We start from the raw sequence: 55,891 nt of genomic DNA, 5'->3' as shown, positions 1-55,891 counted from the left end.
GCCGGCCAACAGGGGCAAAGTGCGATTCCGCTGCAACTCAGACCTGAAGCGCAATCGAGTTTCGCAGAACGCGCGGCAACAGCCTTGCAGACGGTCAGCGCAGACATGCCCGACGGCGCGCAGACCTCGTTCATGCACTCGCTGCGCCAGCCGGGCCAGATCACGACGTCTGCGCCGCAACTGACGGTCGCCACGCCCGCAGGCCAGTCCGCGTGGGCAGACGAAGTCGGCAGCCGGGTCATGTGGATGGTCGGTCGTGCGGAGAGCAAGGCAGAACTGGTGCTCACGCCGCCGCATCTGGGCAAGGTCGAAGTCTCGATCAACCTGAACGGCGATCAGACCACCGCCCAGTTTGTCGCTGCGACCCAGTCGGCACGCGACGCGCTGGAGCAGGCCATGCCCAAGTTGCGCGAGATTCTGGCGCAGTCGGGCATCAGTCTCGGGCAGGCCAACGTGAGCACCTCTGGCGAGCAGCAGGCATCTGGTGACGATCGCGGTCAACGTGGCGGTCGCGGCGGCATTGGACAGAACGACATGGACGCAGGTGGGGCCGCACCGGCCACTCGCTGGGTCAGACAAATTGAAGGGCTGGTCGACACCTTCGCCTGAAGCGCATGAATAAGGGGCACTCTGCCCCACTTTTCCGCGCTTGGGCCGAGATGGCGATGAGCCATAATCCAGGCGTAGGAAAAGGAGAGTTTCATGGCGAAAGCCCCAAACAAGCCGGAAGCACCCGCAGGTGATGCACCACCCAAGAAGGGTGGCAAGATGCTGATGATCATCATCATCGTGGTGCTGGTTCTGCTGATCGTTGTCGCTGGCGCAATCGGCGCGCTCATCCTGCTCAAGAAGGGTGGCGGCGAGAACGGCGATCATGCGGAAGCTCCGGCAGCAGTGGCCCCGCCGAGCGCCGTGGATCTGAGCCGCCCGCCGGTCTTTGCCGCGCTCGATGCGTTCACCGTGAACCTGCGCCGTGAAGAGGGTGACCACTATCTGCAGGCCATCATCGCGCTGCGCGTGACCGACCAGAAGACGGCCGATGCACTCAAGGGCTTCATGCCCGAGATCCGGCATCGCATCAACCTGCTGCTGTCGAGCAAACTTCCGTCCGAGGTTCAGACCATCGAAGGGCGCGAGGCGCTGGCGCTGGAAATTCTCGACCAGGTCAATAGTGCGCTGGGCTTTCCCCCTCCCGCCCCCGGTCAGCGGATGACGGTGGCGACGCCGGTCCAGTCGGTTCTTTTCAACTCGTTCATCATTCAGTAACGAGGCCAACATGTCTTCGGACTTTCTCTCCCAGGAAGAAGTTGATGCGCTGCTCCGTGGCGTCAGCGGGGAGTCCGACGAGCCGGCCGAAGAAGAGGTCGACGATGGGGGCGTACGCCCCTACAACATGGCCACCCAGGAACGCATCGTGCGTGGGCGCATGCCCACCATGGAGCTCATCAACGAGCGCTTCGCCCGTTACCTGCGGATCGGCCTGTTCAACTACATGCATCGCAATGCCGAGGTCTCGGTTGGTCCGATCAGGGTGCAGAAGTACGCCGAGTTCGTGCGCAACCTGGTGGTACCGACCAACCTGAACCTGGTCGTTGCAAAACCCCTGCGCGGCACGGGGCTGGTGGTATTCGATCCCAACCTGGTCTTTCTCGTCGTCGACAACATGTTCGGCGGCGACGGTCGCTTTCACACCCGGGTCGAGGGGCGGGATTTCACCCCCACCGAGCAGCGCATCATCCAGGGCATGCTGAATGTGGTCTTTGCCGAGTACAGCAAAGCCTGGGCACCGGTATTCAAACTCGAACTGGAATACGTCCGCTCGGAGATGAATTCGCAGTTTGCCAACATCGCGACGCCATCCGAGATCGTGCTCGCGACCAGCTTCTCGCTGGAACTTGGCGGCGCACAGGCGGAAATGCACTTCTGCTTCCCCTACTCCATGGTCGAGCCGATTCGCGACCTGCTCTACTCCACCATGCAGAGCGACCACCTGACGCAGGACCGGCGCTGGGAAAACCTGCTGTCGCGGCAGCTGCAAACGGCCGAGGTCGAGCTGACCTGCAATCTCGGCACAGCCAAGGTGAGCCTGCGGGACATCGTCAACATGCGGGTCGGCGACGTCATCCCCCTGCACGTAAACGATCTGCTCCTGGCCGAAGTCGATGGCGTGCCCATCATCGAGTGCAGGCACGGAACACAGAGCGGACAGTACGCAATCAAGGTCGAGCGCTTCATCGGCAGCGAGGAGCAGGACATCAACAAGCCAGCGGGAGGCCAGAATGGCTGACGACACAGACAATCAGATCAGTGAAGACGACTGGGCTGCTGCGATGCAGGAGCAGGCCGCGACCGAGTCGGGCGTGGACAGCGAGGCCGCACAGGTTGCGGCCGACCTCGCCGCCGCCGCGATGGACGAATCGCCCTACCAGGCCAAGCCGGCCAGCCAGCTGTTCGAGGATTTCGGCTCGACCGGCAGCAAACCGGGTGCGATCAACGATTTCGACATGATCCTGGACATTCCGGTCCAGCTCACGGTCGAGCTCGGCCGCACCAAGCTGTCGATCCGGAACCTGCTCCAGCTCGCGCACGGCTCGGTCGTCGAGCTCGACGGGCTCGCCGGCGAACCCATGGACGTGCTGGTCAACGGTACGCTCATTGCACAGGGCGAAGTCGTGGTCGTAAACGACAAGTTCGGCATCCGGCTCACCGACATCATCACCCCCGCAGAGCGCATGCGGAAGATTCGCAGCTGACTCGCATGCAGGGGGACATCCCCCCTGCAGCCAACCTCGACAAGACGCAGTGAAACCCGCCTTCAATCTGATTCCACTCCTGACGCTCCTGCTGCCTGCGCTTGCACAGGCAGCCGACCCCGCCCCGTCCCCCGCCACCGATCTCGCGGGCAGCCTCGGCCAGATGCTGTTCGGACTGGTGGTGGTGATCGCGCTGCTGATTGCCTGCCTGTGGGCCATCAAGCGCTTGTCCCAGCCGCGCAACGCAGCCGGCGTGCTCAAGGTATTGGGCGCGACCGCAGTGGGCCCGCGCGAGCGCGTCGTGCTGGTCGAGACCGGTCCCAAGGTGCTGGTGCTCGGCGTGGCGCCCGGCAGCGTTCGCACGCTGCACGTCATGGAAGCATCCGACTTTCCGTCCGAAGCTGCCACCAATGAGACGGGCGCTGCCGCGAACGGCGACTTTTCCGGCTGGTTCAGGAAAGCACTGGAGCGCCGCCGCCATGGTTCGTAAGCACCTGCTGCGCGGCGCGCTCGGCCTCATCCTGAGCACTGCGCCTGCCCTCGCGCTGGCCCAGGCACTGCCTGCCCTGACCACCGTGCCGGCCGCCAATGGCGGCACGACCTACAGCCTCACGATCCAGACCCTGCTGCTGCTGACAATGCTCAGCTTCGTGCCGGCGATGGTGCTGATGATGACGAGCTTCACCCGCATCATCATCGTGTTCTCGCTTTTGCGGCAGGCCATGGGCACGCAGACCTCGCCACCGAACCAGGTCCTGCTCGGCCTCGCGCTGTTTCTGACCTTTTTCATCATGGCGCCGGTCGCCGACCGCGTCTATACCGACGCCTATGTGCCGATGTCCGAAGGCACGATCAGCTTCGAGCAGGCGCTGGAGCGCGCCTCGGTGCCAGTCAAGACCTTCATGCTCAAGCAGGTCCGCGAGCCCGACCTGACCCTGTTTGCAGGCCTTGCCAAGGTTCCCCCGGTGGAGAAGGCCGAAGACCTGCCGATGCGGGTCGTGATACCGGCCTTCGTCACCTCGGAGCTGAAAACAGCTTTTCAGATCGGCTTCATCGTCTTCATTCCCTTCATCATCATCGACATGGTGGTCGCTTCGGTGCTGATGTCGATGGGTATGATGATGATGTCGCCGGTGATCGTCTCCCTGCCGTTCAAGATCATGCTCTTCGTGCTCGTCGATGGCTGGACCCTGCTCATCGGTTCGCTGGTGCAGAGCTTCGCGGTATAGGAGAGCAGCCATGACCCCCACCGCTGTCATCGACCTCGGACGTCAGGCGATTGAAGTCACGCTGATGGTGTCGGCGCCGCTGTTTCTTGCTGCGCTGATCACCGGCCTTGTCATCAGCATCTTTCAGGCAGCGACCCAGATCAACGAAATGACCCTGTCTTTCGTCCCCAAGCTGATCGCGATCTTCGTCACCCTGGTACTGGCCGGCCCGTGGATGATCACCTTGCTGACCGACTTCATGCGCCGCCTGTTCGAAAACATCCCGACCCTGATCGGCTGAAGGTGCGAACGCGATGCTGAGCGTGACCGCGACACAGCTCGACGCCTGGCTCGCCGCCCTGATGTTTCCGCTGGCGCGCCTGTTCGGGCTGTTTGCAAGTGCCCCGATCTTCTCCAACCGCGGCGTGTCGGCAAGAGCGCGGCTGGCCATCGCGCTCGGAATCGGTATTGCCCTGCTGCCAGTGATGCCGGCCATGCCGGCCGTGCCACCGGGCTCGGGCATCGGACTCATGATCATGGTGCAGCAGATGTTCATCGGCGTGGCCATCGGCTTCATGCTGCGTCTGGTGTTCGCGGCAATCGACATGGCCGGCTCCCTGATCGGCATGCAGATGGGCCTGTCGTTCGCAATCTTCTTCGACCCCGATGCCGGCGGGCAGACCGCGGTGCTCTCGGATTTCGTGGGGCTGGTGGCCACGCTGCTCTTTCTCGCCATCAACGGTCACCTGATCATGATCGACCTGCTGGTGCGAAGCTTCGAGTGGCTGCCCGTCGGCACGGCCAGTTTCAGCGCCGATGGCTGGGGCTATATCGCGCGCGCCGGCACTACGGTGTTCGCGACCGGACTGTTGCTGTCGCTGCCGGTGGTGGCGGTGCTGCTGGTCACCAACATCGCGCTCGGCATCCTCACCCGTGCGGCCCCACAGCTCAACCTGTTCGCGATCGGTTTCCCGCTCACGCTGGCCATGGGTTTCTTCGCACTGATGCTGATCATGACCAATTTCGGCCCGGTAGTGCAGAGCCTGTTCGAACGCAGTTTCGACACGGTGCCGATATTGCTGGAAGCGCTCTCACCGCGGCCTTGAGTGCCCGCGCGTAACAATCGCTTCAGAGTGGGGTTTCACGCGGAGGCGCGGAGGGCGCCGAGATAGACTTTTCGTTGCTCGCCTTGTTTGCGGGCATTACAGCGTGGGGAACTGGCGGGACTTCACCAGGCGGATCTCGCCGTTGGCGATGCGGCGCGCAAACGGCCGGGTTGCCTCCACGCCTTCTTCGAAGCGCAGCACGTCGTAACCGGCATAGCCCCCCTCTTCGACCAGTTTGCGAGCCGTGCGCATGAACACCTGACGCGCCTCACCCTCGCCGCCCGTCACCAGGCGCTTCATCTGCAGATCCATCTGGACGCGATCCTCGCCCGTCACGCTGGCCTCGATGGTCCAGGTAGGCTGCAACGGGTCGTAGATCGCATAGGCAATCAGGCCGTTGGAAAGATATGTGGTCGACCACAGATCGAGGCTGGCGAGCACCGCGCGCGTCCCCACGACGCCAGCCACGGGCCCGCCATAGGTTTCCACGTGGCTGCAAGCGACGAGCGCGGGAACGCTCAGGGCGAGAAGGAGGCTACGAGCACGCATGGCAAGCTCAAAGGTAGTTGAACAGGGACAGGCCGGACACCTTGAGGAAGGACTGTTGTGCCGCCTCCAGGTAGGTCTGCTGCTGGGTCAGGTTGGAGATGGCTTCGGCGTAATCGACATCCATCAGTCCCGAGATCACCGTCGCGTACTGCAGGTCGAGATCGCTGCCAATCGTCTGCAGGCTCTCCGTCTCCACCAGTTGCGATCCGACCTGCGCCCGGGTCTTGAGCACGTTGTCGATCGCACCATCCATGCTGTTCAGGCCGAAGGCCACTGCGCCCCCAGCCATGCCGGACGGCCCCGGCCGCTCCATCGAATCAATCAGCAGCCCCAGGTTCTTAAACATGTCGGGAGAGCCAACGAAGAGCTCGAAGCGGTCGCCGTCGCCCGGCGTGGCCGCCGCCCCACTGCTGTCCGTCATCTGCAGATCGATGCCCAGGGTCGCCGAAAGCGACGCCAGCGAGGCCGCGCCAGTAGCAACGGTCACCTTGGACGGATTTCCCGGCTGATATTCATAAACGTCGTAGCCCGGGGCCGCCGCATCGTAGATGATTTCGTAACGGTGACCGAGCTGGCTGGTGCTCACCGTCGAACTCAGCGTACCGCTGAGCGTGGTGCCACCGGTATTCGCCGAGCCATCGGTATGGGTGCCGGTCGAGGCCTGCACCAGCGAATCGTCGATCTTGCGCGTCGAACCGAAAATGTCCGCCCCGGGCAGACTGACCGGCATGAAGCGCGATGCCGATACCTGGACCGTCTGCGTGCCGTGGTCGCCGTTGTAGCTCACACCGGCCAGGTTGCCCGTGAAGGGCTTGTCGTTGGCACGGTAGCCTGAGAACAGGTAGTCACCGGTACCATCCTGACTGTTGGCCAGGGCCAGCAAGCCATCAAACTGCGCACGCAGGTCAGTAGCGAGATAACCGAGTTCCTCATCGGAATAGGCTGCATTGCCGGCGGCGACAGTTTTCTCGCGGATGTACTGCAGGATGTCGCCAGCGCCGGTTAGCTTGTTTTCGAGCAGGTTCAGCCGATCCTCGGCGTAACCCGTATTGGTCATGAACTGCGCGTTCACGCCCTTGGACTGACCCAGCTCGAGCGCACGCGACGCGGCAATCGGGTCGTCCGCGGGGGTCAGCACCCGCCGTCCGGTGGATAGCTGCTGCTGCGTGTGCAGGAGATCGCTCCACTGCGTCTGCAGTGAATTGACCCCTTTGTCGTAAATCATGCTGGTCGAAATACGCATCACGATCTCCTTAACGGCTGATCGCCAGAACTTCGTCAAACAGCGTCTGCGCCACCGACATCACCTTGGCGGCACTCTGATAAGCCATCTGGTAACGCATTAGATTGGCAGCCTCTTCGTCCAGGTTGACGCCGGAAAGGCTGTCCCGGGCGTCGGTCGCCTGGGTCAGCAGCGTCTCCTGCGCCTTCTCGTTGACCTGGACCTCGCGGGTCTTGTTGCCGACCTGGGTCACCATCTGCGCATATACCGACTGGAAGGTCGCCGTCGGCGAACCACTGCTGCCGGCAAGCATCAGCTTGGAGGTCTGCAGCGCACCAAGGGCCACCGCGTTGCGGTTGTCGGCCACGCCCGCAGCGGTCGGGCTGAACACCAGGCTCTCGCCGCTGGTCCATGCGCCGACTGCCGTGAACTCGAACGAATAATCGACGCCACCCTGCGCGTCCGTCACCCTGAAGCGCGCACCCGAGCTGTCGGTTGCAGGATTATAGGCGCTGCTCGCAACCCAGCTTGAAGTCGACGTATCGTAACGCTCAAGCGTTCCGCTCGATGCGGTAAATGCGTTTGCGCTGAAGCTCAGTGTAATCGGCGAAAAGTCGGCGAGCCCGTCGCTGTTGGCGTCGATGCCGCCCACGGACAGGGTCTTCACACCCTCGATCCGGTCGCTCACCGCACCGCTGTAGTTGCCCGGTGCCACACTGACAGGATCGCCTGCAGCGACCTTGCGCGGATCGGAAATCGCCACGGTCAGATTGCTTGCGGCATAGCGCGTAGGCTGGATCAGCAGACCGGCAGAGGGAATCTGGCTCGGATTGCTGATCGAAAAGTTGATTCCACCGCCGCTATAGCTGCCATCGGCCTGCAGTGTCAGTGCGATGGCGCTCCCGCTCACTGCCTTCATGGAATAGTTGCTCCCGTCCCAGGTCAGCAGATAGTCGCTGGAGGAGAGTTTCGAGACGTCTTCGATCGCCACACTGGCAGAGGAGATGGCGGGCATCACGGTCGGCGCGGGGCTGTTGAAGAAGGCACCGCCCAGCACGCCATCGAGATCGGTACCCAGCTGATGCTGAGCATTGAAGGTCTCGGCGATGCCAAGCGCGACGAGGCCGAGCGTATTCTGCGCCGGGTCAAGCGACTCCCGGCGGAACGCGAGCAAGCCGCTCAGGGCGCCGCCGGTGATGAGGCTCTCCGGCAAGGTATTCGACGCACCGCTATCCGACGTGATTGCGATCATGCTGCGTTGCGGATCGCTCGGATCCTGCACCGCCGCCAGATTGTTCACGGTACCGCCCACGACGAGCGACTGCCCGGAGCCCATGAACACGCTGACCGAGCCGTTGCTCTCGGTCACTGCACTCACCTTGACCAGCTTGTTCAGTTCGCTGATCAGCTGCTCACGCTGGTCGAGCAGATCGTTCGCGGCCACGCTCGGGCCGGCCACCTGCGCGGTGGCGATGCGCTGGTTCATCTCGGCGATCGCGCCGGCATAGGTATTGATCTGCGTTACGGTCGACGCGATCTCGCCCTCGAGTCCCGCCCTGATCTCACTGAGGCGGGCATCCATCGACTGAAAGCGCGACACCATTGCCTCGGCCCCGGAGATCAGGGACTGGCGCGATGCCACGCTGGTGGGATTGGACGCAACTTCCTGCATGCCGGCGAAGAAGCTCTCCAGCGCGGGGGACAGGCCGGAGGTCGAATCGCCAAGCAGGTTGTTGATCTGGCTGATCTGGCTGTTGTAACTGCTGTAGGAGGCCAGGCTCGCGTTGCTGTTGAGCACCTGGTTTTCAAGATACTGGTTGTACGAGCGGGTGACTGACGCAATCTGCGTGCCTTGCCCGAAGAAGCCCGCACCAGAGAACTGCGGGGTGGCATTGCTCTGAATCACCGACTGGCGATGATATCCATCGACGCCCGCGTTGGTGATGTTGTGACTCGTAGTCACCAGCTGCGCTTGCGCGGCATTCAAACCGGTCAAACCGATATTGAGCAAGCCTGCCATGATGATTCCCCTGAATTGCTAAGTCCTGAGCCTTATCAGCAAGATGCTTGCCAGGTCAGAACCGGCAAATTCGGCCGCCGCCTGCCCTCAGCCCGAAAGGGCGGTACGCAGGGTGTTGCCTGCGATGATGCGGGTGAGCTTGTCGGCGTACATCGGGTCGGTGGCATAGCCTGCCTTCTGCAGGCTGCCGGCAAAGCCCGCCGGACTGGTCTGGCCCAGCACTTCCGAATAGCGCGAACTGTTCGACAACAGGCGGGCGTAGTCCTGGAAGGCTTCGGCATACGAACCGTAGCTGCGAAAGCGCGCTTTCTCGGTGTAGGCGGTCGAGCCGGCGTACTCGGTGACGTTGCGTGCCACGGTTTCGCCCGTCCAGCTCGAGCCTGCCTTGATGTTGAACAGGTTGTAGCTCGAACGTCCGTCGGCATGACGCATGACCTTGTCGCCCCAGCCGGTTTCAAGCGCCGCCTGCGCAACCATGAACTGCGCGGGGATACCGGTCTGACGACTGGCGGCCTGGGCATGCGGCCATACTTCATTGACGAACTCACGCACCGAGGGCGAGATCGAGTCGTCACTGTCGGTGCTCCGCGCAGCTCTTGCCGCAGCGTCGAGACGGTAAATCAGGTCGCCTAGCGGGTCGGCATCGCCGGCGCTATCGACGCCAGTCGCACCGGCGGCAATCGCCTGCGCCTCGCGCATCAGTGCGGCAGGATTTGCCGCCTGCCGAATCACATTGGAGATGTCGAAGCCCTTGTTGTCCGTGGCACCGGGCATGGTCAGCGCACTGATCGCACTCGTCGAGGTATTGCCGGTAATGCCGCCGAGCTGACGAAAGAGCGCCTCGCTCATGCCGTTGTTATTGCTCTGCGCCATGTTCAGCGCCAGCTGTTGATCGAGCAACGACTGATAGGTGCGCGACTGCTCGCTGTCGAACATGCTGTTGGTCGGTGTCGCCGCACGCATCGCCTTGAGCGCCATCTGCAGGAACATCGCCTCGAACTGCTTGGAGGCCGCGCGCAGGGTTTCCGGATCGTCGGGGTTGGTGCGGGCGAGGCGCTTCAGGTCGCCCAGCGAGCCGGGGTCGAAGGCGTTCATCTGGATGCCGGAAGTCATGTCAGCCCCTCCCTCAGATAATCTCGAGTTCGGCGCGCAATGCGCCTGCGGACTTCATTGCCTGCAGAATGCTGACCAGATCCATCGGCTTCGCACCGAGCGCGTTGAGCGCCTTCACCACGTCGGCAAGACTGGTGCCGCCACGGACGTTCATCAGCGCGCCGCCCTCCTGATCGATATTCACCAACCCGGACTGTGTAACTACCGTTCGCCCGCGCGACAGGGGTTCAGGCTGCGACACCTGCGGCTGCGCATTCACGGTGACGGTCAGATTGCCGTGCGCCACGGCGCAGTTCTGCAATGCCACGGTCTGATTCATCACCACCGAACCGGTGCGCGAGTTCACGATCACCTTTGCCGCTTGCTGCACCGGCGTTACGTCGAGATTCTCGATCCGGCCGAGGAAGGCAACCCGGGTATTGACGTCGAGCGGCGCCCGAACCTGGATGCTGCGGCCGTTGATTGCCTCGGCCGAACCCGGTGCAACCATGTTAATCGCATCGACCACCCGGCGTGCGGTACCGAAATCGGTGTCGTTGAGTTCGAAGAACACGTACTCGCCCTGCCCCAGCATGGCCGGCACTGCGCGCTCCACGGTCGCGCCGCCGGGAATCCGTCCGGCCGAAAGATGATTGATGGTCTGCGCCGCACCGCCAGCCTGTCCGCCCGCGCCGCCGACCACCATGTTGCCCTGGGCCAGCGCGTATACCTGTCCGTCCGCGCCCTTGAGCGGGGTCATCACCAGCGTGCCGCCACGCAGGCTCTTGGCGTTGCCCATCGACGACACCGTAATGTCGATCGCCTGTCCCGGGCGCGCAAAGGGTGGCAGCGTCGCCGTGACCATGACCGCCGCCACGTTCTTGAGCTGGAGGCTCGTACCCGCAGGCAGCGTCACCCCCATGTTGCCCAGCATGCTGATGATGCTCTGCACCGTGAACGGCGTCTGGGTAGTCTGGTCGCCCGAACCGTCCAGGCCCACGACGATGCCGTACCCCACCAGTTGGTTGTCACGCACACCCGCGATCGAAGCAAGGTCCTTGATGCGCTCGGCCGCCGCAGGGGCCGCGAAGATGCCTGACAGCATCACACAGCTCACGAGTATCGGAATGAAGCGAAAGCGCAGGGCTCGCATGGCGGCCTCCTCAGAACGGCAGGATGGCAACGAAGAAGCGCTGCAGCCATCCCATGGTGTTCGACTCATCGATGAAGCCGCTGCCGCGGTACTCCATCCTCGCATCCGCGACCTGAGTCGATTGCACGGTATTGCTCGAGCTTACGGTGGTGGGATTGACCACCCCGGAAAAGCGGATGTACTCGTTACCCTGATTGATCGCGACCTGCTTCTCACCGGAGACCAGCAGGTTTCCGTTCGGAAACACCTCGATCACCGTCACCGAGATCGTGCCGCTGAACACGTTGTTCGCGGCCGCCTCGCCCTCGCCGGAGAAGTCCGAATCTGCAGACACGCTGGCGTCGAGCCCGTTGAGCTTTGCGTTCTGCAGCGCCAGCAGATTGGGTGCGGTCAGGCTGATGCCACCGGTCAGGCTGGAGCCACGCGTCGCGGACGCATTGGCGCTTTTCTCCGCGGTGTTGCGCTCGACCAGGTTGATGGTGATGATGTCGCCGACATTGCGCGCGCGCCGGTCCTCGAACAGGGGCCGCAGGCCGCCGGGCTGATAGATGCCGCCGGTCGCGGGTACTGCCTGAGGCCGCATCTCGGGGCGGGCACTCATGGGCTGGTGCACCGAAGTCGGCGGCGTCGAATAGATCGACGCACAGCCGCTCAGCAGCAGGACCAGGACAAGCGCGATCGCTTTCATGACAGACCTCTTAGAGCTGGGTCAGACGGCCGAGCATCGAGTCGGAAGTCTGGATGGCGCGCGAGTTCATCTCGTAGGCGCGCTGGGTGACGATCATGTTCACCAGTTCCTCGGCCACGTTCACGTTCGAGGTCTCGACATAGCCCTGGTTGAGCACGCCGGTACCGTTGAGTCCGGGCTGATTGGGCGTTGCAACCCCGCTCGATGCGGTTTCGAGGAAGAGGTTCTCGCCCGCGCTCTGCAGTCCGCCCGGCGCAATGAAGGACGCGAGCTGAATCGAACCGAGCTGGGTCGGCGTCGTCTGCCCGGACTGCAGGGCGCTGACGGTGCCGTCCTTGCCAACCGTCACGGTCAGCGTATCCGACGGGATGTTGATGTTGTCTGCGAGGGGATAGCCGCTTGCGGTGACCATGTTGCCCTGGCTGTCGATCTGGAAGGCGCCGTCACGGGTGTAGGCCGTCGTGCCGTCCGGCAGCGAGATCTGGAAGAAGCCGTTGCCCTGGATCGCGATGTCGAGCGAACCGCCCGTCTGCTGCAGGTTGCCCTGGGTGAAGATGCGCTCGGTGGCGACCGGCTTCACACCGGTACCGATCTGCAGACCCGAGCCGATCTGCGTCTGCTGGGTGGATTGCGCACCCGGCTGGCGAACAGTCTGGTATAGCAGATCCTCGAACACCGCACGCTGGCGCTTGAAGCCGTTGGTGGAGACGTTGGCAAGGTTGTTGGAGATCACGTCCAGCGAAGTTTGCTGGGCATCCAGCCCGGTACGGGCGGTCCACAGTGAGCGGATCATGATGGGTTCCTCTTGACGGTGCCGGCGTCGGCAGGTGCCGCGCTTCGGCTGGGGATCGGCCAGGTTTCAGTTTAGGCCGGCGGCGTCGCCGGCCATCTCGGGATTAACAATGCAAAAACCGTGCTAATCCCTGCCTTACCCGTGGCCTGCGCCGCGAAATCAGCTGCCCGCAAGCAGCTGGGTCGCCGCACGGTCGTTTTCCTCGGCTGTACTGAGCATGCGCGTCTGCATTTCGAACTGCCGGCCCAGCGAAATCATGGTCACCATCTGGTCCACCACGTTCACATTGCTGCCCTCGAGATAGCCGCCGGCAGTTTTTACCGCCTCGTCTGCCGGTTGCGGCAAACCGTCGCTGGAGCGAAACAGGCCGTCGTCGCCGCGAACCAGTGTAGCCTCGGGCGGGTTGACCAGCTTCAGCTGATCGACAGCGTTCACCACTCCCTGCCCGGCCTGCAAGGCCGAGATCGTGCCATCACTGCCGATGACGATCTCGGAATCGGGCGGCAAGGAGATCGGACCGCCGCCGCCGATCACCGGCAAGCCGCTCCGGGTTTGCAGGATGCCGTTGGGGCTCACCTCCAGACTGCCGTCGCGGGTGTAGGCCTCGGTGCCGTCGGGCATCTGCACCGTGAGCCAGCCCTTGCCCTGAATCGCGACATCGTAGGCCCGGCCGGTGGCCTGCATGGGCCCCGAGCTGAAATCGGTTGCGACGCTGGCATCGACCGTGAATGCGCGCGTGTGCATCGCGTCGGTCTGAACCTCGACTGCGCGCAGCTTGTGCATCTCGGTGCGAAAACCGGTCGAGGTGGCGTTCGCAAGGTTGTGCGACACCGCGGCCTGCTGGTCGAGCGTGCCCTTCGCACCCGTCATGGCGGTATAGATCAGGCGGTCCATGTCGCGCTCCCCTTAGTTCGAAATTCGATTAACGCAGGTTCACCAGGGTCTGCAGGATCTGGTCCTGAGCCTGGATCGACTGCGCGTTGGCCTGGTAGTTACGCTGCTGAACGATCAGCTGAACCAGTTCCTGGGTGAGATCGACGTTCGACTCCTCGACCTGCCCCGCACTCAGCGAGCCGAGCACGCCGGTACCCGGCGCGCCCACCGTCGGCTGACCCGAGTCGTAGGACTCGGCCCAGAGGTTGTCGCCCAGCGAGGTCAGTCCCTGCGGGCTGGAAAAGTTTGCCAGCGCAAACAGACCCAGATCCTTGATCTGACCGTTCGAGTAGGTGCCCTGCAGCACGCCGGTGCTGCTCACGGAGATCCCGGTCAGGCTGCCTGTGGTGTAGCCATCCTGCCTGGGAGAGGTGGTCACCGCCGAACTCGTGTTCCACTGCGTCGACTTTGCGAGACTGAGCGAGAAGGTCAGGCTGTCCGCGCCGGTTGCAAGCTCTGCCGCCGTCCGCGTAAGGGAAAACACGCCATTGCCGGCCACCGTCGTATCGGGCACGCCGAAAGCCGTGAACGCAATCGACCCGAGATTCTCGAGCGGCTTGCCCGTCGAAAGCGCCGGATCGGTCGTATCGGGAATGACATCGTTGCTCAAGCGGCCATAGACATTCCAGGTATTCGGGGCCACGCCGCCCACGTCCGGATCGCGGACAAAGAACAGGCTCATCAGCGAGCCATTGCCCAGACTGTCGTACACGGTCATCGAGGTCGTGTAGTTGTAGCTGTCGACCGGAATGGTCGTGGCGCTGAGAAAACTGTTGATATCGCTGCCAACCGGGGTCTGATTCAGCGGATTATGGGCAGTGGAATCGAGGTTGAGTCCCACTGACGCCGTGGTGGTTTCGTTCGGACTGACGTTCGACGTATCGATCTGCAACACCGACGGCACGCCGGCGAAAACTGTCGTTCCACCCGTGGTCGTGCCCGCATACCCGGTCACCATGTCGCCGCCGGCATTGACGATGTAGCCGTTCTTGTCGACGTCGAACTGACCGTTACGCGAATAGGCAATCGAGCCATCCGTCCTCTCGAGCCGGAAAAAGCCGTTGCCACTGATGGCGATATCGAGCGGGTTGCTGGTTGAAGTCAGACCACCCTGAGTGAAGGATTGCGACACCGCACCCACGTATGTACCGATACCGATCTGCTGGGACGAGCTACCGCCCGCCATTGCCGACGCGTACGCATCGGCAAAGATCGTCCTGCTCGACTTAAATCCCACCGTGCTGCTGTTGGCAATGTTGTTGGAAATTACGTCAAGCGCCTTGGAGGACGCGTTCAACCCGCTCAAACCTTGCTGGAATGCCATGATCTTTACTCCGGATCAGAGAATTTGCTTGATGTCGGCAACTTTGAAGATGCCCAGTGACCCGACCTGAAGATCGGTGCTACTGGCGCCACGAATCACGCTGCTGACGGAGCCGAATTCGAGCGTGCGTGCAACGACGTTACTTTCGCCCTGCGTCGCGGTGACGCTCACCGTGTATTTGCCATCCGCTGCACGACTGCCATCGGTGGCCGTACCGTCCCAGATGAAGTTCTGGCTGCCTGCAGCCACATCGGTGACGGTGACGGACGCCACCTCGAGACCGGACGAATCCTTGATTGAGAGCACCACGCTGTCGGCCGGGCCGTCGAGCTCGAAGCCGCCAACAGCGCCTGCTTCGGTGAGCTGCAGGCCCTTGCCCTCGACCAGCACGCCGCGCCCCACCAGCGATGCGGCTTGCAGGCTTTCGCCGGAAGACTGCGAATCCAGCAACTGCCCCATCAGGGTATTGAGCTTCTCGATGCCCTCCACCGTGCTCAACTGTGCCAGTTGCGACGTGAGCTCGGCGTTTTCCATCGGATTCATCGGATCCTGATTCTTCAGCTGCGTCGTCAGCAGGGTGAGGAACTGGAGCCGGCTATCTGCCGCCACGCTGTCAGCCGAAGTATCCGTGCGCGCGAGATTGCTCAGGATGTCCTGTGCGGTCTGTGTGCTTGAAGTGACGGTGCTCATTTCATTCTCCTGGCTGTTGCGGCATAGATTGCCGGTCAGCGCTTACTGACCAATCTGCAAGGTACGCTGCAGCAAGGTTCGTGCCGTGTTCATCACTTCGGCGTTGTTCTGGTAGGAGCGCGAGGCCGAAATCATGTTCACCATCTCCTCGACCACATTCACATTGGGCATCTCGACATAGCCCTCCCCGTTGGCTGCGGGGTTTGCAGGCTCATACACCATGCGCATCGGCGCGGCACTCTCGACCACGCCGGTAACCTGCACGCCCACCGAGCCTTCCCCGGCCACCGGCCGTGCGGCAAAAACAACCTGCTTGGCACGGTAGGGCTGACCATCCTCGCCCACGACGCTGTCGGCGTTGGCAAGGTTGGAGGCGGTGGTATTGAGCCGCATCGACTGTGCGCTGAGCGCCGAACCTGCGATCGTGAATACGTTGAAAATGCTCATGATCCGCCTCCCTTAGCGTGTACTTACTGGCCGCTGATGGCCGTCTGCATCGAGCGCAACAAGCCGTTGATGAAGGTGATGCTGGCCTCGTAGTGAATGGCGTTCTCGGCGAAAGCCGCGCGCTCCACGTCCATGTTCACCGTGTTCCCGTCAACGCTGGACTGAAGCTCGGTGCGATACTTGGCCAGTCCGTCGAGTGCACTCCCGCTGCTGGCGGCAATGTGCCCGCTGCTAGTCGTACTCAGCGCCAGCGGGCCCATACGGCCACCCACAGCACCTTTGAGAGCCTCACGAAAGTCGATGTCGCGGGCCTTGTAGTTCGGGGTATCCGCATTGGCGATGTTGGATGCCAGCAGTTGCTGACGCTGGGCCTGAAGATTCAGTGCGGACTGGTGAATCTGCATCTGTCGATCTAGCTGGGTTCTCATCTCATCACCTCGGAAACTGGGTTGTCGCTGCAAGCGCAACGGGAATATGCGTTCACTGCCTGCATTGCACCTTCCATGCCACCGATGGTAGCCCCCTGCAATCAAGGCCCTGGCGCAGATAAGACCGGAAAAGTCCGGCCAATTTCACCGCTATCCGGCGCATGCTGCCGGCACACGGCAGAACTTGCCGGCGATTGCAGTTGCCTGCGTGCAAGCGACGTGCTGCAATCGCGGCATGAAGATTCCACCTCCCGCCAAACGACGCCACGCCTGCGCCCTGACTGCATTCGGCCTCGTGCTGTCCGCGTCGCCGCTGCACGCTCAACAGCCACCTGCACCGGTGACGGCCGTGGCGCAGCAACTGCTGGAGCTTGAGACACGCGGCCTGCCCGGTCGCGTCGAGCTGCAGATCAGCGCGCTCGATGCACGCAACCAGCTCCCGCCCTGCGCCCAACTCGAAGCCTTCATCCCGGGCGGCACTCGCCCCTGGGGTTCGATCAGCGTCGGCGTGCGTTGCGAATCGCCGGTAACGTGGCAGGTGTACCTGCAGGCACGTGTCGCGGTGATCAACGACTACCTGGTCACCGCCCGCCCGCTGCGCGCCGGCCAGATTGTCGGCCCGGCAGATATCACACGACGGAACGGCGACCTGACCGCCCTGCCCGACAACACGCTGACCGACCCGGCGCAGGTGGTCGGCCATCGCACTCGCTATGCGCTCGCCAGCGGCAATCCGGTTCGCGGCGACATGCTGCGCATCCCGGCTGCAGTCAAGCAGGGGCAGAACGTGAAGGTCATCAGCCGCGGGGAAGGCTTTCAGGTTTCCAGCGAAGGCCGCGCCATGAACACCGCCGCGCCGGGCGAGAGCGTGCGCGTGCGCATGCCCAACAACCAGGTGATCACCGGTACTGCCACGACCGATGGCAACGTCGAGGTCGGCTTCTGAACCGGAAGCGCGACAAGGCAGACTCGGGTGCGGGGCCGTCGCACTGACAATGTGTTAAATGGCCTAAAGTTTTCGGCAGACCTGCCGATCTAACACTCAGACAAGTTTCATCTGGAGCTTCACCATGAAGATCGAAAGCACGGGCAAGCCGCTTGGGTCGGTACAGACAGCGGACGCAAGGCCCAAACCCGCAGCGGGCACACCGCCGCCAGCCGGGGGCGACAAGGTCGAACTTTCGTCGCTGTCCTCGAGCATGCAGAAAGCCGAAACCGCGATGGCCAACACCCCGGTCTCGGACAAGAGTCGTGTGGAAGAGATCAAGCTCGCCATCAGTGAAGGCCGCTTCACGATCGACGCCAACCGTATCGCCGACGGCCTGATCGACAGCGTGCGCGACCTCCTCGACGGGCAGGCAGGCAGCTGAGCGGTTTCGCGCTAGACTTCGCGAATGCAGACACCCGGACCCGCTGAAATACAGCGCATCGCGCTCCTGATCGAAGCTGAAGCGATTCAGCTGAGGGAATTCCTCGACCATCTCCAGCGCGAAGAAGCCCTGCTCGTGAGCGGCGATACTGAGGGGCTGCTCGCGCTCACCACCACCAAGACCGAGCGCTACCGGCAGCTCCAACGCCTGCACGACGACCGTGCCTTGCTGCTCGGCCGCCTCGGCCTGCCCAACAAGGATGCGTCGATCCGGCAGGTGTGTGCTCAGCTTCCGCGTGTGCTGGCACGCTGGGACGAGGTCATCGAACTCGCCCGTGAGGCCCGCACACGCAACGAACTCAACGGCAAGCTCATCAACGAACGCATGCAGCACAATCAGGCCGCACTCTCGGTCCTGCTCTCCGCCGCGAACCATCCGCAACTGTACGACGCCGACGGCCAGTCGCGCCCCTCGGGCGGCGGCCGCATCCTCGGCAGCGCCTGACAGCTCCAAGGAATATTTCAAAGGGGTCAGAGTCGTTTGATCGCCCTCGATCAAACGACTCTGACCCCTTTGAAAACTGAAGCACCATTGAACGGCTCTTCGTCTCTGCTATCCTTGCGCCCTTCCGGAAATTTCAGGGCCCGTCATGGCTGGCACGCAATACGACGAATCCTCCTTTCGCGTTCTCAAGGGACTCGAGCCGGTGCGCGAGCGCCCGGGTATGTACACCCGGACAGACAGCCCCACCCACATCATTCAGGAAGTCATCGACAACGCTGCCGATGAGGCACTGGCCGGCTTTGCGAAAAAGATTCACGTCACCCTGCATCTCGACGGCTCGGTCATGGTGGCCGACGACGGTCGCGGCATCCCGGTCGGCCTGCACCCGGTCGAAGGCGTGCCGGTGGTCGTGCTGGCGTACACCCGGCTGCACGCCGGCGGCAAGTTCGACAAGCGCGAAGGTAATTCGGCCTATGCGTTCTCTGGCGGCCTGCACGGTGTGGGCGTCTCGGTCACCAATGCGCTGTCCACCCGCATCGAGGTGGAAGTAAAGCGCGACGGCAAGATCCACCGCATCGACTTCTCCGACGGCGGCGAAACCATCAGCCCGGTGCGCATCGAAGGCGAATGCGGGCGTCAGACCGGAACCCGCGTGCGCGTGTGGCCTGACCCGAAGTATTTCGAGTCGCCCCGCGTGCCGATGAACGAACTCGAGCGCCTGCTGCGCTCCAAGGCAGTCCTGTTGTCGGGCGTTGCCGTGCGACTGGACATCGAGCAGGCTAACGGGCCGATGCTGACCAAGACCTGGTCCTACCCGGAAGGCCTCGCAGGCTATCTCAACGAGGTATCGGGTGATATTGAGCCGGTGGCGCCGATCTTCACTGGCGAAAAATACGCCGGCAAGGACGACACCAGCTTTGCACCGGGCGAGGGCGCGAGCTGGGCGCTGGCCTGGTTCGAATCCGCCGTCCCGAGCGAGTCCTACGTCAACCTGATTCCGACCGTCAATGGCGGCACCCATGAATCCGGCCTGCGCGCCGGGGTGTTCGAGGCGATGAAATCCTTCATCGACCATCACACCCTGCTGCCGCGCGGCGTGAAACTGCAGCAGGAGGACGTGTGCGGGCGCATGAGCTTCGTGCTCTCGGCGCGTCTGCTCGACCCGCAGTTTCAGGGCCAGGTGAAGGAAAAGCTCAACTCGCGCGAAGCGGTGAAGCTCGTCTCCAGCCAAATCCGCGACCCCTTCGAGATCTGGCTCAACAATCACGTCGAAGCCGGCAAGGCGATTGCAGAGCTGTCGATCAAACAGGCCTTGTCGCGGCAGAAGAGCGCGCAGAAAGTCGAAAAGCGGAAGACTTCAGGCGTGGCCGTACTGCCGGGCAAGCTCTCCGACTGCGAGTCAGAGGATATCGCGCACAACGAACTCTTCCTGGTCGAGGGCGACTCCGCCGGCGGCTCGGCCAAGATGGCGCGCAACAAGGAAACCCAGGCCATCCTGCCGCTGCGCGGCAAGGTGCAGAACGCATGGGAGATCGACCCCGACCGCATCCTGGCCAATGCCGAGATTCACGACATTGCCGTCGCACTCGGCGTGGATGCACACCGCCCTGACAGCACCCCTGATCTCAGCGGACTGCGCTACGGCAAGATCGTCATCATGTCCGACGCGGACGTCGACGGCGCCCACATCCAGACCCTGCTGCTGACCCTGTTCTTCCGCCACTTCCCCAAGCTGATCGAACATGGCCACGTCTATGTCGCGCAGCCGCCGCTGTACCGGGTGGACGTACCCGCCCAGGGCAAGAAGCGCCCGCCCCGTCGCCTTTACGCGCTGGACGAAGGCGAACTGAGCGCGATGCGCGACCGCCTCGCCGCGGAAGGCTTCAAGCCCGAGGCTATCGAGATCGGCCGATTCAAGGGCCTGGGCGAGATGAACCCCGATCAGCTGCGCGAAACCACCATGGACCCGGCCACCCGCCGCGTGTTGCCGGTGCACGTGCGCGCTGGCGCTTTCGACGACACGCTGAAGATGTTCACCCTGCTGATGGGCAAGGGCGAAGCCTCCGGGCGCCGCGCGTGGATGGAAGAAAAGGGCGACTCGGTCGAAGCGGATATCTGACTTTCGGCATCGCGCCTCTGCGCTAACCGTGGAACAGTTGCCGCAGACTGCACACACTTGGTCTGCGGCAAATGCACTCCACCGGCTTGCGCGAACGCGAAGATGAGATTTTCCCGCTAAGCCAGGCCCCACATTTCACCAAAGGAACCTTCGCGACATCGAGGTCTTGCGTTCACTCGAACGCCGACGTTACGTGCATGAGGAGTACGCCTGGCTGGGCATACTGGGCACCCACGCAGCTTCCCATGCGCTAGTAGCGCGAAAACACATCCTTCAGCTTGCACAGCGCCGGGGCAACCCCGAGGCCAGTCGCCACATCGTCGCCCGTCTGCAGGTTCTCGACCCGGAAGACGGCGTCGGCCACTCGGTGATCTCGGCCCTGCTTGATGGCGATGCCGATGAGGCCGCCGACTGAGTCGGAATTGCGACAAGGCAGCGCCCGACGTCGTGTCTCTCACGAGTTCGCGGGAAGATCGGCTCGCGCCGAATGCCCCTGACGGGTTAAGATCGCCCCCTTTCCGGCCCGTCGCCGGGATATCCGCCTGATCCTGGCCTACTCCCGATGAGCAACGACATATCCAATCCGTTCGGCGATTCCGCCGCCCTGCCTCCGGCAGACCAGCCTCCTGTTGACGACGGCACCCTCGCCCTCGACCACTATGCCGAGCGCGCCTATCTCGCCTATGCGATGAGCGTGGTGAAGTCGCGCGCCCTGCCTCAGGTCGAGGACGGCATGAAGCCGGTGCAGCGCCGCATTCTTTACGCCATGAGCGAGATGCGGCTGTCGTCGACGTCAAAGCATGTGAAGTCGGCGCGCGTGGTCGGCGATGTGATCGGTAAGTACCATCCCCACGGCGACACCTCGGTGTACGACGCCATGGTGCGGGTGGCACAGGACTTTTCCCTGCGCTATCCGCTGGTCGACGGCCAGGGCAACTTCGGCTCGCGCGACGGCGACTCCGCCGCGGCAATGCGCTACACCGAATGCCGCCTGACCCCGATCGCCGAACTGCTGCTGTCCGAGATCGACCGCGGCACGGTGGATTTCATCCCCAACTACGACGGCGCCTTCGAAGAACCGCAACTGCTGCCGGCGCGCCTGCCTTTCGTGCTGCTCAACGGCGCATCGGGCATCGCGGTCGGCATGGCCACCGAGATTCCGCCGCACAACCTGCGTGAAGTGGCCGAGGCCACCTGTCATCTGATCCGCAACCCGGAGGCCGGGCTAGAAGACGTGCTCGAGCGCATGCCGGGACCGGACTTCCCCGGCGGCGGCCAGCTCATCTCCTCGCCCGAGGCGATCCGCGACGCCTACACCGGCGGTCGTGGCAGCCTGCGCATGCGCGCACGCTGGCGCATCGAGGAGCTTGCCCGTGGCCAGTGGCGGGTGATCGTCGAACAGCTGCCGCACGGTGTTTCGGCCTCCCAGGTACTGGCCGAGATCGAAACCCTGACCAACCCGCAGCCGCGCTCGGGCAAGAAGGAAGTCAGCCAGGAGCAGAAGAACCTCAAGCAGCTGGTGCTGGGTGCGGTGGAAACCGTGCGCGACGAATCGAGCGACAAGTCGCCGATCCGCATCGTGCTCGAGCCACGTTCCAGCCGCCAGAGCCGCGACGAATTCATGGCGGTGCTGCTGGCACACACCAGCCTCGAGACCTCGGTTTCGGTCAACATGACCATGATCGGCCGCGACGGCCGGCCGCAGCAGAAGAACCTGGTGCAGGTGCTGCGCGAGTGGATCGACTTCCGCTACGTCACCGTCGAGCGCCGCACCCGGCACCGGCTGGACGAAGTGGATCGTCGGATCCACATCCTCGAAGGCCGCATGATCGCCTTCATCCACATCGAGGAAGTGATCCGCGTCATCCGCGAATCGGACGAACCGAAGCCCGCGCTGATTGCCGCCTTCGGCCTCACCGACATCCAGGCCGAGGACATCCTCGAAATCCGCCTGCGCCAGCTCGCACGCCTGGAAGGCTTCAAGATCGAAAAGGAGCTGGGCGAACTGCGCGACGAGCGCGCCGGCCTGCAGCACATCCTCGACAACCGCTCGGCGATGACCAAGCTCATCCTGAAAGAAATCCAGGACGACGCGAAGAAGTACGGCGACGACCGCCGCACCCTGATCGAAACCGTGGCCGCCGTTGCCCCGGCCGAGATCAGCGTGCCCGACGAACCGATTACGGTGATCCTGTCCCGAAACGGCTGGATCCGTTCGCGCCAGGGCCACGGTATCGACCCCGCATCCATCAGCTACAAGGCGGGCGACTTCGGCTTTGCCGTGCTCGAAACACGCACGACCTGGCCGCTTGTCGTCATCGACACGCGCGGCCGTGCCTATACCGTCAAGGCAGCGGAGCTGCCGGGCGGACGTGGTGACGGCGTGCCGATCACCACCCTGGTGGAGTTTCAGGACGGCGGCAAACTGGCCCAGGTCGTGGCCGACGCGCCGGATGCAAACTACTTCTTCGCCAACAGCGGCAGCTACGGCTTCATCTGCAGCGTGGGCGACGCCACCAGCCGCCAGCGTGCGGGCAAGGCCTTCATGGCCATGGAAAAGGGCGAAACCGTGCTGCGTCCGGCGCGGGTGCAGGGCGACTGGATTGCCGCCGCATCGGCCGGCGGCCGTGTGCTGGTGTTCCCGCGTGCCGAGATGAAGGTGCAGTCAGGCGGACGCGGCGTGATCGTGATGGGCATGGACGAAGACGAGACCCTGGTCGCGGTGGCCGTACCTGCCGACGACGCGGTTCTCACCGTCGAAGGCATCGGCCGCGGCAGCAAGCAGACGTCGGTCACGCTCAAGCCGGCACAGCGCGAAACCATGCGTCACCGCCGTGCGCGCAAGGGGATGCAGCTCGCAATCCGGCTCAAGCCGGAAAACATGTATTGAGGAAAGCGAATCAGCCCGGCGCGACGGGCTCGATCGGCGGCAGGATGGAGCGGATCGGGTCGTTGGCCGGGATCGTACCGGGGGCTTCGGGCGGGGGGTCGCCCACGCGAGATTCGATCAGGATCGCGACCCGCCGGTTGCGCGTGCGCCCCTCTTCGGTCGTGTTGTCCGCCACCGGGCGCTGGTCGGCATAACCGGCCGCGGTCAGGCGTTCGGGCGACACCCCCGAATCCACGAACAAACGCACCACCGACGACGCCCGCACCGCAGAGAGTTCCCAGTTTGAGGGGAAGCGGAAGGTGCTGATCGGGATGTTGTCGGTGTGCCCCTCGATCGTCACCGGGAACGACGCCAGCGCAATCACGCCTGCTACTGCACGCAGCGCCGCAACCGCCTCGTCACCGAGCACGGCCTCTCCGGGCGCAAACAACAGACTGGCGTTGATCTCGACGGTAATGCCAAACGCCCCTTCGGACACACTGACCTGTCCGTCACGCGTCAGCGGCCCGAGCACACGCCGGATTTCCTCGGCCATGTTGCGCATGCGCGCGGCGTTCTGCTGGCGTTCCTCCTCGGCTTTCTTCTCTTCGGCGGTCGGGGCCTGCATCTTGGGTTTCTGCAGGGCCGGCGAAATGGGGCCCGTCACCACGGCGATCGGCGGCATGATGATCTGCTGTCCGCTCTCGTTCACGTTGATGCTGCGGAAAGCCTGCACCAGTGAATCCGACAACACCCGGTAGTTGCCCTCGTTGATCGAACTCAGCGAGTACATCACGACAAAGAACGCAAACAGCAGGGTGATGAAGTCGGCATAGGACACCAGCCAGCGTTCGTGGTTTTCGTGTTCTTCAGGAGCCTTGCGTCGGCGTGCCATGGCGGGTTCCGCTGTGGCCCGTCAGACCAGGTAGCCCTGCATGCGGCTCTCGACGATCCGCGGATTGTCACCGCTCGCGATGCCCACCAGACCATCAACGAACATCTCGCGCTGGGACACCATGGTCCCGATATGGGCCTGCAGCTTCTTGGCGACCGGCAGAAAGATCAGGTTGGCGAGCCCGACACCGTAGATGGTCGCAACAAAGGCGACCGCAATGCCGGCGCCGAGCTTGGACGGATCGGAGAGGTTTTCCATGACGTGGATCAGGCCCAGCACCGCACCCAGAATCCCGATCGTCGGCGCGTAACCGCCGGCGCCTTCCCAGATCTTGGCCTTCTGCTTGAGCTGTCCTTCCCAGGTATCGATCTCGACCTCGAGCACTTCGCGCAGGCGCCCCGGCTCGACACCGTCGACCAGCATCTGCAGGCCGCGCTGCATGAAGGGATCGTTCAGGCCTTCGATCTGCCCTTCGAGCACGAGCAGACCTTCCTTGCGTGCAACCGTGCTCCACGCCGACACCTGCTCGATGATGGCCTCGTGACTGCTCATCGGCGGCACGAAAACCCACTTGGCCATCTTGAGGCCATCCACGAAGACGCGCAGCGGGCTTTGCAGCATGACCGCACCGGCGGTGCCGCCAACCACGATCAGAAACGCGGTGGGCTGCATCAGCGAGGACAGGTGCCCACCCTCGAGTACCTGCCCGACGAGGATGGCGGCCAGTCCGAGCGCGATGCCAACGAGGCTGATGCTATCCATTGGGTTCTATCCTGTGGCCGTCAGGCCCCTGCGGGCGGGTTCTTGGGCGGGCGACCGCGACGCGCACCGGGCGTGCTGCCGGCCGGGCGTGCACCGACCACCTGCACACGAAGGCGTGCAATGGCCTGGCTGTGGAGCTGACACACGCGCGACTCGGTCACGCCCAGCACCTCGCCGATCTCGCGCAGGTTCAGCTCTTCGTCGTAGTACAGCGCCATGATCATCTTTTCGCGCTCGGGCAGCGCCTCAATGGCGCGCACCAGACTGGCGCGATTGTCGGCGCTTTCGAGCAGTTCCAGCGGGTTGGTCTCATGTTCGCCAAAATGACGCTCGAGGAAATCCTCGCCTTCGTCGCGGGCAAAGTCGTCGAAATAGACGAGCTGGTGGCCGCGCGCCTCCTGCAGCATGTGCTGGTACTCGGACAGCGACACGCCGAGCGACTCGGCAAGCTCGGTCTCGCTCGGTGCGCGACCGTTCTGCTGTTCGAGATCGTTGATGGCGGATTCGATACGGCGCATGTCGCGGCGCAGGCTGCGCGGCACCCAGTCGTTCTCGCGCAGGCCATCGAGCATCGAGCCGCGGATGCGCTGTACCGCGTAGGTTTCGAACTGCGCGCCCATCCCTTCCTCGAAACGGCCGATCGCATCGAGCAAGCCCATCATGCCGTTCTGGATCAGATCCTCGACGTCGACGCTCGCGGGCAGCTTGGCCATGAGCTGATAGGCAATGCGCTTGACCAGCGGCGCATAGGACACCACCAGGTGATCGGTATCGAGTTGTCCGTCAGCGTCGTACATCCATTGGACCTGTATTCTTTTGCGACGCGACCGTTCGGGCGTGACCGCAGGCGCGTTCAAGGAGGTCCATTTTCCCGCACTGGCGTTCGCATTGCTAGCAGGATAGGTCAGCGGCATCACAATACTCACTCCCTGCGCACCTGCCCGGCCGGCCGGCTACGTGCCATCACCGAGAGACGACGCAGGAACGCGGCCTCCGGCTCGCGCGGCGAGGACATCGACTGCGGCTGCGACAGACCTTCTGCGATGTCGTCGCGCTCGATTTCGCCCAGCCATGCCAGCGGCACGCCGACATGGCGGCGCACCAGGCCTTGAAGGCTGGTGAAGAAGCGCTCCGCATCGGCCCGGTTGCGGGCACGGCAGACGGCCACGTGCAGCGACCCGGCACCGGCGGCCGCGAGCTGCTTGATGACTTGATAGGCTTCGGTCGCGCCACTCGCGCTCGCCTCTGCGACCAGCAGCCGACGCGGCGCCGCATGCACAAAGGGCGACGGGTCGCTGGCCGAGCTCTGACCGGCGTGGATCAGCACGAAACCGGCATGACGGTGAAGAACCCGCAGCGCTTCGACCAGACATGCGCGACGCGCATCGTCGAGCAGGGGCAAAGCCAGTGCGGCGGCGGCGGCGGGCACACGTCCGAGCAGACCGGGCACCGGCTGCAGCAGGCCGGCGAGCGTCAGCCGGCCATCGAGCATCTGCAACAGATCCGGGCCCGCCGGCAGCTCCAGCGCAGCGGTCAGGGCCTCGTCGCCCGTCGCCTCATCAAGCAGCAGCACGCGGTGCGCATGGCCGGCAATGCGATGGGCAGCACGCACCGCATTGTGCGTGCGGTAGCGGCCGGTGGCATACAGCGCAACCACGCCCGGTGGTGCGTTACGGAACAAACGCCGCAGTCCCGCCGCCTGGTCTTCGCGTCCGTCGATCATGTCAGGCTCCCTGGCCCGCAGCTGCGAGCATCATGCCGGCCTCATCCCCGTTGAGATGCCAGGGTGACTCGCCCCCCTGCTCGCGCAGTGCGCGATGAAGGAGGTAGGCGCGGTTGGGAAGGTGCAGATCTTCCGGCACGCGCTGGCCATTGGTCACGTAGAACACATTCAGGGCGCGGCGCACGGCGACGTCGATGGCCGGTGCCAGCGAAGCGGCCTCGTCCACCTTGGTAAAGATGCAGCCCGCCAGATCGGGGCCGGCGTAGGCACGCACGACGTCGTCCAGCGTGTCGCCGCGGCAGGTTGCGTTGAGCAGCAGCAGGCGACGGACGTCACCGGCGCCGCTGAGCATGGCCGCCTGCTCGGCCACCATGCGGTCGCGCTGGCTCATGCCCATGGTGTCGATGAGTACGATGTGCTTGTTGCGCAGCTCGCCAAGCGTCTGACGCAGGTCGGCTGCATCGCGCACCGAAAACACCGGCACGCCGAGGATCCGGCCATAGATCCGCAGCTGCTCCTGCGCCCCGATACGGTAGCCATCGGTGGTGATCAGCGCCAGCTTGCCGGCGCCATGACGCAGCACGCAGCGTGCAGCGAGCTTGGCGGTGGTCGTGGTCTTGCCGACACCGGTGGGGCCCACCAGCGCATAGACGCCGCCGCGATCGATGAGGTCGTCGTCGGTCGAACGCGCATTGAGCTTGCGGTCGAGCATGGCACGCACGACGGCATGCGCCTGATCGGGCGTCGCATCCTCGGGAATCGCTTCCGCCAGCTGGCGTGCGGTCGTACCGGAGAAGCCGGCTTCGAGCAATTCTCCGAGCATGGCCGCGCGGGCGGGCGCATGACGGCGGGTTTCACCCCAGGCAAAGCCTGCGAGCTGGCGTTCGATCATGCCGCGGATGCCCGTCAGCTCGGCCATCAGTTTGTTATTGGCTTCCTGCAGTTCCCGCACACGGGCGTCTTCGGCGGCGCGAGCAGACGGACGCTCGACGGCGGGCGCAGCCTGGCGACCACCCTCTTCCACCGTCACCCGCGAGCGCATCACCGCTGCACGCTCTGGTGCCGGCGCAGCATTGCTGCGCGGTGCGGGCGCGCTGCTATCGATACGCGGCGGATTGAAGGGGCGCATTACCGGATCGGGATTGCGACGCGGCGGCTGCGGGGCGGCACTGCGCGGCACCACGCCGGCGGCCAGTCCCGACAGGCTGAGGTGAAAGTCTTCATCATCGATCGGTGCCGCCATCTGGCGCGTCGGCGCCGGAGCGGGCGCACGCGGAGCAGCAGGCGCCGGACGCACGCTTTGCAGCGCACCCACGGCATCGGCAGGCAGCGCCAGAATCTCGACCCCACCCTCGACTGCCCGGTTGGACAGTACGATGGCATCGGCACCGAGCTCTTCCTTCAAGGCTCGCAGTGCCTCACGGGCAGTTGGAGCAAAGTAGCGCTTAACGTTCATGATGAATCTCCCGACTACAGCGCTTTGCGCGCATCCTGGAGACGATTATGCGGCGGACCGGTTGTGCGGCATGGGCGGAATAAACCGGTTTTCCCCCGCTTATTCCCCTTGCCGGAAAGTCATAAGGCGATTGCCGCTGTCAGGCGCAGCACGCAGACCGGAGGGCTGCGCGACGGGCGTTCGATCAGGTCGGGGTGCCGACCATGCCCGTGATGCGGATGGTGCGCGACTCCGGCACTTCGCCATTGGAGATGACTTTCAGCGAAGGCACGGCACGGCGCAGGAAGCGCGACAGCAGCATGCGCAGCTGCGCCGGAACCAGCAGCACCGGCGGCAGGCCGATGTCTTCCTGGCGCTGGGCAAGCTGTGCCGTCTGACGCAGCAGGGTGTCGGCCAGACCCGGCTCGATCGCCCCGCCCTCGCCGCTCGCACTCATGGCCTGCAGCAGGATGCGCTCGAGACCGGGCTCAAGCGACATCACCTGCACTTCGGCATTGCCCGGGAACAGGCTCTGGACAATCGCGCGCCCCAGCGCCTCGCGCACCTTCGCGGTGAGTTCGACCGGGTCCTGAATGCGCGGCGCATGTTCGGCCAGCACCTCGATGATGCTGCGCATGTCGCGGATGTTGACGCCCTCGTCGAGCAGGTTCTGCAGCACCCGCTGCACGGTGGAAACCGACAGCAGCTTGGGCACCAGATCCTCGATGAGCTTGGGCGCGTCCTTGCCGATATGGTCGAGCAGCGACTGGGTCTCCTGCCGCCCGAGCAGCTCGGCGGCATGGTTGAGAATGACGTGGTTGAGGTGGGTGGCCACCACCGTGCTCGCGTCGACCACGGTGTAACCGAGCGCGTGCGCCTGCTCCCGGCCACCGCCTTCGATCCAGAATGCGGGCAGGCCAAAGGCCGGGTCCTTGGTCTCGCGACCGGTCAGCGGCCCCGACACACGACCCGGATTGATCGCCAGAAACTGCCCCGGATACGCTTCGCCAGTGCCGATCTCGACCCCCTTGAGCGCAATCCGGTAGGCATTGGGCTTGAGTTCGAGGTTGTCACGGATATGCACCGGCGAGGACAGGAAACCCACCTCCTGCGCAAACTTGCGGCGCAGGCCGCGAATGCGCTTGAGCAGTTCGCCGTCCTGCCCCTTGTCCACCATCGGAATCAGGCGGTAACCCACCTCCAGCCCGAGCACATCGACCGGCGCCACATCGTTCCAGCTTGCCTCCTGCGATTCGGCCGGCTGCTGCGCCGCTGCCGCCTGCGCCGCCGCCGGGGCCTCTGCCGCCTGCGACTCCTCGCCAATGCGCTTGTGCCGCATCCACGCCAGCGCGGCGAACATGGACGCAAGCAGGATGAACACCACGTTGGGCATCCCCGGGATCAGGCCGAGCACGCCGATGATGATGGCCGTCAGCCCCAGCACCTGCGGGTTCGAGAACACCTGGTTGATGACCTGCCCGCCGATATCGCCCTCATCGCCGACGCGGGACACGACCAGACCGGCCGCAACCGAAATGATCAGCGCCGGAATCTGCGCGACCAGACCGTCACCAATGGTGAGCAGCGTATAGGTGCGACCTGCTTCGCCAATCGCCATGTCGTGCTGCATCACGCCGACGAACAGCCCGCCGATGATGTTGATGACCAGAATCAGGATGCCGGCGACCGCATCGCCACGGACGAACTTGGACGCACCGTCCATCGCGCCGTAGAAGTCGGACTCCTGCCCGATCTCCTTGCGTCGGCTCTTGGCTGTCTTCTCGTCGATCAGACCGGCGTTGAGGTCGGCGTCGATCGCCATCTGCTTGCCCGGCATCGCATCCAGGGTGAAGCGCGCGCTCACTTCGGCGATCCGGCCGGCACCCTTGGTGATGACGACGAAGTTGATCAGGGTGAGGATGACGAACACCACCAGGCCGACCGCCGTATTACCACCGACCAGGAAGCTGCCGAAGGCCTCGATCACCTTGCCTGCCGCATCGCCGCCGCCATGACCTTCGAGCAGCACGATCCGGGTCGAGGCCACGTTGAGCGACAGCCGCAGCAAGGTGGTGACCAGCAGCACGGTCGGGAACACCGAGAAATCGAGCGGTTTCTTCGAGTACATCGCCACCAGCATCACCATCACCGAGATCGCGATGTTGAAGGTGAAGAAGACGTCGAGCAGGAACACCGGCAAGGGCAGCACCATCATCGACAGAATCATGATGATGAGGATCGGTGCCGCCAGCGTGCGCAGGTTCTCTGGCGTGATCAGCGCGCGCAGGTTCAAGGTATCGTTCGAGGCCATGGGTCAGGCATTCACTCTTCGGGGGCGCCGGGGTCAAGCCCCTCGGGCACCGGCAATTCGGCAGGCGGCTGTGGCGGCAATCCGCCCTCGGCCACCCAGTTATTGAGCTGATAGACGTAGGCCATCACCTCGGCCACGGCAGTAAACAGGGTTGCGGGCACCGCCTGCTCCAGTTCGCAGTGCGCATACAGTGCGCGCGCCAGCGGTGGCGCTTCGAGCATGGCCACCTTGTTCTCGCGCGCGATTTCACGAATCTTCAGCGCCAGATCGCCGCGCCCCTTGGCCACGACGATGGGCGCAGCCATCCGGCTCGCATCGTACTTCAGCGCCACCGAGAAGTGCGTCGGGTTGGTCACCACCACGTCGGCCTTGGGCACCTCGGACATCATCCGCCGGCGCGCCATCTCGCGCTGCATCGCGCGGATGCGGCCCTTGACCTGCGGGTCGCCCTCCTGCTCCTTGCCTTCGCGCTTGACCTCTTCCTTGGTCATGCGCAATTTCTTGTGGTACTGCCACAGCTGGAAAGGCACGTCCATCAGCGCCAGCAAGCCCAGGCTGGTGGTGATCATCAGTGCCGCGAAGGCGACTGTATCGGCGAAGTCGGGCATGCCCACTTCCAGCGGCTCGACCATGAGATCGAACAGGTGATCCTTGTTGACCCACAGCACGATGGCCGACACGCCGCCCACCAGAAACGATTTCAGAATGGCTTTCACCATCTCGGCCAGGCCGTGGACCGAGAACATCCGCGCCAGCCCCTGCAAGGGGTTCATGCGGCCGAAATTGGGCCCCAGCGCCTTGGGGGAGAACACCAGGCCACCGAGGGCGATGGGGGACGCCACCGCGGCCACGAGCAGGGTCAGGAACAAGGGCATCATGGTCAGCAGCGCGCCGCTGAGCAGGGTATTGAAGCCGTCAAGCATGAGCACGTGATCGAAGGCCATCTCGCGCTCGAACGCAAACGAGCGTCGTAGCAGACCGAACAGACGATTCGCCATCCAGTCGCCGAGCAGCCACAGCGTCGCCACCCCGGTCATGGTGATGAAGAAGGTCGACAGCTCGCGCGACTGCGGAACCTGCCCTTCCTCGCGGGCCTGCTCTATTCGTCGTGGTGACGCTGGTTCCGTTTTCTCGAGATCGCTGTCTTCTGCCACGATCGGCTCCGGTAACGTCCTGCCATGCAGGGATCAGCATGGACGCAGGACGACGTGGGGCAATTATCGCCGGCAGCGGACAAGGACCGAAGCCGGATAAGCGCGGAGAAAACCGTGCAATTCCAGCGCTGCAACAGGTGCTGTCCGCCTGAGGGCAGCGACTGCGCCAGCCCTCAGCGCGGTGCAGGCAGGCGCTCTGTACCGCGGATCAGGTCGCCCGCCTTGAGACCACGCTCGCGAAACCAGCCCAGGTTCATTTCGAGCGCGAAGCGCGCTGGTGCGGCCGCGCAGTGGTTGTCTTCGGTCTGTGGCTGCATGTCTTCGATATTGAGGATGCGCCCGCTCTCGTCGAGGAAGGCCACCGACAAAGGCAACAGGGTGTTCTTCATCCACATGCAGTGCTGCGCATTCTGCGGAAAAACGAAGACCATGCCGCGATGCATCGGCATGCTCTTGCGATTCATCAGCCCGAGCTGACGATCCGGGCCGGTGTAGGCCACTTCGGTCTCGATGCGGAACATGCCGGCGCCGAGCTCCGCGACCTGCATCTGCGCGCCCGCGATCGCCGGCACGAGTGCCGCCATCAGCCCGCCAATCCGCAACACTTGCCCAACCATGCCCATCATGCTCATCACTCGCTTCCGTCGCCCAAATGCACTGGCGGCGATTCTACCGCCTGCGGGGCATGTTCCGCCGCTCGCCTTGCTTGCGCGGCGGTGCGACGGCGGCCTGCACCAGGCCTGCGGGCACCGGCACCTCGCGCGACTGCCCCGGCAGCAGGCCATCGAGCGACCAGTCGCCGATCGCCACGCGCACCAGCCGCAGGGTCGGCAAGCCCACCTTCGCCGTCATCCGCCGCACCTGCCGGTTCTTGCCTTCGCGCAGCACGATCTCCAGCCACGCGGTCGGCACCGTCTTGCGAAACCGCACCGGCGGATCGCGCGGCCACAACCAGTCGGGCTCCGCAACGCTGCGCGCCTCGCATGGCCGCGTGACGAAGTCGCCCAGATCCACGCCGGCGCGCAACTGCGCAAGCGCAGCCTCGTCCGGCTCGCCTTCGACCTGCACCAGATAGGTCTTGGGCAGCTTGTGGCGCGGATCGGCAATCCGGTGCTGCAGCGCGCCGTCGTCGGTGAGCAGCAGCAGACCTTCGCTGTCGGTATCGAGTCGCCCGGCCGCATACACACCGGGCACGGCGACATGATCCTTGAGCGTGGCACGCCCGGTCTCATCGGTAAATTGGCACAGCACCCCGTAGGGTTTGTTCAGCAGAATCAGTCGCGACACCTTGCCCACCCGTTTGCTTGATCATTGGCTGCGCCGCAGCGCGCACAAGCGCCGGCGCCAACCATCATGAAGACTCGCCAGCTCACCGTGGCTCGGCCTCCGCGCCGTGCAATTCGCGCAGACGGCTGGTGAAGTGACGTGCAATGCGCCCCGGCGCCGGGCTGCGCGCGATCGACACGTTCCAGTCGCAGCGGTACTGCAGGGTATCCGAGGGAATCCGCCGCAGTACACCCGCCTGCTCGAAGGACTGCGCATAGTGCTCGGGCAGAAAGCCGAGATAGCGTCCCGAGCGGATCAGCACCACGCTGCCCTCCTGCTCATGCGCACGCGCCGCCGGTTGCAGACCGAGGCGCCAGAAATGCTCCATGTTGGGCGAGTGATAGCCCAGACCGACGAAGGCCGCAGTGCGCAGAACCGCGTCATCGGGCGTCGCACCGCCGCGCAGCAGCGGGTGATCGGGCGCGCCGTAGAGCCACATCTGCTCGGAGAACAGCGGCCAGCTCAGCAGGCTCTCACTGGCGCGGTGAAAGGGGTGGATCGCCACCTGAAACTGGCCTTCGAGCAAGCCCTTCTCGATCGCAATCGTGCCCGATACATGCAGATTCAGATTCACCCCTGGCGCCTCTGCACCGAAGGTGGCGATGGCATCCGCCAGCTTGCACTCGGGGTTGGTCACGAATTTGTCGAAAACCGCCAGGTTCAGCTCGCCGCGCATGCCGCCGTGCAGCCCCGCCACCTCGCGCCTGAAGCCCTCGATCTGCGACAACAGCCTGCGTGCGGCATCGAGCACCGTTCCGCCCTCCTCGGTGAGCGCAAACCCCGATCGGCCGCGTTCGCACAAGCGCACACCAAGCCGGGTTTCGAGGTCCTTGAGGTGACGGCTGATCACCGAACGACTGATGTTGAGCCTCAGTTCGGCTGCCGCCAGTCCGCCGGATTCGGCAATCGCAATGAATATCCGGAGCAGACGAAGGTCGGCTTCGGCGAGGTTGGTCAGGAGTGCGCGGGATTTCATGGCGTGATTGTTTCATAAACCTGAAACGTTAATTTCGCTATTTGTAGTTTTCTGCACCAAACGCTGTCTCTAAGGTAGTCACAAACGCGGAACGAATCTTGTTCGAAGTGCTGCGGGCACCAAACTGAAGCCAAATCCCCAAATTGGTGCATGCGCAAGAGTGTTTCGTATAACGGCAAGGACTGTCACATAACGGAACTGAACCTCCATCACAGCCCGAACCAAGCGGAATCAGCGACATACGACTTATTTAGTAGAAACACTTCAGGCCTGGCATGACGCTTGCGGAATGCCAGTCTGAAGCCCAAGCCAGAAACGCTTTCATCTTCATCTCAACCCTAGCGAGGATTCACCCCATGAGCACATGCAATCGGCCCACCCGTCGGCTAACCGCCCTGTTCGGCAGCGCACTCCTTGCGCTGTCGTTCGCCTCCAGCGCCGTGATGGCGCAGGAGAAAGTGCTCCGTATCGGCATGACCGCCGCCGACATTCCGCGCACCCTGGGCCAGCCCGACCAGGGCTTCGAGGGTAACCGCTTCACCGGCATTCCCATGTACGACTCGCTGACCCAGTGGGATCTGTCCAAGGCCGAAGCAGCGAGTGTGCTGATTCCCGGCCTGGCCACTTCGTGGGCGGTCGACGCTGCCGACAAGACAAAGTGGATCTTCAAGCTGCGTCCGGGCGTGAAGTTCCATGACGGCTCCGCCTTCAACGCCGACGCCGTGGTGTGGAACGTGCAGAAGGTGCTGGACAAGACGGCAAAGCATTTCGACGCCAGCCAGGTCGGCGTCACCGCCTCGCGCATGCCCACCCTGCGCAGCGCGAAGAAGATCGACGATCTGACCGTCGAACTCACCTCCTCCGAGCCGGATGCCTTCCTGCCGATCAACCTGACCAACCTGTTCATGGCCTCGCCCGTACAGTGGGAAGCCAAGTTCAAGGCTGTACCGGCCAGCGTTACCGACACCGCGGAGCGCAGCAAGCAGGCGTGGATTGCCTTTGCTGCAGATGCCTCCGGCACAGGCCCGTTCAAGATGGTCTCCTTCGCGCCGCGCGAGCGTCTTGAAGTCGCCAAGAACAGTGGCTACTGGGATCCAAAGCGCACGCCGACGATCGACAAGGTCGTGATGCTGCCGCTGCCCGAAGCCAACGCCCGTACCGCCGCCCTGCTCTCGGGTCAGGTGGACTGGATCGAAGCACCGGCACCGGACGCCATGGACCAGATCAAGAGCCGTGGCTTCAAGATCTACTCCAACCCGCAACCGCACATCTGGCCGTGGCAGTTGTCCTTCGCTGAAGGCTCGCCGTGGCTGGACAAGCGCGTGCGCCAGGCCGCCAACCTGTGTATCAACCGCGCCGAACTCAAAGCCTTCCTCGGCGGCATGATGGGTGAAGCCAAGGGCATCGTGTCGCCCGACCATCCGTGGTGGGGCAATCCGAAGTTCGACATCAAGTTCGACCCAGCGACGGCGACCAAGATGATGGTCGAAGCCGGCCACACCGCCGACAAGCCGCTGAAGGTGAAGATCCAGGTTTCGGCCTCGGGTTCGGGTCAGATGCAGCCGCTGCCGATGAACGAGTACATCCAGGAAAGCCTGAAGCAGTGCAACTTCGACGTTCAGCTCGACGTGCTTGAGTGGAACACGCTGTTCACCAACTGGCGCAAGGGCGCGAAGGACCCGTCGGCCAACGGCGCCAACGGCATCAACGTGTCGGCCGCCGCGATGGACCCGTTCTTCGCCATGGTGCGCTTCGTCAGCACCAAGACCTTCCCCCCGGTTTCGAACAACTGGGGCTACTTCGGCAATGACGAGTTCGATGCCCTGATCGCAACCGCACGCACCAGCTTCGACGACAAGGCACGCGACGCTGCCCTGGCGAAGCTGCATGCGCGCATTGTGGAAGAGGCACCGTTCATCTTCGTCGCCCACGACGTCGGCCCGCGCGCAATGTCGGCCAAGGTCAAGAACGTGGTGCAACCGAAGAGCTGGTTCATCGACATCGCCACGATGAAGATGGACTGATTGTCCCCACGCGCCGCGGCATCGCGGCGCGAAGCGGACCTGCCGCCGGCCGGCGCGCCGGCGGTTTCACTAACGACCCACAGGGCCGAACGATGATTTTCTATCTCCTGCGCCGCATCGTCTACACGATTCCGATCATGATCGGCGTCGCCTTTTTCTGCTTTCTGCTGGTCCATATTTCTCCGGGCGACCCGCTGGTTTCCATCCTGCCGCCCGACGCGTCAATCGAACTGCAGCAGCAGTTGATGAAGCTCTACGGTTTCGACCGCCCCTGGTACGAACAATTTGCCAACTGGTTCTGGCGTGCGCTGCACGGCGACCTCGGCACCTCGATCGCCTCGGGCCGCTCAGTGTCAGTCGAGGTGATGCGTGCTGTCAGCAATACCCTGATGCTGTCTTGCATGGCAACCCTGATCGGCTTCCTGTTCGGCAGCCTGTTCGGCTTCGTTGCCGGCTACTTCCGCGACTCCTGGGTCGACCGCGTCGCTTCTGCGCTGTCGGTGCTCGGCGTCAGCGTGCCGCACTACTGGCTCGGTATGGTGCTGGTCATCATCTTCTCGTCGCAGCTGATGTGGCTGCCCGCAACCGGCGCCGGCCCAGGCGGATCGGGCGAATGGGCCTGGGACTGGGCACACGTCCAGTTCATGGTGCTGCCCGCGATCACGATGTCAGTCATCCCGATGGGCATCATTGCCCGCACCGTCCGCGCCCTGGTGGCCGACATCCTGGCGCAGGAATTCGTGGTCGGCCTGCGCGCCAAGGGCCTGACCGACTTCGGCATCTTCCTGCACGTGGTCAAGAACGCCGCCCCCACCGCGCTGGCGGTGATGGGCCTGCAGCTGGGCTACCTGCTCGGCGGCTCGATCCTGATCGAGACCGTGTTCTCGTGGCCGGGCACCGGCTTCCTGCTCAACTCGGCCATCTTCCAGCGCGACATGCCGCTGCTGCAGGGCACGATCCTGGTGCTGGCCACCTTCTTCGTCGTGCTCAACCTGCTGGTGGATGTCCTTCAGACCACCCTCGACCCGAGGATCCAGAGATCATGAACATGACTTCGACCGTCGCCGGCATTGTCCCCCTGCCCGCTGCCGCCGAGCCTGTAGAACGCTCGCCGGGCTTCTGGTCCGGGGTTGGGCGCAAACTCATGCGCGACCCGGTTGCACTGGGTGCAGGCGCTGTGCTGCTGACCCTGATCCTGATGGCGATCTTCGCCCATCAACTGGTGCCGTCCGACCCCTACGCCACGTCGATGTTCAAGCGCCTGAAACCGATCGGCTTCGAAGGCTTTCCGCTCGGCTCCGACGAACTCGGCCGCGACATGCTGTCGCGCCTGATGCTGGGCACACGCCTGTCGCTGTTCATGGGCATCACCCCGGTGCTGATCGCCTTCGTCATCGGCAGCGGCATCGGCATCCTCGCCGGTTACGCCGGCGGCCTGGTGAACACGCTGATCATGCGCACCATCGACATCCTCTACGCCTTCCCGTCGGTGCTGCTCGCCATCGCCCTGTCGGGCGCACTCGGCGCCGGCATCGGCAACGCGCTGCTGTCGCTGACCATCGTCTTCATTCCGCAGATCGCGCGGGTGGCAGAAAGCGTCACCACCCAGGTCAGGGGGCGAGACTACGTCGAAGCGGCACGCGCTTCGGGCGCAAGTCCCTTCACCATCGTGCGGGTCCATGTACTGGGCAACGTGCTGGGGCCGATCTTCGTCTTTGCAACCAGCCTGATTGCGGTGTCGATGATTCTCGCCTCCGGCCTGTCCTTCCTCGGCCTTGGCGTACGCCCGCCCGAACCCGAATGGGGCCTGATGCTCAACACCCTGCGCACCGCAATCTACACCCAGCCCTGGGTCGCGGCCCTGCCCGGCGTGATGATCTTCATCACCTCGATCTCCTTCAACCTGCTGTCCGACAGCCTGCGCTCGGCGATGGACGTCAAGAGCTAATCCAGGGAGTCCGTCATGAGTACCGGAATCAGCATCGAACATATCGGCGCACCAGCGGGAAGCGACCGCGGCGGCCCCGCGCAGCCCCTGCTGACCGTCAGCAAACTGGTCAAGCACTTCGACCTCAAGAAGAGTTTTGTGGAAACCCTGATCGGCGGCGGCAAGGTCGTGCGCGCGGTCGATGGTGTCGACTTCAAGATCATGAAGGGTGAGACGCTTGGCGTGGTGGGCGAGTCCGGCTGCGGCAAGTCGACCACCGCACGCCTGCTGATGCACCTGATCGAACCCTCTGCGGGCGAGATCGTCTTCAACGGCGAAACCGTCGGCTCCGCCGCCCTGCCCCTGCGAGAATACCGCCGTCAGGTGCAGATGGTGTTCCAGGACAGCTACTCGTCCCTGAACCCCCGTCTCACCATTCAGGACTCGATCGCCTTTGGCCCCCAGGTGCATGGCGTACCGAAACAGGTCGCCATCACCCGCGCCCGCGACCTCCTCGCACGCGTCGGTCTCGAGCCGCGGCGCTTTGCCGGGCGCTATCCGCACGAACTGTCCGGCGGCCAGCGCCAGCGCGTCAATATCGCCCGTGCGCTGGCCTGCGAACCGCGCCTTGTGATCCTCGACGAAGCGGTGTCGGCGCTCGACAAATCGGTCGAAGCACAGGTGCTGAACCTGCTGATGGACCTGAAGGAAGAGTTCGGCCTGACCTATCTCTTCATCAGCCACGATCTTCACGTGGTGCGCTACATCTCCGACCGCGTCATGGTGATGTACCTGGGCAAGGTGGCAGAAACCGGCCCCGCCGAAGCCTTGTTCCAGCAACCGCATCATCCTTACACCCGGGCGCTGCTGTCGTCGATGCCGTCGATGGACCCCGACCGTCGCACCGAAGAGGCTGCGCTTGCGGGCGATCCGCCCAACCCCATCGACCCGCCGCCGGGCTGCCGCTTTCACACCCGCTGCCCGCTCGCCGAGGCCGTGTGCTCGCAGCATGTTCCCACCCTCGAAAACCGCAATCAGCGCGAAACCGCCTGCCTCATCCATGAGCCCGGCAGCGGCCACTCCCACGCCGGCGCAGTCATCCACGCATCATGAGCGGAGCCGAGATGAATACAGACACTCAAACCGATCGCACACCGATCGTGTCGGTACGTGACCTGCGCGTCACCTTCACCGGCGGCAAGAAGCCGGTCAAAGCCGTCAATGGCGTCGATCTCAGCGTTGCCCGCGGTGAAACCGTGGCCCTGATCGGCGAATCCGGCTCGGGCAAGAGCGTCACCCTGCGCTCGCTGCTGCGCCTGCACCCCGAGCGCCGCACCCGCATCGAAGGCAGGATCGAAGTCGCTGGCCAGGACGTGCTCGCCATGGGCAGCCGCGCCCTCGCCGACTATCGTGGTCGCGTCGCGTCGATGATTTTCCAGGAGCCTCTGCTCGCCCTCGACCCGGTATATACCGTCGGCGCGCAGATCGTGGAATCCATCCGTCGCCATGAACGTATCAGCCCCGCCGACGCGCGCAAGCGTGCGCTGGAGCTGTTCGAGCGTGTGCGCATTCCCAGCCCCGAGCGCCGCCTCGATGCCTATCCGCACGAGATGTCCGGCGGCATGCGCCAGCGTGCGATGATTGCGCTCGCGCTGGCCTGCCGGCCACAGGTGCTGCTCGCCGACGAGCCCACCACCGCGCTCGACGCCACGGTGCAGATCCAGATCCTGCTGCTGTTACGCGAACTGCAGCGCGAGCTGGGTCTTGGGATCATCTTCGTCACCCATGACATGGGTGCCGCGGTGGAAGTTGCCGACCGATTCGCGGTCATGTACGCCGGCCGCATCGTCGAGGAAGGCCCCACCCGCGAAGTGATCCGCAACCCCCGCCACCCCTATACCCTGGCCCTGATGCAGGCCCGTGCCGACGGCGCGATGGAAAAGGGCGCTCGCCTGGCGAGCATTCCCGGCGCGCCCCCCGACCTCGCCAACCTGCCGGCCGGCTGCGCCTTTGCCGAACGCTGCACCTTCGTCCAGCCCGCCTGCCTGCAGACCCAGCCGGACGCCGTCGAGCTGGGCGGCAGCCACCGTGCGCGCTGCCTTCGCACCGACGCCACCGCCCAGGCCGTAAAGCAGACCTCGGCCGGGACCGACGCAGCGATGACGGAGACAACTGCGCCCCTCGCCGAAACCGCCTGAGCGGTCGAGCCCTCACTGCCCTCACACCACAGCCCCAATGGACCCTCAATGCTGATCGATCACGACCCCGCCCACGCCTTTGTTCCCTACCCCGCAGTCCAACTGCCCCACACCCCAGGCGGCCCGCTCGAGGGGCTCAGCTTTGCGGTAAAGGATCTCTTCGACGTTGCCGGTTATCCGACCGGTGGCGGCAACCCGCACGTGCTGGCGCTGTCGGGCATCAAGACCCGCACCGCGCCCACCGTGCAGCGCCTGCTCGACAGCGGCGCCCGCTTCGTTGGCAAGACCTATACCGACGAACTCGCCTTCTCGATGAACGGCATCAACGCCCACTTCGGCGCGCCGGTCAATGGCGGCGCACCGGACCGCATCCCCGGCGGCTCGTCCTCGGGTTCGGCCGCGGCGGTCTCCAACGGACTGGTGGATTTCGCCCTCGGCACCGACACCGGCGGCTCGGTACGCTGCCCGGCAAGCCACTGCGGCCTCTTCGGCCTGCGCCCGACCCATGGCCGCATCAGCCTGGAGAACTGCCTGGATCTCGCACCGGGCTTCGACAGCTGCGGCTTCTTTACCCGCGATGCGGAGACCTTTGGCCGGGTGGCCGATGTGCTGCTCGGCACCGACCCTTCGCCGCTGCCCGCACAGCCCCGCCTGCTCTATCCGGAAGACGGCTGGAGCCTGCTCGATGGCGCCGTGTCCGACGCACTGCAGCCGGCCCTCGACCGCGTCGAGGCGCTGTTCGGCAAAGCGGCCTTCATGCGCATGGCGCCCAAGGGTTTCGATCGCAACTACTGGGCTTTCCGCTACATCCAGGGACGTGAGGCGTGGCAGACCGACGGCGACATGATCGAGCGTCACGGCCTCGCCCTCGGACCCGGTGTGCGCGACCGCTTTGCGTGGTCGAAGCTGGTGACCGATGCCCAGGTGGAAGAAAGCGTGGCGATCCGCGACGAGGTCCGTGCCGCACTTGCAGAAATCCTTGGCAGCGACGGCGTCATGGTGCTGCCGACCATGCCCGACATCGCCCCCTTGCTCACCACCGACGAGGCCGGGCTCGAGGACTACCGCAACAATGCGATCAAGCTCCTGTGCCTGGCCGGTCTGAGCGGTTTCCCGCAACTGTCGATGCCGCTGGTCAAGCGCAACGGTGCCCCGCTCGGCCTGTCGCTGCTAGGCCCCGCCGGCAGCGACCGCAGCCTTATCGCGATGGCTCAGCGGATCGCTGCTGAAGACTGATACTCAGACTGCTGCAAACGCTGAACGGGGCGCCCGGCGAGTGATTCGCCGGGCGCCCCGTTCTGTTTTACACCGCGCTACTGGAGACGGAACTCAGCTCACCGTGCCCGCCCGCGCCAGCATCGCATGCAGCAACACATTGGCACCTGCAGCCAGGTGCTCGGGGTCCGCGTCCTCGATTTCGTTGTGCGAGATGCCGTCCTTGCACGGCACGAAGATCATCGCCGTGGGCGCGGTACCGGCCACATAGACCGCGTCGTGGCCCGCACCGCTGACGATGTCGAGATGGCTGCAGCCCGCCCGCTCGGCGCCGTCGCGGATGGCATCGACCAGCTCGGGGGCGAAGGCCACCGGCTCGAAGTACACCACCTGCTCCACTGCAACGGCGACCGGGAAGTCCTTCTGCAGCAGTTCGGCGGCTGCGCGCAATGCCGCATCCATCGCCAGCAGGCCATCGTCGTTGCCGTGACGGAAATCCACGGTGAAGCTGACCTTGCCCGGAATCACGTTGCGCGAGTTCGGGTACACATGCACGCAGCCGACCGTGCCGCGCCCGTCGGGCTGATGCGCCAGGGCGATCTCCACCACCTTCTGCATGAGGTGGGTCGCCGCAAACAGCGCATCCTTGCGCAAGCGCATCGGGGTGGGGCCGGCGTGCGACTCCATGCCGGTGACGGTGACGTCGTACCAGCGCTGGCCGAGTGCGCCAGTCACCACGCCGATCGTGGTGTCGGCATCCTCAAGCACCGGGCCCTGTTCGATATGCGCCTCGAAGTAGGCGCCGAAGCGCGGTGCGCCGGCACTGACCGACGCCGGCGCATCACCGGCATAACCAATGTCAGCCAGCGCCTTCGCCACGGTGATGCCGTCGTGATCGGCGCGCGTCAGCGCATGGTCGAGCGTGAAGGCATCGACATACACGCCCGAGCCCATCATCACCGGCACGAAGCGCGAGCCTTCCTCATTGGTCCATACGCAGACCTCGACCGGGGCCTCGGTGCGGATGTTGTGCTGATTGAGCGTGCGAATCACCTCCAGCCCGGCCATCACCCCGTAATTGCCGTCGAACTTGCCGCCGGTGGGCTGGGTGTCGATATGGCTGCCGGTTGCAATCGCCGGCAGGTCGTCGCGCGTGCCTGCACGACGGGCAAAGATGTTGCCGATCTGGTCGATGCGGATGCTGCAGCCTTCGGCACGACACCAGGCAGCGAAGAGGTCGCGCGCCTTGCCGTCAAGCTCGGTAAGCGCCAGACGGCATACGCCGCCCTTTGCAGTGGCGCCAAGCTGCGCCAGATCCATCAGTGACTGCCACAGGCGCGAGCCATCGATGGCGAGGCCGGACGCCGAAGCGCCGGCAGTGGGAAGACGATCATTCATTCAATAAGCTCCGATCAGCCGTTGCTGGGAAAGGCGAACTGCGCCTTCTCGATACTGGCGCTGGGCCAGCGCTGGGTGAGGGTCTTGCGCCGCGTGTAGAAACGCACGGCATCCGGCCCGTAGGCATACAGATCACCGAACAACGAACGCTTCCAGCCGCCAAAGCTCTGGCACGCAACCGGCACCGGCAGCGGCACGTTCACCCCGACCATGCCGACCTGAACGCTGTCGGTGAAGTGACGCGCAACCGCGCCATCGCGGGTGAACACGCAGGTGCCGTTGCCGAATTCGTGTGCGTCGATCAGCGCGATCGCCTCGTCCAGGCTCGCGACACGCACGATGGCCAGCACCGGGCCGAAGATCTCTTCCTTGTACACGCGCATCTCAGGCTTGACGTGGTCGAACAGCGTGCCGCCGAGGAAGAAGCCGTTCTCGCAGCCAGCCACCTTGAGCGTGCGGCCGTCGACCACCAGTTCGGCGCCTTCTTCCGCGCCGAGGTCGATGTAGCTCTTCACCTTGTCGCGATGCACACCGGTGATCAGCGGGCCCATATCCAGCCCGCGTGTCTGGCCGTTGCCGATCGCCAGTGCCTCGACCTTGGGCTTGAGCCGCTTCACCAGCTCGTCGGCGACCTGATCGCCCACCGCAACCACCACCGAGATCGCCATGCAGCGTTCGCCGCAGGAGCCGTAGGCCGCCCCCATGATGGCGTTGACCGCGTTGTCGAGGTCGGCGTCGGGCATCAGCACCGCATGGTTCTTGGCGCCGCCCAGCGCCTGCACACGCTTGCCGTGTGCGGTGCCGGTGGCGTAGATGTATTCGGCGATCGGGGTCGAACCGACAAAGCTCACCGCCTTCACCCGCGCATCAGTCAGCAGGGTATCGACCGCTTCCTTGTCACCATTGACGACGTTGAACACGCCCGGCGGCAGACCGGCTTCGGTCAGCAGTTCGGCCAGGATCATCGCAGCCGACGGGTCTTTCTCCGAGGGCTTGAGGATGAAGCAGTTGCCGCAGGCAATCGCCATCGGGAACATCCACATCGGCACCATGGACGGGAAGTTGAACGGCGTGATGCCGGCCACCACGCCCAGCGGCGGAAACTCCGACCACGAATCGATCTCGGGGCCGACGTCGCGGCTGTGCTCGCCCTTGAGGAACTCCGGCGCACCGCAGGCGTATTCCACCACCTCAATGCCACGCTGCAGTTCGCCATGCGCGTCTTCCCACACCTTTCCGTGCTCTTCCACGATGGCCGCGACGATGCGGTCGGCGTGCTTGTCGAGCAGCGCCTTGTAGGCGAAGAGAATGCGGGCGCGCTTGAGCGGCGGCGTCTTGCGCCAGGCCGGGAAAGCCGCCTCGGCCGAGGCAATCGCCTGCTCCACCGTGGCGCGGCTGGCCATCGCCACCTGACGCACGGGTTCGCCCAGCGCGGGATTGAAGACCGGTTGCAGACGTCCGCTGTCGGCGAGCGTCTGACCGTTGATGTAATGACCAATCGTGTTCATCTGTTGTCTCTCTGAATTTTTCTGGGTTCAAGCAACGGCGCGCAGCGCATCGCGTACGGTCTCGAAGATACGGGTGAGTTCGTCCGGCGTCGAGTCGAGGAAGGGCGAGAACTGCAGGATGTCGCCACCATTGCGGATCACCACGCCCGCTTCGAAGCACTTGAGGAAGACCTCGTAACCGCGCGCACCCGGCGCCCCCGGACGCGGTGCCAGTTCGATGCCGCCCATGAGGCCGAAGTTTCGGATATCGATCACATGCGGCTCGCCCTTCAGCGCGTGGATGGTCTCTGCGAACACCGGTTCGAGGGCGAGCGCGCGGGCAAAGCTGTCTTCTTCACGATAGACCTTCATCGTCGCCAGACCTGCCGCTGCGGCCAGCGGATGACCCGAATAGGTGTAGCCGTGGAACAGTTCAACTGCGTTGTCCGGCCCCTGCATCAGCGCCTGATAGACCTCCTCGCGCACAATGACCGCGCCCATCGGCACCACGCCGTTGGTCAGGCCCTTGGCCGTGGTGATGATGTCGGGCGTAACGCCAAACCGGGCCGAGGCAAAGGGCGCGCCGACGCGGCCGAAAGCAGTGATCACTTCATCGAAGATCAGCAGGATGCCGTGCTTGTCGCAGATTTCGCGCAGGCGCTGCAGGTAGCCGACCGGCGGCACCAGGATGCCGGTCGAACCCGACACCGGCTCCACGATCAGCGCCGCAATGTTCGACGCATCATGCAGACCGACCAGACGCTCGAGATCCTCGGCCAGCTCGCAGCCCCAGGTCGGCTGACCGTGGCTGAAGGCCATGTCGGCGTGACTGTAGGTGTGCCGGATGTGGTCCACGCCAGGCAGCATCGTGGCACTGAACACCTTGCGATTGCCCGGGATTCCGCCCACCGACATGCCACCGAAGTTCACCCCGTGATAGCCCCGCTCGCGGCCAATCAGCCGCGTACGCTGGCCCTCGCCCCGTGCGCGGTGATAGGCCAGCGCAATCTTGAGCGCGGTATCGGCCGACTCCGAACCGGAGTTGGTGAAGAAGACCCGGTCGAGCCCGGCCGGGGCCAGGTCCGCGACTTCACGCGCCAGCGCAATTGCGCGGTCGTTGGTCATCTGGAAACCCATGCTGTAGTCGAGCGTGGCCACCTGCTCCTGCACCGCCGACACGATTGCCGGGTGGCAGTGGCCCAGACCCGAGGTCCACAAGCCGGAGAAGGCATCCAGCAGCTGCTGGCCATCTTCTGCTGTGTAGTAATGACCGCGTGCCGCCTTGATGACGCGGGGGGATTTCCAGAAGGCGCGGTTGGCCGTATAGGGCAGCCAGAAAGCTTGATCGTGGTTCATGGTGGGCACCGTTGATGACATGCCTTCATCCTAGCCATGAACAAACGTGCAGAAAACGACTGTCTGCGTCACTGAAGTTTCACTCAAACGAAACTTATAAACCACACCAAGCCCGATTCCGCCGCGGAAGAGCCGCAGAGTGATGCATACTCTCGGGCCAGCGACTCTAATTACATCCGGCCGCCCGCGAGCGATCCCGCGCGCCGCACACCCGCCACTCATGTCCTCTGCACTGATCTCCAGCCTCGACAGCGCGCTCACCGCCCGCGCCCCCCTCATCGCCCAACTCGCTGCCGAACAGACCGATGCCTATCGGCTCTTTCATGGCAGCGTCGAAGGTCTCGCCGGGCTGACGGTGGACCGCTACGGCGATGCCCTGCTCGCACAGACGTTTCACCGCTCGCTCAGTGCAGAAGAGCGTGCCGAACTCGAAGCCTTCTACGCCGACGCCTTTCCCGGCCTGCCGCTGATCCTGAACGACCGCAGCCCGGCAAATTCGCGCATCGTGAATGAGCTCACGCCCGAGCAGATCGAGATCGCACAACAACCGCGCGAGTTTCGCGAGCTCGGCGTCAAGTACCGCTTTCAGGCCCGCCACGCAGGTCAGGACCCGTGGCTTTTTCTGGACATGCGTGCCGGACGCCGGCGCGTGATGCAGGAGGCAGCCGGCAAGTCGCTGCTCAACGTCTTTGCCTACACCTGCGGCGTCGGCGTCGCTGCAGCCCACGCGGGTGCGCGCCACGTGATCAATGTGGACTTCTCCGAATCGAGCCTGGCGGTGGGCAAGGAGAATGCCCGTCTCAACGATTTGCCGATCCGCGTGCGCTTCATCAAGAGCGACGCCTTCGCCGCGCTGCGCCAGTATTCCGGTATCGGCCAGCCGAAGATGGTGCGCGGCAAGCGCATGCCTCCCTTCCCCGAACTTGAAGCGCACCAGTTCGACCTCGTCTTTCTTGACCCCCCGCGCTACGCCCGCAGCCCCTTCGGCGTGGTTGATCTGGTCAAGGACTACCCCGCCCTGTTCAAGCCCGCCCTGCTGTCGACGGCCGAAGGCGGCACGCTGATCTGCTGCAACAACGTGGCGCAGGTAAAGCGCGACGAATGGCTGGATCAACTCCAGCGCAGCGCAACGAAGGCCGGCCGCCCGATCCGCGAAATGGAATGGATCGAACCCGAAAGCGACTTCCCCAGCCCGGACGGCAACCCGCCGCTGAAGATGGCGCTGCTGCGGGTGTAAGGAACGCGCAGCAGCTGTCGTTCCGGTTGTGGAGCGGGACGGCGCCAAAGCACGAGCAGAAAAAGAAAAAGCCCCTCAAACAAGGGGCTTTTTCTTTGGTCTGGCGGAAGCTCAGGGATTCGAACCCTGGATACCTTTCGGTATGCCGGTTTTCAAGACCGGTGCAATCGACCACTCTGCCAAGCTTCCGGAAGGCGCGCAGTATATCACTCGACGCGAGAAATGGAGCCGCTTCAGCAGCGTTCGAAGAGCGCAATCGACTCCACATGCGAGGTCTGCGGAAACATGTTGGCGATGCCGGCTTCGCGCAGGGCGTAGCCCTTTTCGTGCACGAGCACGGCTGCATCCCGCGCCAGCGTGGCCGGATTGCAGGACACGTACACGATGCGGGCAGGAAGCTGCTGCGGGCTCAGCGCCCGAACCACCGCAATCGCGCCTTCGCGCGGCGGGTCGATCAGCAGCTTGTCCAGCCGACCCAGCGCGGCGAGGCTGTCTTCGGTGGTGTCGAAGAGATTGGCGGCATGAAATTCGGTGCGCTCGGCCAGTCCGTTGCTGCGGGCGTTTTCCAGTGCGCGCTGCACCAGCGACTCGCTACCCTCCACCCCGACCACGGTTGCGCCCAAGCGCGCGATCGGCAGACTGAAATTGCCCAGGCCACAGAACAGATCGGCAATCCGCTCGCCCGGTTGCGGATCGAGCAACTGCATGGCGCGCCGGATCAGCAGGCGATTGATATGCACATTCACCTGGGTGAAGTCCGTCGGCCTGAAGTCCATGCTCACATCGAACTCGGGCAAGGTATAGGCGAGGCTTGGCGCTTCCTTGGGGTGGAACCGGTATGCGGTGCCGGGCTCACCCGGCTGCAGCCACACCTGCACCCCTGCCTCGTCGGCAAACTGGCGCAGACGGGACTCGTCAGCGGCCGACATGGGCGACAGGTTGCGAAAGACAAACGCCGTGCCGGTGTCGCTGACGGCCAGTTCGATCTGCGCCACGCGCTCCGGCTTCGACAGCCCGGCGATGACTTCGCGCAGGCGCGGCAACAGGGCCGAAATCTGCTTCGGCAGGACATCGCAAGCGCGCATGTCGGCAATATGGCTCGAGCGCCGCTCGTGAAAGCCGATGCGCAGACCGCCCTTGCCCGGCAGCATTTTCACGCTGATCCGTGCCCGGTAGCGGTAGGCCCAGGACGGGCCGTGAATGGCAGCATGGATGATCCCGGGCTTGATCTTTCCGATATGCCTGAAGGCATTCTCCATGACGCGCTGCTTGACCGCCGCCTGCGCCACCGGGTCGAGATGCTGCATCGAACAGCCGCCACAAACGCCATATAGCGAGCATCGCGGCGTAACGCGTTGCGCGCTCGGTTCAATGATGCGAACCGCCTCGGCCTGCTCGTAGGTGGGTTTGCTGCGGTGAACCGCGTACTCGACGGTTTCACCCGGCAATGCCCCCTCGACGAAGACCGCCTTCCCACCGACATGGGTGACGCCACGGCCTTCATGGTCGAGTGACTCGATGACTGCAATCGGCATGTTGCTTCCCGATGGAGAAAAGCCCGCGATTTTAACGCATGCGCACGATCTGCCGGAGCGCATTGCCCGACGTGCACCTGCATTCGGCTCTGCTGACGGTGGCTGCACCGAAGATGCCCGACGCCTATAATGCAGCCCATGATGAAAACTCTGCTCGGGGGCATGTCGCCCCGCCAGTTTCTTGAGGAATACTGGCAAAAGAAACCCCTCCTCGTGCGTCAGGCCGTACCCGGCTTCACCGGCGTCGTATCGCGCGACGAACTGTTCGACCTCGCCTGCGACGCTGATGTCGAATCGCGCTACGTGCGCTACCTGCCCGACACGCCGGGCAGCGACTGGGTGCTCGAACGCGGACCGCAGACACGCGGTCGACTGCGCGGCAAGCGTCAGCCGTGGACGGTACTGGTTCAGGGCCTGAATCTGTGGTCACCCGCCGGTGATGCCCTCCTGCATCAGTTCGATTTCATTCCACAAGCCAGGCTCGACGACCTGATGGTCAGCTACGCAGTCGATGGCGGCGGCGTCGGCCCGCACTTCGACAATTACGATGTCTTCCTGCTGCAGGGCATCGGCAAGCGCCGCTGGCAGATTGCCGACCAGGAAGACCGCAGCCTGGTCGAGGATGCACCGCTGCGTATCCTCAAGAACTTCGAACCCGCACACGACTGGGTACTCGAGCCCGGCGACATGCTATACCTGCCGCCCCACTGGGCCCACAACGGCACGGCGATCGGTGAATGCACCACCTACTCGATCGGCTTCCGTTCCCCCACGGCGCAGGAACTGGGCGCCGAGTTCCTCGGCTGGATGCAGGAACGCATCTGCCTCAACGGCATGTATGCCGACCCTGACCTGACACTGCAGGAGAACTCAGCCGAGATCGGGCCGAAGATGATCGACCAGATCGAGAACATGCTTTCCGGAATCCGCTGGTCGCGCAAGGACGTCACCGACTTCGTTGGCGAGTACCTGACCGAACCGAAAGCGCACATCTTTTTCGATCCGCCGGAAAACCCCCTGAGCCGCAAGCGCTTCGAGACTGCAGTGAACAAGCACGGCTACGCGCTCGATGCCCGCACCCTGCTGCTGTGGTCCGAAACCGGCTTCTATCTCAACGGCGAGCCGGTCGAGTTCGACCCGACCGACCGTGCACCACTCGCAGATCTCGCCCACCGCCGCAAGCTGGAGCCCGGGCAAGCGCTGTCGGCCGGTTTCCTCGATCTGCTGCATCAATGGCACGAGGACGGATTTGGCCATCCGTCATCCGATCATGCCTGAACCCGTCACGCGCAGCTTCGACACCTGGTCCGACTATCGCAGCGCGCTGCTGGAGATGCTTGGCCAGGCGCAATCCACCCTGCTGCTCGCGGATCCGGATCTGCGCGAGACAGGGTTTGAGAGCAGTGCCGGCGTCGAGGCGCTCACAGCCTTGCTGCAACGCTCGGCCCAGCCGCTCGCCATCCGCATCCTGCTGAAGGATGCTGCCTACCTCGAACAGCACTGTCCACGTCTGCTTGGATTGCTTGCGCGTTTCAGCCAACGCATGGTCGTGAGGGTAGCAAGCGACGTGCGGGCGGTGCCCGACGCCCCCTTTGCCATCGCGGACGGCAAGGATCTCGTCATCCGCTTTCATCACGAGCGCGCGCGCGGAAAACACTGCACCGACGATCCGCAGTCCACTTCAGTGCATGTCGCACAATTTGAAACACTTTGGACAAGTGGCGAAACGGGCCCAAATGGCGTGCAGCTTGGGCTCTAGCCCGATTTCAATGCTTTTCGCAATGCACCATTCCTGTGGATGCTCGCAATCGTAACGTGCTAGCATTGTCATGCTTCCGGTATCCGATATTCATCGTCGAAACGCCGGGCAACTGCTGTCTTCACCCAAATCAAAAGGAAAACAGAATGAAGCTCTCTCTCCTCGTCGCCGCCATGATGGCCTTCGCCCTTTCCGCCTGCAGCAAGGAAGAGCCGGCACCTGCTCCGGTCGAGCAAGTTGCACCGGTCGAGCAGCCCGCTGCTGTTGAAGAAGCGAAGGAAGAAGCTGCTGCCGCAGCTGAAGAAGCCAAGGAAGGCGCTGCTGACGCCGTTGAGGCCGCCAAGGAAGGCGCTGCCGACACCGTTGAAGCTGCCAAGGAAAGCGCTGCTGCTGCAGTTGAAGCCGCCAAGGAAGGCGCGGCCAACGCTGTGGACGCTGCCAAGGAAGGCGCTGCTGCCGCTTCCGACGCTGTTAAGGGCGCCATGCCGAAGTAATCCTTCAGCACGGATGCAAAAAAGCCGGTCTTTGCAGACCGGCTTTTTTTTGCCCGGCGTCCGGGCATTCACCAAACCGGATGCCGGCCGCCGCCACGAAGGGCGGACAGACCGGCATCGGTCGGCTTAACGCAATTCCTGCTGCAGCAATCCAAGCATGCGCTTGGCCGTGGCCGACTTGTCCACAGCGCCATCTTTGGTCAGCACGGTGACGGTCGACCCTTCGGCCTGCCCCTGCACCCTGAGCTTGTACTCACTGCCACCGACGGCAGGCTTGTCGCTGCTGCGCCAGAACGCCAGCTTGGAGAAGAAGCCTTCGTCCTTCCCGCTGCGACTGTCTGCATCGGGATCGACATAGCGTACGAAATAAAGCCCCTGGGCACGATCACGGTCTTCAACCGTGAAGCCGATGCGGTCGAGCGCCAGACCCACACGACGCCAGGCGCGATCGAACGGCTCCTGCACCTGCAGGTTCATCTGACCATCGACCGATGCCATCTTGGCGCGCTCTGCCACCGGCGCCACGGCGAGTGCAGCCTGCGCACGGGCCTCATCAGCACCGAGGCTGATCATCAGTCGGCGCAGCATCTCGGCTTCGAGTTCGGGGTCGGCCGGACGCGGTTGCCAGATGGTCGAATCCTTGGCCTCGGTCGGGTAGATTTCCATCATGCCGCGGTGGCTGATGTAGATCTCGACGGTACCGGTGTCCTTGCCCACTTCCAGGCGCGTACGGAACTTGTCGCGCTCCGGGGTGGAGTACAGACCGTCGATGACCTTACCCAGCGTCGAACGCAGAAAATCCTGCGGGATCTTGGCGCGGTCTTCCGCCCAGTCGGTCTCAAGCACGCCGATTTCGGGGCTGTCGATATTCAGGATGAAACCGAGTTCGAGCCAGAAGTTCTTGATCTGCGGCCACAGTTCGGCCGCATTGCCCGGCACGACCAGCCAGCGCTGGCTACCGGCACGCTCGATACGCATGCGATCGGGCACGGGCATGACGTCATTGGAGGCGCGGACGCCCGACTGTCCGGCGCGGTCAGCGTTGTAGGCCGAGAAAGTCGCCACGCCACGCGGTGCCACATCGGGCACTGCGAAGCGGTCATCGCGCGTGGGCGCGGTGAGATCCGGCGGAATCTCGAGCGGCGCGATCTGGTTGTTGCTGGCGCTCTTGTAATCGATACGTTTGGATTCGAGCAGGGAACTGGAGCAGCCTGCGAGCAGCAACGAAAGCGCAAGCAGGGAAGCATTAGTGCGCAAGGAGCGATTCATGAGGTTCCTGGTGGGAAATTGCAGATCAGAAATTGATGCCGGCCTGGCGCATGGCCTGCCGCACACGTTCGTGACAAGTGTCGCTCAACTGCGTCAGCGGCAAGCGAATGCCGTCGCCCATCAGACCCATGCGGGCAACCGCCCACTTGACCGGAATCGGGTTGGCTTCGCAGAACAGGTTGCGGTGCAGGCCGAGCAGGCGCGCATTGATCTCGCGCGTCTTGCGTGCATCGCCGGCAAGTGCCGCCGCACACATCTCGTGCATCGCACGGGGGGCGACGTTTGCCGTCACCGAGATGGTCCCGTGACCGCCCAGCAGCATGAAGGCGGCGACAGTCATGTCGTCGCCGCTGTACAGGGCAAAGCCTTCTGGCGCACGTGCGATCAGGTCGCAGTTGCGGTCGATGCTCCCGGTCGCATCCTTCACACCGATGATGTTCGGAATTTCAGCCAGACGGAGCGTGGTGTCGTTGGCCAGGTCGGCGACGGTGCGGCCGGGCACGTTGTAAAGAATCAGCGGCAGCTCGACCGCTTCGGCGATGGTACGGAAGTGCTGGTAGAGCCCTTCCTGCGTCGGACGGTTGTAATAGGGAACCACTGACAGGTGAGCGGCGGCGCCGGCCTGTTCGGCATAGCGCGCAAGTTCGACCGCCTCGGCGGTCGAGTTCGCGCCGGTACCGGCGATGACCGGAATGCGTCCGGCCGCATGCTCGACCGTCGTGCGGATCAGCTCGCAGTGCTCATCGACATTCACCGTGGGCGATTCGCCCGTGGTGCCCACAATAACAATCCCGTCGGTGCCTTCGGCAACGTGCCAGTCGATCAGACTGCGCAAGCGGGGGAAATCCAGGCTGCCATCCTCATTCATCGGCGTGACGATGGCGACAATCGATCCGGTAATCATGGCAGGGGCCAAAACAGTAAAAACCTGATTCTAACCGATCGCCGCATCACAGCCAGCCCCACAACACGTCACGCGGGGCTGACAGGGCGCGGATCAGAGATCGGCCAGTGACTTGATGTGGGAAACGACCGACCGGGCGAGCGAGCTCAGCGAGTAGCCACCCTCAAGAATGGAGACGATGTGCTTGTGACCGCAATCCTCCGCGACCCCCTTGATCTGCTGGGTCGCCCAGATGTAATCGGCCTCTACCAGACCGAGCGACCCCATGTCATCTTCATAGTGCGCATCGAAACCCGCGGAAATGAAGATGGCCTGGGGATTGTGCTCGCGCAGCGCAGGCACCCAGATGTCGCTGACGACCTGCCTGAATGCATCGCCGCGCGTACCCGCCGGGACCGGTACATTGCAGAAGTGCGCGGGCTGATTCTCGGTGCCGCTGTACGGGTAGAACGGATGCTGGAAGATGCTCGCCATCATGACCCGGGGATCGTCCCGGAACACGTCTTCGGTGCCGTTGCCATGGTGTACGTCGAAATCGACGATGGCCACCCGCTCCAGGCCATGAACATCGGTTGCATGCCGCGCCGCGATCGCGACGTTATTGAGAAAGCAGAACCCCATTGCCTTCGCACGCTCGGCGTGATGACCAGGCGGGCGCACGGCACAGAATGCATTCTCGATCTCGCCCTTGAGCACCAGATCCGTGGCCAGCACGCCAGCACCCGCGGACCGCAGCGCGGCCTTCATGGTGTTGGGGCTCATGGCCGTATCAGGGTCAAGGTGGCGGATGCCGTGCTCAGGCACGCTGCTCATCAATTCGTCGAAGTAACTCGCCGGATGAACGCGTGTTATCTGTTCGGCGGTCGCAAGCGGCGCATCGAAAAAGGACAGGTAGAGATCAAGTCCTGCGGCAATCAGACGATCGTTGATCGCCCCCAGCCTGTCCGCACATTCCGGGTGATGAGCCCCCATGTCATGCAACCAGCAATCGCGGTGCGTGATGAACGCCGTTGTTGTCATACCCCTCCTCTCCTGAAACGGGCGAACTTTCCCTGACAGCCCGATTCAAACGGGCTGCGGTGATGGCCCATGTTACGGGCTCGCTGTCTTTGTCGTCTATTATCACCGCTTCCCGGCCAATTTCACAATGTGCGAACTCATGCCCCAACGTCATGCAACCAGACTCCTTGAAGCCGCCAGCCAGATCATCCTCGGCAAGGAGCATGAACTGCAGTTGGCGCTGTCGTGCCTCATCGCACGCGGGCATCTTCTGATCGAGGACATGCCGGGCGTGGGCAAGACCACGCTCGCCCATGTACTCGCACGTCTGGTCGGTCTTCATTTCCAGCGCATCCAGTTCACCAGCGACCTGCTGCCCGCAGACATCGTCGGTGTATCGGTGTTCGATCGCGAGACCAGCAGCTTCCGCTTCAATGCGGGGCCGGTGTTTGCCCAGCTGATTCTCGCCGACGAGATCAATCGCGCCACGCCGAAGACCCAGAGCGCCCTGCTCGAAGCCATGGAGGAGCGCCAGATCACCGCCGACGGTGCCACCCTGCCGCTGCCCGACCCGTTCTTCGTCATTGCCACGCAGAACCCATCGACCCAGATCGGCACCTTTCCCCTGCCGGAGAGCCAGCTCGACCGCTTCCTGATGCGCATCCGCCTCGGCTACCCTGACCGCGCAGCTGAGCGCGCATTGCTGATGGGCGAAGCACGGCGCGAGCTGATTGAACGCCAGCAGCCCGTGATCACACCCGACGACCTGATCGAATTGCAAGATGCCGCTCAAGCCCTTCAAGTGGCCGACCGCCTGATCGACTACGTGCAGAACCTGCTCGCAGCCACGCGTCAGAGCAACGAATTCGCTGGTGGCCTGAGCCCGCGCGCAGGGCTCGGTCTGCTGGCGTCGGCTCGCGCCTGGGCGCTGATCGAAGGGCGCGACCATGTGCTTCCGGAAGACGTGCAGCGCATGTTCCCCCATGTTGCCGGGCATCGCCTCCACCTTGCCGGCGACGGCCGCCCGCCAGCACCTGCCGCCCTCGACCGCTTGCTGCATTCCGTACCGGTGAGCTGATGATGCGCGTCGACGCCGTATCCAGCGGCGCGCGGCGGCTGATCGACCGTTGGCTGTTCCGCCTCGGGCGCCCGGAAGCCGCGCCGATCATTCTTTACCAGCGCCGCATCTACGTTCTGCCGACAGCGGCGGGATACGCCTTCGCCCTCGCGCTGCTGGTGATGCTGATCGCCTCGATTAACTACAACCTCAGCCTGGGCTATGGGCTGACCTTCCTGTTGGGCGGCGTCGCCGTTGCCAGCATCGTTCATGCCTTCCGCAACCTGCTCCAGCTCTCCATCCGCAGCGGCCGTACCGAACCAACCTTCTGCGGCGACACGGTCATCTTTCGCCTGTTGATCGACAATCGACGTCCGGCCCGGCGGCCCGCCCTGACCTTGCGCGCGCAGGGCGGATCGAGCGCCTTCGATTTGCCGCCCGGGACAGTGACAGAAGTCAGCCTCGCGCTGCCGACAAAGACCCGCGGAACATTTCCGCTGGGCCGCACGACACTCGAAACCCGCTGGCCGCTCGGACTGATCCGCGCCTGGAGCGTGTTCATTCCGGATAGCACCGGCCTCGTCTACCCGGCACCCGAAGCCGACCCGCCCCCCTTGCCTGGGCAAACTGCAGGCGAGGCTCACGGCCAGCGCAGCCTGCGGCCTGGCGATGACGATTTTGCAGGACTGCGCAATTACCAGACGTCGGACTCGCCTCAGCATCTGGCGTGGAAGGTGCTCGCCCGCGGGGGAGCGCTGATGACCAAGCAATTCTCGTCGCTCGAAGGCGGCGACGTCTCCCTGGAATGGTCATCGCTGCCGCCCACGCTCGACGACGAAGCGAGGCTGTCACGACTGACGGCCTGGCTGCTGATGGCCGAACGCAGCGGACAGCGTTACGCCTTGCAGCTGCCGTCGCGCTACTTTCCACGCGGCTGCGGACGCGCGCATCTTCATCAGTGCCTGAGCGCGCTGGCGCTGCATGGCCAGCCACATGCCGGGAGCAGCGATGTTTAGGCGCAGGGCCGTAACACCGCCACACTCGAGCGGCCAAGCCGCGCTGCGCCGGGACCAGGGTGCATGGCTGCTGGGCGCGGCGGCACTGACCCTCGCGCCCCACCTCCTCACCCTGCCGCTCTGGGTGTCGGCGCTGAGTGTGCTCCTGCTGGGCTGGCGCGCCAGC

General features: G+C 64.1%; 56 protein-coding genes and 1 tRNA gene (2 of these 57 only partly in view). 27 read left to right on the top strand and 30 right to left on the bottom strand.

Translation table 11 applies throughout. The features are described 5' to 3' along the window. From CEW87_RS13885 to fliR, 8 genes are all read left to right on the top strand, one after another. A protein-coding gene (locus CEW87_RS13885; RefSeq protein WP_199917023.1) for a flagellar hook-length control protein FliK crosses the window boundary here: on the top strand, window positions 1-609 show its final stretch. 609 nt of this gene lie to the left of the window's left edge; only the last 609 of its 1,218 coding nucleotides appear in the window; its start codon lies off the left edge, out of view; the stop codon is at window positions 607-609. 93 nt (window positions 610-702) lie between these two features. After that, window positions 703-1,266, top strand: a complete 564-nt coding sequence (locus CEW87_RS13880) for a flagellar basal body-associated FliL family protein (protein WP_108973863.1) — start codon at window positions 703-705, stop codon at window positions 1,264-1,266. A gap of 10 nt (window positions 1,267-1,276) precedes the next feature. Continuing rightward, window positions 1,277-2,287, top strand: a complete 1,011-nt coding sequence (gene fliM, locus CEW87_RS13875) for a flagellar motor switch protein FliM (RefSeq protein WP_108973861.1) — start codon at window positions 1,277-1,279, stop codon at window positions 2,285-2,287. Between the two features lie 43 nt (window positions 2,288-2,330). Then, complete coding sequence (gene fliN, locus CEW87_RS13870; RefSeq protein ID WP_420094143.1) at window positions 2,331-2,753, top strand: flagellar motor switch protein FliN; 423 nt, start codon at window positions 2,331-2,333, stop codon at window positions 2,751-2,753. A gap of 49 nt (window positions 2,754-2,802) precedes the next feature. Further along, the gene (gene fliO / locus CEW87_RS13865) at window positions 2,803-3,243 is read left to right on the top strand and encodes a flagellar biosynthetic protein FliO (protein ID WP_234421537.1); all 441 of its coding nucleotides are present in this window, start codon (window positions 2,803-2,805) and stop codon (window positions 3,241-3,243) included. Further along, window positions 3,233-3,982, top strand: coding sequence for a flagellar type III secretion system pore protein FliP (fliP, locus tag CEW87_RS13860; protein WP_108973857.1), 750 nt, complete (start codon window positions 3,233-3,235; stop codon window positions 3,980-3,982). The genes fliO and fliP overlap by 11 nt, the downstream gene beginning before the upstream one ends. A gap of 10 nt (window positions 3,983-3,992) precedes the next feature. Further along, the gene (gene fliQ, locus CEW87_RS13855) at window positions 3,993-4,262 is read left to right on the top strand and encodes a flagellar biosynthesis protein FliQ (protein WP_108973855.1); all 270 of its coding nucleotides are present in this window, start codon (window positions 3,993-3,995) and stop codon (window positions 4,260-4,262) included. Window positions 4,263-4,275: 13 nt separating this feature from the next. Further along, a complete protein-coding gene (gene fliR / locus CEW87_RS13850) occupies window positions 4,276-5,067 on the top strand; it encodes a flagellar biosynthetic protein FliR (RefSeq protein WP_108973853.1) in 792 nt (263 codons plus the stop codon). A 96-nt stretch (window positions 5,068-5,163) separates the two neighbouring features. Here fliR and CEW87_RS13845 read toward each other — a convergent pair whose 3' ends face one another. The 12 genes from CEW87_RS13845 to flgB all read right to left on the bottom strand — a co-directional run bounded on the left by CEW87_RS13845 (window position 5,164) and on the right by flgB (window position 16,406). Next, window positions 5,164-5,616, bottom strand: coding sequence for a hypothetical protein (locus tag CEW87_RS13845; protein WP_108973851.1), 453 nt, complete (start codon window positions 5,614-5,616; stop codon window positions 5,164-5,166). Window positions 5,617-5,623: 7 nt separating this feature from the next. After that, complete coding sequence (gene flgL, locus CEW87_RS13840) at window positions 5,624-6,859, bottom strand: flagellar hook-associated protein FlgL (protein WP_108973849.1); 1,236 nt, start codon at window positions 6,857-6,859, stop codon at window positions 5,624-5,626. Window positions 6,860-6,869: 10 nt separating this feature from the next. Continuing rightward, the gene (gene flgK, locus CEW87_RS13835) at window positions 6,870-8,858 is read right to left on the bottom strand and encodes a flagellar hook-associated protein FlgK (RefSeq protein ID WP_108973847.1); all 1,989 of its coding nucleotides are present in this window, start codon (window positions 8,856-8,858) and stop codon (window positions 6,870-6,872) included. Between the two features lie 87 nt (window positions 8,859-8,945). After that, window positions 8,946-9,971, bottom strand: a complete 1,026-nt coding sequence (gene flgJ, locus CEW87_RS13830) for a flagellar assembly peptidoglycan hydrolase FlgJ (protein WP_108973845.1) — start codon at window positions 9,969-9,971, stop codon at window positions 8,946-8,948. A 13-nt stretch (window positions 9,972-9,984) separates the two neighbouring features. Next, window positions 9,985-11,055 (bottom strand): flagellar basal body P-ring protein FlgI, encoded by a 1,071-nt coding sequence (locus CEW87_RS13825; protein ID WP_234421753.1) that lies wholly within the window; start codon window positions 11,053-11,055, stop codon window positions 9,985-9,987. Between the two features lie 58 nt (window positions 11,056-11,113). Further along, window positions 11,114-11,791 (bottom strand): flagellar basal body L-ring protein FlgH, encoded by a 678-nt coding sequence (locus tag CEW87_RS13820; protein WP_108973841.1) that lies wholly within the window; start codon window positions 11,789-11,791, stop codon window positions 11,114-11,116. Between the two features lie 10 nt (window positions 11,792-11,801). Continuing rightward, window positions 11,802-12,584 (bottom strand): flagellar basal-body rod protein FlgG, encoded by a 783-nt coding sequence (gene flgG / locus CEW87_RS13815; RefSeq protein ID WP_108947687.1) that lies wholly within the window; start codon window positions 12,582-12,584, stop codon window positions 11,802-11,804. A 159-nt stretch (window positions 12,585-12,743) separates the two neighbouring features. Next, window positions 12,744-13,478: a flagellar basal-body rod protein FlgF gene (flgF, locus tag CEW87_RS13810; RefSeq protein ID WP_108973839.1), complete on the bottom strand. Its 735-nt coding sequence runs from the start codon at window positions 13,476-13,478 to the stop codon at window positions 12,744-12,746. Window positions 13,479-13,506: 28 nt separating this feature from the next. Next, window positions 13,507-14,841 (bottom strand): flagellar hook protein FlgE, encoded by a 1,335-nt coding sequence (gene flgE, locus CEW87_RS13805; RefSeq protein ID WP_108973837.1) that lies wholly within the window; start codon window positions 14,839-14,841, stop codon window positions 13,507-13,509. A 15-nt stretch (window positions 14,842-14,856) separates the two neighbouring features. Next, window positions 14,857-15,531: a flagellar hook assembly protein FlgD gene (locus CEW87_RS13800; protein ID WP_108973835.1), complete on the bottom strand. Its 675-nt coding sequence runs from the start codon at window positions 15,529-15,531 to the stop codon at window positions 14,857-14,859. A 42-nt stretch (window positions 15,532-15,573) separates the two neighbouring features. Then, the gene (gene flgC, locus CEW87_RS13795) at window positions 15,574-15,978 is read right to left on the bottom strand and encodes a flagellar basal body rod protein FlgC (protein ID WP_108973834.1); all 405 of its coding nucleotides are present in this window, start codon (window positions 15,976-15,978) and stop codon (window positions 15,574-15,576) included. Between the two features lie 23 nt (window positions 15,979-16,001). Further along, window positions 16,002-16,406 (bottom strand): flagellar basal body rod protein FlgB, encoded by a 405-nt coding sequence (gene flgB / locus CEW87_RS13790; RefSeq protein WP_108973832.1) that lies wholly within the window; start codon window positions 16,404-16,406, stop codon window positions 16,002-16,004. A 235-nt stretch (window positions 16,407-16,641) separates the two neighbouring features. On the opposite strand from flgB, the gene flgA reads away from it, so the two are divergent. The 6 genes from flgA (at window position 16,642) to parC (ending at window position 23,289) form a co-directional block, all read left to right on the top strand. Next, window positions 16,642-17,352: a flagellar basal body P-ring formation chaperone FlgA gene (gene flgA / locus CEW87_RS13785; protein WP_108973830.1), complete on the top strand. Its 711-nt coding sequence runs from the start codon at window positions 16,642-16,644 to the stop codon at window positions 17,350-17,352. 124 nt (window positions 17,353-17,476) lie between these two features. Beyond that, window positions 17,477-17,776 (top strand): flagellar biosynthesis anti-sigma factor FlgM, encoded by a 300-nt coding sequence (gene flgM, locus CEW87_RS13780; protein WP_108973828.1) that lies wholly within the window; start codon window positions 17,477-17,479, stop codon window positions 17,774-17,776. A 24-nt stretch (window positions 17,777-17,800) separates the two neighbouring features. After that, entirely contained in the window at window positions 17,801-18,280 is a 480-nt protein-coding gene (locus tag CEW87_RS13775; RefSeq protein ID WP_108973826.1) for a flagella synthesis protein FlgN, read from the top strand. 145 nt (window positions 18,281-18,425) lie between these two features. Then, the gene (locus CEW87_RS13770; RefSeq protein WP_108973824.1) at window positions 18,426-20,399 is read left to right on the top strand and encodes a DNA topoisomerase IV subunit B; all 1,974 of its coding nucleotides are present in this window, start codon (window positions 18,426-18,428) and stop codon (window positions 20,397-20,399) included. Between the two features lie 166 nt (window positions 20,400-20,565). Continuing rightward, on the top strand, window positions 20,566-20,814 hold the full coding sequence (locus tag CEW87_RS13765; RefSeq protein ID WP_108973822.1) for a hypothetical protein: 249 nt from the start codon (window positions 20,566-20,568) through the stop codon (window positions 20,812-20,814). A gap of 147 nt (window positions 20,815-20,961) precedes the next feature. Then, window positions 20,962-23,289 carry a DNA topoisomerase IV subunit A gene (gene parC / locus CEW87_RS13760; protein WP_108973820.1) on the top strand — a complete coding sequence of 776 codons (2,328 nt, stop codon included), beginning with the start codon at window positions 20,962-20,964 and terminating at the stop codon, window positions 23,287-23,289. A gap of 10 nt (window positions 23,290-23,299) precedes the next feature. On the opposite strand, the gene motD is transcribed toward parC, so the two are convergent. The 10 genes from motD to CEW87_RS13710 form a co-directional block, all read right to left on the bottom strand. Beyond that, window positions 23,300-24,163 carry a flagellar motor protein MotD gene (gene motD / locus CEW87_RS13755; protein WP_108973818.1) on the bottom strand — a complete coding sequence of 288 codons (864 nt, stop codon included), beginning with the start codon at window positions 24,161-24,163 and terminating at the stop codon, window positions 23,300-23,302. A gap of 21 nt (window positions 24,164-24,184) precedes the next feature. Next, window positions 24,185-24,925, bottom strand: coding sequence for a flagellar motor protein (locus CEW87_RS13750; RefSeq protein ID WP_108973816.1), 741 nt, complete (start codon window positions 24,923-24,925; stop codon window positions 24,185-24,187). Between the two features lie 20 nt (window positions 24,926-24,945). Continuing rightward, window positions 24,946-25,722, bottom strand: a complete 777-nt coding sequence (locus CEW87_RS13745) for an RNA polymerase sigma factor FliA (protein WP_108947671.1) — start codon at window positions 25,720-25,722, stop codon at window positions 24,946-24,948. Between the two features lie 125 nt (window positions 25,723-25,847). Next, window positions 25,848-26,648 (bottom strand): MinD/ParA family ATP-binding protein, encoded by an 801-nt coding sequence (locus CEW87_RS13740; RefSeq protein WP_108973814.1) that lies wholly within the window; start codon window positions 26,646-26,648, stop codon window positions 25,848-25,850. 1 nt (window position 26,649) lies between these two features. After that, window positions 26,650-28,104 carry a flagellar biosynthesis protein FlhF gene (gene flhF / locus CEW87_RS13735; protein ID WP_108973812.1) on the bottom strand — a complete coding sequence of 485 codons (1,455 nt, stop codon included), beginning with the start codon at window positions 28,102-28,104 and terminating at the stop codon, window positions 26,650-26,652. Between the two features lie 184 nt (window positions 28,105-28,288). Further along, window positions 28,289-30,394: a flagellar biosynthesis protein FlhA gene (gene flhA, locus CEW87_RS13730; RefSeq protein ID WP_108973810.1), complete on the bottom strand. Its 2,106-nt coding sequence runs from the start codon at window positions 30,392-30,394 to the stop codon at window positions 28,289-28,291. A gap of 11 nt (window positions 30,395-30,405) precedes the next feature. Next, the gene (gene flhB, locus CEW87_RS13725; RefSeq protein ID WP_108973808.1) at window positions 30,406-31,548 is read right to left on the bottom strand and encodes a flagellar biosynthesis protein FlhB; all 1,143 of its coding nucleotides are present in this window, start codon (window positions 31,546-31,548) and stop codon (window positions 30,406-30,408) included. 173 nt (window positions 31,549-31,721) lie between these two features. Beyond that, window positions 31,722-32,174 (bottom strand): DUF192 domain-containing protein, encoded by a 453-nt coding sequence (locus tag CEW87_RS13720; RefSeq protein ID WP_420094142.1) that lies wholly within the window; start codon window positions 32,172-32,174, stop codon window positions 31,722-31,724. A 43-nt stretch (window positions 32,175-32,217) separates the two neighbouring features. Further along, window positions 32,218-32,835: an rRNA large subunit pseudouridine synthase E gene (locus tag CEW87_RS13715; RefSeq protein ID WP_108977224.1), complete on the bottom strand. Its 618-nt coding sequence runs from the start codon at window positions 32,833-32,835 to the stop codon at window positions 32,218-32,220. An 82-nt stretch (window positions 32,836-32,917) separates the two neighbouring features. Further along, window positions 32,918-33,850: a LysR family transcriptional regulator gene (locus CEW87_RS13710; protein ID WP_108973806.1), complete on the bottom strand. Its 933-nt coding sequence runs from the start codon at window positions 33,848-33,850 to the stop codon at window positions 32,918-32,920. A gap of 356 nt (window positions 33,851-34,206) precedes the next feature. Here CEW87_RS13710 and CEW87_RS13705 point away from each other — a divergent pair, with 356 nt between their 5' ends. The 6 genes from CEW87_RS13705 to CEW87_RS13680 all read left to right on the top strand — a co-directional run bounded on the left by CEW87_RS13705 (window position 34,207) and on the right by CEW87_RS13680 (window position 41,235). Then, window positions 34,207-35,874: an ABC transporter substrate-binding protein gene (locus CEW87_RS13705; RefSeq protein ID WP_108973804.1), complete on the top strand. Its 1,668-nt coding sequence runs from the start codon at window positions 34,207-34,209 to the stop codon at window positions 35,872-35,874. A gap of 92 nt (window positions 35,875-35,966) precedes the next feature. Further along, a complete protein-coding gene (locus CEW87_RS13700) occupies window positions 35,967-36,920 on the top strand; it encodes an ABC transporter permease (protein WP_108973802.1) in 954 nt (317 codons plus the stop codon). Next, window positions 36,917-37,822, top strand: coding sequence for an ABC transporter permease (locus CEW87_RS13695; RefSeq protein ID WP_267897162.1), 906 nt, complete (start codon window positions 36,917-36,919; stop codon window positions 37,820-37,822). Before CEW87_RS13700 ends, CEW87_RS13695 begins: the two co-directional genes overlap by 4 nt. 15 nt (window positions 37,823-37,837) lie before the next feature. Then, window positions 37,838-38,914 (top strand): ABC transporter ATP-binding protein, encoded by a 1,077-nt coding sequence (locus tag CEW87_RS13690; RefSeq protein ID WP_108973800.1) that lies wholly within the window; start codon window positions 37,838-37,840, stop codon window positions 38,912-38,914. Between the two features lie 11 nt (window positions 38,915-38,925). Then, a complete protein-coding gene (locus tag CEW87_RS13685) occupies window positions 38,926-39,999 on the top strand; it encodes an ABC transporter ATP-binding protein (protein ID WP_108973798.1) in 1,074 nt (357 codons plus the stop codon). A 48-nt stretch (window positions 40,000-40,047) separates the two neighbouring features. Beyond that, entirely contained in the window at window positions 40,048-41,235 is a 1,188-nt protein-coding gene (locus CEW87_RS13680; protein ID WP_199917022.1) for an amidase, read from the top strand. A gap of 93 nt (window positions 41,236-41,328) precedes the next feature. On the opposite strand, the gene CEW87_RS13675 is transcribed toward CEW87_RS13680, so the two are convergent. The 3 genes from CEW87_RS13675 to CEW87_RS13665 are packed head-to-tail and all read right to left on the bottom strand — an operon-like array spanning window position 41,329 to window position 45,455. Continuing rightward, window positions 41,329-42,612: a Zn-dependent hydrolase gene (locus CEW87_RS13675; RefSeq protein WP_108973797.1), complete on the bottom strand. Its 1,284-nt coding sequence runs from the start codon at window positions 42,610-42,612 to the stop codon at window positions 41,329-41,331. A 14-nt stretch (window positions 42,613-42,626) separates the two neighbouring features. Continuing rightward, entirely contained in the window at window positions 42,627-44,120 is a 1,494-nt protein-coding gene (locus tag CEW87_RS13670; RefSeq protein ID WP_108973795.1) for a CoA-acylating methylmalonate-semialdehyde dehydrogenase, read from the bottom strand. Window positions 44,121-44,147: 27 nt separating this feature from the next. Next, window positions 44,148-45,455 (bottom strand): aspartate aminotransferase family protein, encoded by a 1,308-nt coding sequence (locus CEW87_RS13665; protein ID WP_108977218.1) that lies wholly within the window; start codon window positions 45,453-45,455, stop codon window positions 44,148-44,150. 220 nt (window positions 45,456-45,675) lie between these two features. Here CEW87_RS13665 and CEW87_RS13660 point away from each other — a divergent pair, with 220 nt between their 5' ends. Then, entirely contained in the window at window positions 45,676-46,692 is a 1,017-nt protein-coding gene (locus tag CEW87_RS13660) for a class I SAM-dependent rRNA methyltransferase (RefSeq protein WP_108973793.1), read from the top strand. A gap of 101 nt (window positions 46,693-46,793) precedes the next feature. Here the strand turns inward: CEW87_RS13660 and CEW87_RS13655 are convergent. Both CEW87_RS13655 and rlmD read right to left on the bottom strand, forming a co-directional pair. Then, a tRNA-Ser gene (locus tag CEW87_RS13655) sits at window positions 46,794-46,881 on the bottom strand. Window positions 46,882-46,925: 44 nt separating this feature from the next. Next, window positions 46,926-48,227 carry a 23S rRNA (uracil(1939)-C(5))-methyltransferase RlmD gene (rlmD, locus tag CEW87_RS13650; RefSeq protein WP_108973791.1) on the bottom strand — a complete coding sequence of 434 codons (1,302 nt, stop codon included), beginning with the start codon at window positions 48,225-48,227 and terminating at the stop codon, window positions 46,926-46,928. Between the two features lie 138 nt (window positions 48,228-48,365). On the opposite strand from rlmD, the gene CEW87_RS13645 reads away from it, so the two are divergent. From CEW87_RS13645 to CEW87_RS13635, 3 genes are all read left to right on the top strand, one after another. Further along, window positions 48,366-49,505, top strand: a complete 1,140-nt coding sequence (locus CEW87_RS13645) for a cupin domain-containing protein (protein WP_108973789.1) — start codon at window positions 48,366-48,368, stop codon at window positions 49,503-49,505. Further along, window positions 49,498-49,986: a hypothetical protein gene (locus CEW87_RS13640; RefSeq protein ID WP_108973787.1), complete on the top strand. Its 489-nt coding sequence runs from the start codon at window positions 49,498-49,500 to the stop codon at window positions 49,984-49,986. The genes CEW87_RS13645 and CEW87_RS13640 overlap by 8 nt, the downstream gene beginning before the upstream one ends. A gap of 146 nt (window positions 49,987-50,132) precedes the next feature. After that, window positions 50,133-50,480, top strand: a complete 348-nt coding sequence (locus CEW87_RS13635) for a hypothetical protein (RefSeq protein WP_108973785.1) — start codon at window positions 50,133-50,135, stop codon at window positions 50,478-50,480. Window positions 50,481-50,606: 126 nt separating this feature from the next. On the opposite strand, the gene bamC is transcribed toward CEW87_RS13635, so the two are convergent. From bamC to CEW87_RS13620, 3 genes are all read right to left on the bottom strand, one after another. Further along, a complete protein-coding gene (gene bamC, locus CEW87_RS13630; protein ID WP_108973783.1) occupies window positions 50,607-51,749 on the bottom strand; it encodes an outer membrane protein assembly factor BamC in 1,143 nt (380 codons plus the stop codon). Between the two features lie 25 nt (window positions 51,750-51,774). Then, window positions 51,775-52,653 carry a 4-hydroxy-tetrahydrodipicolinate synthase gene (gene dapA, locus CEW87_RS13625; protein WP_108973781.1) on the bottom strand — a complete coding sequence of 293 codons (879 nt, stop codon included), beginning with the start codon at window positions 52,651-52,653 and terminating at the stop codon, window positions 51,775-51,777. A 93-nt stretch (window positions 52,654-52,746) separates the two neighbouring features. Continuing rightward, the gene (locus CEW87_RS13620) at window positions 52,747-53,673 is read right to left on the bottom strand and encodes a histone deacetylase family protein (RefSeq protein WP_108973779.1); all 927 of its coding nucleotides are present in this window, start codon (window positions 53,671-53,673) and stop codon (window positions 52,747-52,749) included. Between the two features lie 139 nt (window positions 53,674-53,812). Here CEW87_RS13620 and CEW87_RS13615 point away from each other — a divergent pair, with 139 nt between their 5' ends. The 3 genes in view from CEW87_RS13615 to CEW87_RS13605 are tightly spaced (each overlapping or abutting the next) and all read left to right on the top strand, a layout consistent with a single transcriptional unit that may run on beyond the window. Beyond that, a complete protein-coding gene (locus CEW87_RS13615; protein WP_108977215.1) occupies window positions 53,813-54,730 on the top strand; it encodes an AAA family ATPase in 918 nt (305 codons plus the stop codon). Then, window positions 54,730-55,725, top strand: a complete 996-nt coding sequence (locus CEW87_RS13610) for a DUF58 domain-containing protein (RefSeq protein ID WP_234421536.1) — start codon at window positions 54,730-54,732, stop codon at window positions 55,723-55,725. Before CEW87_RS13615 ends, CEW87_RS13610 begins: the two co-directional genes overlap by 1 nt. Beyond that, window positions 55,718-55,891, top strand: partial view of a transglutaminase TgpA family protein gene (locus CEW87_RS13605; RefSeq protein WP_234421535.1) — the 5' end (the start) only. 1,806 nt of this gene lie beyond the right edge of the window; only the first 174 of its 1,980 coding nucleotides appear in the window; its start codon is at window positions 55,718-55,720; its stop codon lies beyond the right edge, outside the window. The genes CEW87_RS13610 and CEW87_RS13605 overlap by 8 nt, the downstream gene beginning before the upstream one ends.

Source organism: Parazoarcus communis, from assembly GCF_003111665.1.
In the GTDB taxonomy this organism is placed as follows: domain Bacteria; phylum Pseudomonadota; class Gammaproteobacteria; order Burkholderiales; family Rhodocyclaceae; genus Parazoarcus; species Parazoarcus communis_B.
Note: the sequence above shows the minus strand (reverse complement) of the source record. Positions and strands in the feature narration are given on the sequence as shown.

Bases quoted from the DNA above. Each gene is read 5' to 3' on its own strand.
- CEW87_RS13880 (WP_108973863.1), top strand. From the start codon at position 703: ATGGCGAAAGCCCCAAACAAGCCGGAAGCACCCGCAGGTGATGCACCA.
- fliM (WP_108973861.1), top strand. From the start codon at position 1,277: ATGTCTTCGGACTTTCTCTCCCAGGAAGAAGTTGATGCGCTGCTCCGT.
- fliN (WP_420094143.1), top strand. From the start codon at position 2,331: ATGCAGGAGCAGGCCGCGACCGAGTCGGGCGTGGACAGCGAGGCCGCA.
- fliP (WP_108973857.1), top strand. From the start codon at position 3,233: ATGGTTCGTAAGCACCTGCTGCGCGGCGCGCTCGGCCTCATCCTGAGC.
- fliQ (WP_108973855.1), top strand. From the start codon at position 3,993: ATGACCCCCACCGCTGTCATCGACCTCGGACGTCAGGCGATTGAAGTC.
- fliR (WP_108973853.1), top strand. From the start codon at position 4,276: ATGCTGAGCGTGACCGCGACACAGCTCGACGCCTGGCTCGCCGCCCTG.
- CEW87_RS13845 (WP_108973851.1), bottom strand. From the start codon at position 5,616: ATGCGTGCTCGTAGCCTCCTTCTCGCCCTGAGCGTTCCCGCGCTCGTC.
- flgL (WP_108973849.1), bottom strand. From the start codon at position 6,859: ATGCGTATTTCGACCAGCATGATTTACGACAAAGGGGTCAATTCACTG.
- flgK (WP_108973847.1), bottom strand. From the start codon at position 8,858: ATGGCAGGCTTGCTCAATATCGGTTTGACCGGTTTGAATGCCGCGCAA.
- flgJ (WP_108973845.1), bottom strand. From the start codon at position 9,971: ATGACTTCCGGCATCCAGATGAACGCCTTCGACCCCGGCTCGCTGGGC.
- CEW87_RS13825 (WP_234421753.1), bottom strand. From the start codon at position 11,055: ATGCTGTCAGGCATCTTCGCGGCCCCTGCGGCGGCCGAGCGCATCAAG.
- CEW87_RS13820 (WP_108973841.1), bottom strand. From the start codon at position 11,791: ATGAAAGCGATCGCGCTTGTCCTGGTCCTGCTGCTGAGCGGCTGTGCG.
- flgG (WP_108947687.1), bottom strand. From the start codon at position 12,584: ATGATCCGCTCACTGTGGACCGCCCGTACCGGGCTGGATGCCCAGCAA.
- flgF (WP_108973839.1), bottom strand. From the start codon at position 13,478: ATGGACCGCCTGATCTATACCGCCATGACGGGTGCGAAGGGCACGCTC.
- flgE (WP_108973837.1), bottom strand. From the start codon at position 14,841: ATGGCATTCCAGCAAGGTTTGAGCGGGTTGAACGCGTCCTCCAAGGCG.
- CEW87_RS13800 (WP_108973835.1), bottom strand. From the start codon at position 15,531: ATGAGCACCGTCACTTCAAGCACACAGACCGCACAGGACATCCTGAGC.
- flgC (WP_108973834.1), bottom strand. From the start codon at position 15,978: ATGAGCATTTTCAACGTATTCACGATCGCAGGTTCGGCGCTCAGCGCA.
- flgB (WP_108973832.1), bottom strand. From the start codon at position 16,406: ATGAGAACCCAGCTAGATCGACAGATGCAGATTCACCAGTCCGCACTG.
- flgA (WP_108973830.1), top strand. From the start codon at position 16,642: ATGAAGATTCCACCTCCCGCCAAACGACGCCACGCCTGCGCCCTGACT.
- flgM (WP_108973828.1), top strand. From the start codon at position 17,477: ATGAAGATCGAAAGCACGGGCAAGCCGCTTGGGTCGGTACAGACAGCG.
- CEW87_RS13775 (WP_108973826.1), top strand. From the start codon at position 17,801: ATGCAGACACCCGGACCCGCTGAAATACAGCGCATCGCGCTCCTGATC.
- CEW87_RS13770 (WP_108973824.1), top strand. From the start codon at position 18,426: ATGGCTGGCACGCAATACGACGAATCCTCCTTTCGCGTTCTCAAGGGA.
- parC (WP_108973820.1), top strand. From the start codon at position 20,962: ATGAGCAACGACATATCCAATCCGTTCGGCGATTCCGCCGCCCTGCCT.
- motD (WP_108973818.1), bottom strand. From the start codon at position 24,163: ATGGCACGCCGACGCAAGGCTCCTGAAGAACACGAAAACCACGAACGC.
- CEW87_RS13750 (WP_108973816.1), bottom strand. From the start codon at position 24,925: ATGGATAGCATCAGCCTCGTTGGCATCGCGCTCGGACTGGCCGCCATC.
- CEW87_RS13745 (WP_108947671.1), bottom strand. From the start codon at position 25,722: ATGTACGACGCTGACGGACAACTCGATACCGATCACCTGGTGGTGTCC.
- CEW87_RS13740 (WP_108973814.1), bottom strand. From the start codon at position 26,648: ATGATCGACGGACGCGAAGACCAGGCGGCGGGACTGCGGCGTTTGTTC.
- flhF (WP_108973812.1), bottom strand. From the start codon at position 28,104: ATGAACGTTAAGCGCTACTTTGCTCCAACTGCCCGTGAGGCACTGCGA.
- flhA (WP_108973810.1), bottom strand. From the start codon at position 30,394: ATGGCCTCGAACGATACCTTGAACCTGCGCGCGCTGATCACGCCAGAG.
- CEW87_RS13720 (WP_420094142.1), bottom strand. From the start codon at position 32,174: ATGATGGGCATGGTTGGGCAAGTGTTGCGGATTGGCGGGCTGATGGCG.
- CEW87_RS13710 (WP_108973806.1), bottom strand. From the start codon at position 33,850: ATGAAATCCCGCGCACTCCTGACCAACCTCGCCGAAGCCGACCTTCGT.
- CEW87_RS13705 (WP_108973804.1), top strand. From the start codon at position 34,207: ATGAGCACATGCAATCGGCCCACCCGTCGGCTAACCGCCCTGTTCGGC.
- CEW87_RS13700 (WP_108973802.1), top strand. From the start codon at position 35,967: ATGATTTTCTATCTCCTGCGCCGCATCGTCTACACGATTCCGATCATG.
- CEW87_RS13695 (WP_267897162.1), top strand. From the start codon at position 36,917: ATGAACATGACTTCGACCGTCGCCGGCATTGTCCCCCTGCCCGCTGCC.
- CEW87_RS13690 (WP_108973800.1), top strand. From the start codon at position 37,838: ATGAGTACCGGAATCAGCATCGAACATATCGGCGCACCAGCGGGAAGC.
- CEW87_RS13685 (WP_108973798.1), top strand. From the start codon at position 38,926: ATGAATACAGACACTCAAACCGATCGCACACCGATCGTGTCGGTACGT.
- CEW87_RS13680 (WP_199917022.1), top strand. From the start codon at position 40,048: ATGCTGATCGATCACGACCCCGCCCACGCCTTTGTTCCCTACCCCGCA.
- CEW87_RS13675 (WP_108973797.1), bottom strand. From the start codon at position 42,612: ATGAATGATCGTCTTCCCACTGCCGGCGCTTCGGCGTCCGGCCTCGCC.
- CEW87_RS13670 (WP_108973795.1), bottom strand. From the start codon at position 44,120: ATGAACACGATTGGTCATTACATCAACGGTCAGACGCTCGCCGACAGC.
- CEW87_RS13665 (WP_108977218.1), bottom strand. From the start codon at position 45,455: ATGAACCACGATCAAGCTTTCTGGCTGCCCTATACGGCCAACCGCGCC.
- CEW87_RS13660 (WP_108973793.1), top strand. From the start codon at position 45,676: ATGTCCTCTGCACTGATCTCCAGCCTCGACAGCGCGCTCACCGCCCGC.
- rlmD (WP_108973791.1), bottom strand. From the start codon at position 48,227: ATGCCGATTGCAGTCATCGAGTCACTCGACCATGAAGGCCGTGGCGTC.
- CEW87_RS13645 (WP_108973789.1), top strand. From the start codon at position 48,366: ATGATGAAAACTCTGCTCGGGGGCATGTCGCCCCGCCAGTTTCTTGAG.
- CEW87_RS13640 (WP_108973787.1), top strand. From the start codon at position 49,498: ATGCCTGAACCCGTCACGCGCAGCTTCGACACCTGGTCCGACTATCGC.
- CEW87_RS13635 (WP_108973785.1), top strand. From the start codon at position 50,133: ATGAAGCTCTCTCTCCTCGTCGCCGCCATGATGGCCTTCGCCCTTTCC.
- bamC (WP_108973783.1), bottom strand. From the start codon at position 51,749: ATGAATCGCTCCTTGCGCACTAATGCTTCCCTGCTTGCGCTTTCGTTG.
- dapA (WP_108973781.1), bottom strand. From the start codon at position 52,653: ATGATTACCGGATCGATTGTCGCCATCGTCACGCCGATGAATGAGGAT.
- CEW87_RS13620 (WP_108973779.1), bottom strand. From the start codon at position 53,673: ATGACAACAACGGCGTTCATCACGCACCGCGATTGCTGGTTGCATGAC.
- CEW87_RS13615 (WP_108977215.1), top strand. From the start codon at position 53,813: ATGCCCCAACGTCATGCAACCAGACTCCTTGAAGCCGCCAGCCAGATC.
- CEW87_RS13610 (WP_234421536.1), top strand. From the start codon at position 54,730: ATGATGCGCGTCGACGCCGTATCCAGCGGCGCGCGGCGGCTGATCGAC.